The 53,078-nt window shown below is 47.4% G+C and carries 47 protein-coding genes and 2 pseudogenes; 29 read left to right on the top strand and 20 right to left on the bottom strand.

The genetic code is table 11. The features are described 5' to 3' along the window. Positions 1 to 325: 325 nt before the first annotated feature. Positions 326 to 514: pseudogene (locus tag CAG64_RS17440) on the bottom strand (HAAAP family serine/threonine permease); the annotation flags it as partial. 103 nt (positions 515 to 617) lie between these two features. Further along, the gene (locus CAG64_RS17435) at positions 618 to 1,907 is read right to left on the bottom strand and encodes an HAAAP family serine/threonine permease (protein WP_161489026.1); all 1,290 of its coding nucleotides are present in this window, start codon (positions 1,905 to 1,907) and stop codon (positions 618 to 620) included. A 338-nt stretch (positions 1,908 to 2,245) separates the two neighbouring features. Here CAG64_RS17435 and CAG64_RS17430 point away from each other — a divergent pair, with 338 nt between their 5' ends. From CAG64_RS17430 to luxQ, 5 genes are all read left to right on the top strand, one after another. Next, on the top strand, positions 2,246 to 2,443 hold the full coding sequence (locus CAG64_RS17430) for a hypothetical protein (RefSeq protein WP_021705235.1): 198 nt from the start codon (positions 2,246 to 2,248) through the stop codon (positions 2,441 to 2,443). A gap of 35 nt (positions 2,444 to 2,478) precedes the next feature. Next, positions 2,479 to 3,147, top strand: coding sequence for a YceH family protein (locus tag CAG64_RS17425; RefSeq protein ID WP_161489025.1), 669 nt, complete (start codon positions 2,479 to 2,481; stop codon positions 3,145 to 3,147). Further along, on the top strand, positions 3,148 to 3,429 hold the full coding sequence (locus CAG64_RS17420) for a GIY-YIG nuclease family protein (protein ID WP_161454615.1): 282 nt from the start codon (positions 3,148 to 3,150) through the stop codon (positions 3,427 to 3,429). A gap of 337 nt (positions 3,430 to 3,766) precedes the next feature. Continuing rightward, positions 3,767 to 4,870 (top strand): autoinducer 2-binding periplasmic protein LuxP, encoded by a 1,104-nt coding sequence (locus CAG64_RS17415; RefSeq protein WP_161448987.1) that lies wholly within the window; start codon positions 3,767 to 3,769, stop codon positions 4,868 to 4,870. A gap of 3 nt (positions 4,871 to 4,873) precedes the next feature. After that, positions 4,874 to 7,432, top strand: coding sequence for a quorum-sensing autoinducer 2 sensor kinase/phosphatase LuxQ (gene luxQ, locus CAG64_RS17410; RefSeq protein WP_161448985.1), 2,559 nt, complete (start codon positions 4,874 to 4,876; stop codon positions 7,430 to 7,432). Here luxQ and CAG64_RS17405 read toward each other — a convergent pair whose 3' ends face one another. The 5 genes from CAG64_RS17405 to yccS form a co-directional block, all read right to left on the bottom strand. Then, positions 7,433 to 8,098 (bottom strand): PilZ domain-containing protein, encoded by a 666-nt coding sequence (locus CAG64_RS17405; protein ID WP_021705240.1) that lies wholly within the window; start codon positions 8,096 to 8,098, stop codon positions 7,433 to 7,435. Between the two features lie 137 nt (positions 8,099 to 8,235). Next, on the bottom strand, positions 8,236 to 9,510 hold the full coding sequence (locus tag CAG64_RS17400; RefSeq protein ID WP_161448983.1) for a hydroxymethylglutaryl-CoA reductase: 1,275 nt from the start codon (positions 9,508 to 9,510) through the stop codon (positions 8,236 to 8,238). A gap of 94 nt (positions 9,511 to 9,604) precedes the next feature. After that, on the bottom strand, positions 9,605 to 9,880 hold the full coding sequence (locus tag CAG64_RS17395; RefSeq protein ID WP_021705242.1) for a hypothetical protein: 276 nt from the start codon (positions 9,878 to 9,880) through the stop codon (positions 9,605 to 9,607). A gap of 42 nt (positions 9,881 to 9,922) precedes the next feature. Beyond that, entirely contained in the window at positions 9,923 to 10,153 is a 231-nt protein-coding gene (locus tag CAG64_RS23695; protein ID WP_021705243.1) for a hypothetical protein, read from the bottom strand. Between the two features lie 116 nt (positions 10,154 to 10,269). Beyond that, positions 10,270 to 12,444, bottom strand: coding sequence for a YccS family putative transporter (gene yccS / locus CAG64_RS17390; protein ID WP_161448981.1), 2,175 nt, complete (start codon positions 12,442 to 12,444; stop codon positions 10,270 to 10,272). 187 nt (positions 12,445 to 12,631) lie between these two features. Here yccS and helD point away from each other — a divergent pair, with 187 nt between their 5' ends. Continuing rightward, positions 12,632 to 14,701 carry a DNA helicase IV gene (gene helD / locus CAG64_RS17385; RefSeq protein ID WP_021705245.1) on the top strand — a complete coding sequence of 690 codons (2,070 nt, stop codon included), beginning with the start codon at positions 12,632 to 12,634 and terminating at the stop codon, positions 14,699 to 14,701. A gap of 36 nt (positions 14,702 to 14,737) precedes the next feature. On the opposite strand, the gene CAG64_RS17380 is transcribed toward helD, so the two are convergent. Together CAG64_RS17380 and torT are read right to left on the bottom strand one after the other, a co-directional pair. Then, positions 14,738 to 15,193, bottom strand: a complete 456-nt coding sequence (locus tag CAG64_RS17380) for a methylglyoxal synthase (RefSeq protein ID WP_161448979.1) — start codon at positions 15,191 to 15,193, stop codon at positions 14,738 to 14,740. A gap of 17 nt (positions 15,194 to 15,210) precedes the next feature. After that, positions 15,211 to 16,233: a TMAO reductase system periplasmic protein TorT gene (torT, locus tag CAG64_RS17375; protein WP_161448977.1), complete on the bottom strand. Its 1,023-nt coding sequence runs from the start codon at positions 16,231 to 16,233 to the stop codon at positions 15,211 to 15,213. Positions 16,234 to 16,313: 80 nt separating this feature from the next. On the opposite strand from torT, the gene torS reads away from it, so the two are divergent. After that, positions 16,314 to 19,196 carry a TMAO reductase system sensor histidine kinase/response regulator TorS gene (gene torS / locus CAG64_RS17370; RefSeq protein ID WP_161448975.1) on the top strand — a complete coding sequence of 961 codons (2,883 nt, stop codon included), beginning with the start codon at positions 16,314 to 16,316 and terminating at the stop codon, positions 19,194 to 19,196. A 12-nt stretch (positions 19,197 to 19,208) separates the two neighbouring features. Then, complete coding sequence (locus CAG64_RS17365) at positions 19,209 to 19,748, top strand: GNAT family N-acetyltransferase (RefSeq protein WP_021705249.1); 540 nt, start codon at positions 19,209 to 19,211, stop codon at positions 19,746 to 19,748. On the opposite strand, the gene CAG64_RS17360 is transcribed toward CAG64_RS17365, so the two are convergent. Further along, the gene (locus CAG64_RS17360; protein ID WP_161448973.1) at positions 19,726 to 20,370 is read right to left on the bottom strand and encodes a lysoplasmalogenase; all 645 of its coding nucleotides are present in this window, start codon (positions 20,368 to 20,370) and stop codon (positions 19,726 to 19,728) included. The genes CAG64_RS17365 and CAG64_RS17360 overlap by 23 nt on opposite strands. A 101-nt stretch (positions 20,371 to 20,471) precedes the next feature. After that, complete coding sequence (locus CAG64_RS17355; protein ID WP_161448971.1) at positions 20,472 to 21,620, bottom strand: iron-containing alcohol dehydrogenase; 1,149 nt, start codon at positions 21,618 to 21,620, stop codon at positions 20,472 to 20,474. Positions 21,621 to 21,778: 158 nt separating this feature from the next. On the opposite strand from CAG64_RS17355, the gene CAG64_RS17350 reads away from it, so the two are divergent. Continuing rightward, entirely contained in the window at positions 21,779 to 22,669 is an 891-nt protein-coding gene (locus CAG64_RS17350) for an AraC family transcriptional regulator (RefSeq protein ID WP_021705252.1), read from the top strand. Positions 22,670 to 23,043: 374 nt separating this feature from the next. Beyond that, the gene (locus CAG64_RS17345; protein ID WP_161448969.1) at positions 23,044 to 26,181 is read left to right on the top strand and encodes a chitinase C-terminal domain-containing protein; all 3,138 of its coding nucleotides are present in this window, start codon (positions 23,044 to 23,046) and stop codon (positions 26,179 to 26,181) included. A 71-nt stretch (positions 26,182 to 26,252) separates the two neighbouring features. Here CAG64_RS17345 and glgC read toward each other — a convergent pair whose 3' ends face one another. The 4 genes from glgC to fruB form a co-directional block, all read right to left on the bottom strand. Further along, on the bottom strand, positions 26,253 to 27,470 hold the full coding sequence (glgC, locus tag CAG64_RS17340; RefSeq protein ID WP_161448967.1) for a glucose-1-phosphate adenylyltransferase: 1,218 nt from the start codon (positions 27,468 to 27,470) through the stop codon (positions 26,253 to 26,255). 300 nt (positions 27,471 to 27,770) lie between these two features. Continuing rightward, entirely contained in the window at positions 27,771 to 29,516 is a 1,746-nt protein-coding gene (gene fruA / locus CAG64_RS17335) for a PTS fructose transporter subunit IIBC (protein ID WP_161448965.1), read from the bottom strand. Positions 29,517 to 29,534: 18 nt separating this feature from the next. Further along, complete coding sequence (gene pfkB / locus CAG64_RS17330) at positions 29,535 to 30,485, bottom strand: 1-phosphofructokinase (protein WP_040902581.1); 951 nt, start codon at positions 30,483 to 30,485, stop codon at positions 29,535 to 29,537. Between the two features lie 10 nt (positions 30,486 to 30,495). Next, the gene (gene fruB, locus CAG64_RS17325; RefSeq protein WP_021705257.1) at positions 30,496 to 31,641 is read right to left on the bottom strand and encodes a fused PTS fructose transporter subunit IIA/HPr protein; all 1,146 of its coding nucleotides are present in this window, start codon (positions 31,639 to 31,641) and stop codon (positions 30,496 to 30,498) included. 316 nt (positions 31,642 to 31,957) lie between these two features. Between fruB and cra the strand changes: the two genes are divergently transcribed. After that, positions 31,958 to 32,947 (top strand): catabolite repressor/activator, encoded by a 990-nt coding sequence (gene cra / locus CAG64_RS17320; RefSeq protein ID WP_021705258.1) that lies wholly within the window; start codon positions 31,958 to 31,960, stop codon positions 32,945 to 32,947. 29 nt (positions 32,948 to 32,976) lie between these two features. Here the strand turns inward: cra and CAG64_RS17315 are convergent, their stop codons facing one another. Then, the gene (locus CAG64_RS17315; RefSeq protein WP_021705259.1) at positions 32,977 to 33,501 is read right to left on the bottom strand and encodes a hypothetical protein; all 525 of its coding nucleotides are present in this window, start codon (positions 33,499 to 33,501) and stop codon (positions 32,977 to 32,979) included. Between the two features lie 96 nt (positions 33,502 to 33,597). Further along, positions 33,598 to 33,960, bottom strand: a complete 363-nt coding sequence (locus CAG64_RS17310) for a YgiW/YdeI family stress tolerance OB fold protein (protein WP_021705260.1) — start codon at positions 33,958 to 33,960, stop codon at positions 33,598 to 33,600. A gap of 156 nt (positions 33,961 to 34,116) precedes the next feature. On the opposite strand from CAG64_RS17310, the gene CAG64_RS17305 reads away from it, so the two are divergent. The 4 genes from CAG64_RS17305 to modC are packed head-to-tail and all read left to right on the top strand — an operon-like array spanning position 34,117 to position 38,136. Then, positions 34,117 to 35,589 (top strand): cobyric acid synthase, encoded by a 1,473-nt coding sequence (locus CAG64_RS17305; protein ID WP_237668135.1) that lies wholly within the window; start codon positions 34,117 to 34,119, stop codon positions 35,587 to 35,589. Beyond that, the gene (gene modA / locus CAG64_RS17300; RefSeq protein ID WP_021705262.1) at positions 35,586 to 36,329 is read left to right on the top strand and encodes a molybdate ABC transporter substrate-binding protein; all 744 of its coding nucleotides are present in this window, start codon (positions 35,586 to 35,588) and stop codon (positions 36,327 to 36,329) included. Before CAG64_RS17305 ends, modA begins: the two co-directional genes overlap by 4 nt. A gap of 11 nt (positions 36,330 to 36,340) precedes the next feature. Beyond that, a complete protein-coding gene (gene modB, locus CAG64_RS17295) occupies positions 36,341 to 37,033 on the top strand; it encodes a molybdate ABC transporter permease subunit (protein ID WP_021705263.1) in 693 nt (230 codons plus the stop codon). Continuing rightward, positions 37,030 to 38,136 (top strand): molybdenum ABC transporter ATP-binding protein ModC, encoded by a 1,107-nt coding sequence (modC, locus tag CAG64_RS17290; RefSeq protein ID WP_161448989.1) that lies wholly within the window; start codon positions 37,030 to 37,032, stop codon positions 38,134 to 38,136. Before modB ends, modC begins: the two co-directional genes overlap by 4 nt. Positions 38,137 to 38,175: 39 nt before the next feature. On the opposite strand, the gene CAG64_RS17285 is transcribed toward modC, so the two are convergent. Beyond that, a complete protein-coding gene (locus CAG64_RS17285) occupies positions 38,176 to 38,613 on the bottom strand; it encodes a DUF3069 domain-containing protein (protein WP_161448963.1) in 438 nt (145 codons plus the stop codon). A 251-nt stretch (positions 38,614 to 38,864) separates the two neighbouring features. Between CAG64_RS17285 and CAG64_RS17280 the strand changes: the two genes are divergently transcribed. Further along, positions 38,865 to 39,836 carry a GGDEF domain-containing response regulator gene (locus CAG64_RS17280; protein ID WP_161448961.1) on the top strand — a complete coding sequence of 324 codons (972 nt, stop codon included), beginning with the start codon at positions 38,865 to 38,867 and terminating at the stop codon, positions 39,834 to 39,836. A 30-nt stretch (positions 39,837 to 39,866) separates the two neighbouring features. After that, the gene (locus CAG64_RS17275; protein WP_161448955.1) at positions 39,867 to 40,865 is read left to right on the top strand and encodes a Solitary outer membrane autotransporter beta-barrel domain; all 999 of its coding nucleotides are present in this window, start codon (positions 39,867 to 39,869) and stop codon (positions 40,863 to 40,865) included. On the opposite strand, the gene CAG64_RS17270 is transcribed toward CAG64_RS17275, so the two are convergent. Continuing rightward, positions 40,862 to 42,100 (bottom strand): GGDEF domain-containing protein, encoded by a 1,239-nt coding sequence (locus CAG64_RS17270; RefSeq protein ID WP_161448952.1) that lies wholly within the window; start codon positions 42,098 to 42,100, stop codon positions 40,862 to 40,864. The genes CAG64_RS17275 and CAG64_RS17270 overlap by 4 nt on opposite strands. Positions 42,101 to 42,261: 161 nt before the next feature. Here CAG64_RS17270 and CAG64_RS17265 point away from each other — a divergent pair, with 161 nt between their 5' ends. From CAG64_RS17265 to CAG64_RS17225, 9 genes are all read left to right on the top strand, one after another. Further along, on the top strand, positions 42,262 to 42,627 hold the full coding sequence (locus tag CAG64_RS17265; protein WP_161453457.1) for a late competence development ComFB family protein: 366 nt from the start codon (positions 42,262 to 42,264) through the stop codon (positions 42,625 to 42,627). A 10-nt stretch (positions 42,628 to 42,637) separates the two neighbouring features. Beyond that, a complete protein-coding gene (locus tag CAG64_RS17260; protein WP_161453458.1) occupies positions 42,638 to 42,913 on the top strand; it encodes an HlyU family transcriptional regulator in 276 nt (91 codons plus the stop codon). A 299-nt stretch (positions 42,914 to 43,212) separates the two neighbouring features. After that, the gene (locus tag CAG64_RS17255) at positions 43,213 to 44,763 is read left to right on the top strand and encodes a Re/Si-specific NAD(P)(+) transhydrogenase subunit alpha (RefSeq protein ID WP_021705271.1); all 1,551 of its coding nucleotides are present in this window, start codon (positions 43,213 to 43,215) and stop codon (positions 44,761 to 44,763) included. 14 nt (positions 44,764 to 44,777) lie between these two features. Next, a complete protein-coding gene (pntB, locus tag CAG64_RS17250) occupies positions 44,778 to 46,172 on the top strand; it encodes a Re/Si-specific NAD(P)(+) transhydrogenase subunit beta (protein WP_161451627.1) in 1,395 nt (464 codons plus the stop codon). Between the two features lie 201 nt (positions 46,173 to 46,373). After that, on the top strand, positions 46,374 to 47,777 hold the full coding sequence (vxrA, locus tag CAG64_RS17245; RefSeq protein ID WP_052035748.1) for a sensor histidine kinase VxrA: 1,404 nt from the start codon (positions 46,374 to 46,376) through the stop codon (positions 47,775 to 47,777). Further along, a complete protein-coding gene (gene vxrB, locus CAG64_RS17240) occupies positions 47,752 to 48,411 on the top strand; it encodes a response regulator transcription factor VxrB (protein ID WP_021705274.1) in 660 nt (219 codons plus the stop codon). Before vxrA ends, vxrB begins: the two co-directional genes overlap by 26 nt. Positions 48,412 to 48,414: 3 nt before the next feature. Then, positions 48,415 to 49,296, top strand: a complete 882-nt coding sequence (locus CAG64_RS17235; RefSeq protein WP_161457359.1) for a DUF2861 family protein — start codon at positions 48,415 to 48,417, stop codon at positions 49,294 to 49,296. 61 nt (positions 49,297 to 49,357) lie between these two features. Beyond that, complete coding sequence (locus CAG64_RS17230; RefSeq protein WP_161457360.1) at positions 49,358 to 50,497, top strand: conjugal transfer protein TraF; 1,140 nt, start codon at positions 49,358 to 49,360, stop codon at positions 50,495 to 50,497. 68 nt (positions 50,498 to 50,565) lie between these two features. Continuing rightward, positions 50,566 to 50,715 (top strand): YoaH family protein, encoded by a 150-nt coding sequence (locus CAG64_RS17225; RefSeq protein ID WP_021705277.1) that lies wholly within the window; start codon positions 50,566 to 50,568, stop codon positions 50,713 to 50,715. A 1,054-nt stretch (positions 50,716 to 51,769) separates the two neighbouring features. Here the strand turns inward: CAG64_RS17225 and CAG64_RS17220 are convergent. After that, positions 51,770 to 52,033 carry a helix-turn-helix transcriptional regulator gene (locus CAG64_RS17220; RefSeq protein WP_161447971.1) on the bottom strand — a complete coding sequence of 88 codons (264 nt, stop codon included), beginning with the start codon at positions 52,031 to 52,033 and terminating at the stop codon, positions 51,770 to 51,772. A gap of 144 nt (positions 52,034 to 52,177) precedes the next feature. On the opposite strand from CAG64_RS17220, the gene CAG64_RS17215 reads away from it, so the two are divergent. The 3 genes and pseudogenes from CAG64_RS17215 to CAG64_RS17205 all read left to right on the top strand — a co-directional run. Then, on the top strand, positions 52,178 to 52,459 hold the full coding sequence (locus CAG64_RS17215; protein WP_237668433.1) for a hypothetical protein: 282 nt from the start codon (positions 52,178 to 52,180) through the stop codon (positions 52,457 to 52,459). Next, positions 52,456 to 52,647, top strand: coding sequence for an antitoxin MazE family protein (locus CAG64_RS17210; protein WP_161447969.1), 192 nt, complete (start codon positions 52,456 to 52,458; stop codon positions 52,645 to 52,647). The genes CAG64_RS17215 and CAG64_RS17210 overlap by 4 nt, the downstream gene beginning before the upstream one ends. Before the next feature lie 15 nt (positions 52,648 to 52,662). Beyond that, positions 52,663 to 53,078: pseudogene (locus CAG64_RS17205) on the top strand (hypothetical protein); the annotation flags it as partial.

Below are 53,078 nucleotides of genomic sequence, written 5' to 3'. Positions count from 1 at the left end.
TATTTGTTGTCTCATGACTTTATTCTGACATTTTATTGAGTTTAATATGTAATTATAGAACTGTTCTGAAGGGGTTTTATTTGACACCATATAATGTCTCTTAAGAGCAACCGACTTGAAAACCTTCCTATTTTAGGAAATTTCTCGTATAAGTGTAATCATTTAAAATTTGTCTAATCTGGCGAAATATTATCTTTTCCAGCCTCTAACGAGGCTGGTTTTTTTTTGCCCAAAAATCGGTATTGTTAAATGGATAATAAAAAAGCCGCTGAACGCGGCTTTTTGCACCTTTAGAACAGAGTGCCCAGGTTGTATATGATGGCAGAAATGTCATTGGAAAGGCGAGGATCGCCATTATCAGTAACGGAAGTAATCCTCCTCCCCCCGCATTGATGGGAAGGAAGAGTACACCAGCGCCAATGGCGGTGCCATAGAGTCCGAGCATCCACATAGTGTCGGATTGTCGCCAGGTGGTGGTTGATAATTGCGTAGGGAGTGTTGTTGAACGAGCCATATTAATTCACCCATCCTTGTTCTGCGAACGGAATAAACAGTGGCGCAGAACAAGGTATTTATGTTTATGTGAAAGTTCTTGTGTTGAGCGTTTGGTTTATTAATTATATCAGGCTGTATAACGTTGAAGATAGAGCCGCAATGCCTATTAAAATAACGAAAGTGTTACTGTTTTTATTTCTGTGTTTTTTTAGTGAAGGTAACTTGTGAATAGCATACATAGGAAGAAGAAATAATATTAATGACAGAATCGGCCCGCTAATCATTTCTATCATCCCTAGTACAGAAGGATTCCATGTAGAAACAAACCAAACCGAGAGTAAAATAAAAAGAGCGGCAAGGTCATTTAATTGATTTTCTTTCAAAGGTTGATTTTTAATACGGGGTGTTCGATTCACCAGAGCGACAAAGCCTTCTTTAGCACCAATATATGTGCCCAGAAAGGATTTGGTGATCGCCACGAAAGCAATGATCGGCGCTGCCACACCGATCAATGGCGTACCCAGATGATTGGCGAGATACGAAAGTATCGTGATATTTTGTTGTTTGGCTTCTAGCAGGTGCTCTGGTGACAGCGTCAATAAGCAACTGAAGACAAAGAACATTACCGTGACCACCATCATAAAGTGTGCACGTTTGAGAATCGCACAGCACTTTTGATCCACCAGCGACGGGCCATATTCTTTCCGTTTGGACTTCGCGAACGCAGAAATGATGGGTACGTGGCTAAAGGAAAAGACCATAACAGGGATGGCGAGCCACAATGTCATACCTAGCTTTCCGCTGGCTGCGGATGCCACGATAGATGACGTCGAAAACAGTTCACCATTCCAATGAGGGATCAGATACACCGCCAATAACATCAAAACCGCGACAAATGGGTACACCAGCACTCCCATTACTCGAACAATGATTTCTTCACCAAAACGTACTATGCCGATGACACCAGCAAGCAAGGTGACCGAAAGCACAACTCTAGGGGGAGCAATCATTCCCATTTGGTGTGTCATGAAACTCTCAACGGTATTCGTCAGAGATACTCCATAAACCAATAGTATGGGAAAAATCGAGATAAAATAGAGTAGGGCGGCCAGTTTACCGGCTCGCGCACCGAAATGCTCTTCAACCACTTCGGTGATGTCGTTGCTCTGTTGACTGCCGGATAACACAAACCGCGCGAGTCCGCGGTGAGAAAAATACGTTAATGGGAAGGCCAGTACCGCCATCATTAACAGCGGCATCAGCCCACCGATCCCCGCGTTTATCGGCAGAAACAACACGCCTGCGCCGATGGCCGTACCGTACAAACCAAGCATCCACGCTGTGTCTGAAGATCTCCAAACGGCTGGAGAATCAACACGTGGAGCGTCACTTCCTGTTTTTGTCATTATCATAATGATTCCTGCGGCTCTTTTAGTTGAACAAGCCGTAAGTGGTGTATTCGAAAAGCAAAAAGATGAAGTTAAACAGATAACTTCGGGCTAAAACTAAAATCTGCAGGGCGGTAATTCTGTGATCTGATGCAGGTTTGCCTTTTTCTATACATACTCTTTATATCAATAGCGTTGAGAGCCGCGGTTGTTTACAACTTTTATATGCCATGCGATAGGCGAGAAACTAAGGAATTGTTTAAAACATCAGCAAGTCAGCGTGTTTCACACGCAAACACTTGTTTCTGTCGGAGGTAGCGCTATATTAGGGCTCCTAGTAATGACACTGATGTGAATGAGTGATGTTGACCTCAGAGATCATTGTTCCCAAATCTGAAAAAAATCCCACTCCGGCTAACAAATCCAGAAAGCTGAGCGATGCTTATAAAACAGAAAGGACTCGTCAGGAGGTGACGGAGATAGAGCTCAATCGAGCGACCATCGTCATTGTTGATGAGGACGGACAGTTGCGTAAAGTCCCGCTGCTTGGCGAGCATTAGACGCGAAGTGGTGAAAGAAGAATAAGGATTGAACCATGAATATCGAACTAAGCGCAGTTGAAGCCAGAATTATTGGTTGTCTGATAGAAAAAGAAGTCACGACGCCGGACTACTACCCACTCACCCTAAACAGCCTGACAACAGCCTGTAACCAGAAAAGCAACCGTGATCCAGTGATGTCGCTGTCTGACGCTGATGTTCAGGATGCCGTCGAAGCGTTGATTTCGCGCCGTCTGGTGAGTGATGAAAGTGGCTTTAACAGTCGCGCAAATAAGTTTCAACATCGCTTCTGCAACACCGAATTTGGTGATCTTAAACTTAATGAGCAAGAAAAAGGGATCGTGTGCTGCTTGCTACTTCGCGGAGCGCAAACGCCTGGTGAACTGCGTACCCGAACTAATCGTTTGTGCCACTTTAATGATGTGAAAGAAGTGGAAGCTGTGTTAGAGGCGATGGCCGGTCGTGAAGCGGGTGCCCTGGTGGTCAAATTGCCTCGTGAAGCTGGCAAACGGGAATCGCGCTATCAACATTTGTTCTGTGGTGAGGTGGATGTAGAAGCGTTGCAAGTTCAGTCGGGTGGACACCAACCAACAGCGTCAGCAAGTGTACACGAAGAGCGAATTGAATCGCTTGAGCAGCAAGTTTCTGAACTTCAGGCTGAAGTCAGTGAGTTGCGTGAACTGGTCAACGCACTGACACAATAAATGTCGAGTCTGTGGTATATCTACCTGATCAGAACGCAAGCTAATGCGCTGTATTGCGGCATTACGACCGATGTCGACAGACGTTTTGATCAGCACAGTCGTGGACAAGGGGCCAAGGCGTTAAAAGGTCGTGGCCCGTTAACACTCGAATGGAGTGTTAAGCTGACGGATTCACGGAGCGAAGCGCTCAAAATTGAATACGCTATCAAGCAACTTTCTAAAGCGCAAAAAGAACAACTGGTGACCGGGCAGGTAACCTTATCGTGCCTTGGGTTAATATAAATACCTTATCTATCTGTTCGGGAAAGGTTAATTTTATTAATTATTTCAGTTAATTATAAAATCAATTGCACCTTTCTCTCGTGGCTTTCCTCATCATTTACGTCGAGAAAAGTGGCACAGTGCCCAGAACTTGAGCATGTGATTCACTTTTGCGAATTTTCACTTTGCAGCTCTGTATTGACAGGCCATACTTAAAGTTTAAGTGAGCACATGAGTGTCGTTATTTCTATAATTTTTATAGGGTTATTGCACTCTTGTCTGGTCGTCTCAACAATAAATGAAAAGCGGTAGCTTTCTCCGGTGGGATAGGCCGGTTGCACCCGTAAAGAGGACGTCAATGCTAAAACGCAAAATAATAACTTTGGCCGCTGTAGCCTCATTTTCTTCACCGACTTTTTCTAATCCAGCCCAAATTCTCAACGATTACTGGCAATATCAGGATTATCTTGATTCCAATCCACGCCAAAAATCGTTGACCAGTCAGTTGGTGGACGTTGTACGTGAGCGTCCCGTGCCGCTAGCGGCAACGGTCGATCAACCGATCAAAATCTCCGTTGTTTATCCAGGGCAGCAGATCTCCGATTATTGGGTGCGTAATATCAAAGCATTTGAGATGCGTATGGAAAAGTTGGGCATCCCTTACCAAATCAATCAGGTATTTACCCGACCAAATATTGATGTCCGTCAGCAAAGCTTATCGTTGATGGAAGCCGTAAAAAACAAATCAGACTATCTGATCTTCACCTTAGACACGACCCGGCACCGTAAGTTTGTTGAGCACGTATTGGGCTCGACGGACACTAAGCTGATTCTGCAAAACATCACGACTCCCGTCAGGAACTGGGATGGACGTCAGCCGTTTCTCTACGTTGGTTTTGATCACTTACGCGGCACAGAAGTGTTAGAGCAGTACTTTCTCAAGCGTTTCCCCGAGGACACCTCTTATTCCGTTTTGTATTTTTCGGAAGGTTATGTGAGTGATGCGCGAGGCGATACGTTTATTGAAGCCATGAGCAAAGTCCATCACTACACGCTCAGTTCGTCGTTTTACACACAGGCGACCAGAGAAAGCGGTTACAGCACGGCCAAGCTTGCTGTGCAGAAAGATCCGAACATCAAATTCATTTATGCATGCTCTACCGATGTGGCTCTTGGCGCAGCGGATGCACTCAAAGATCTTGGTCGTCAGGACATCGTTCTGAATGGTTGGGGCGGCGGCTCTGCTGAACTGGATGCGCTGGCAAAGGGCGATTTAGACGTCACGGTGATGCGGATGAACGATGATACAGGTATCGCGATGGCAGAAGCCATCAAATGGGATCTGGAAGGCAAAGCGGTACCTCATGCCTACTCCGGTGATTTTGAATTGGTGACGTCTGAAGATAAAGCACAACGCATCAACAAACTGAAAGCGAGAGCATTTCGTTACTCAGATAACTAATACATGAAGTTCAGTCTAAAAAGGATGCCGAAGCGTAACCGGCTGGCCGCGTTAATCACACGTTCGGTGTTTATCATTAATGGTCTGTTGATTCTGGTGGTATTGTTTCAAAACTATCAGGTCAGCCGACAGATCATCTCACAAGAGGTTGCACGATCAAATCAGCAAACCTCGAGCTTAGTGCAATCCTTTTTTGACTTCCGACTGACGGCACTTCAGGTTCAGCAAGATGCATACAGCCGCAGTGATAGCCTGCTCATCGCGTTGCGAGCTCGTCATTACGACACTTTAGATGCCTTCTTCGCCAGTATTGATCAAACCGTCCCTGAGTTGGTGCCGGACTTCCGTTTTGTTATTCAGGATGGAAAACTTGCCTGGGATGACGCCAACCATGAATTTTACGGTATCGATACCAAGCAACTGCCTTTGATGGCCAAAGCGATGTCCGTCAGTAGCAACTGGCATCTGAGTCAGGTGCCTTCAACCCTTGGCACTCGTTATCTGATGTTGAGAAAAACGCCGATTATTGACGTGAATACCGGAGAGGTCATGGGGTTGCTGTACATCGGTATTGTCCTGAACAACAATTATGGGTTGGTCAGTACATTAAGAGACAGTGCGAAAGCGGACAATGTGATCATGTCGGTTGGCTCAGAAGTTATTGCCTCGACCATCACAAATCGGGCTGGCTACAGTGGTATTGATGTACTTTCTCATTACTCACAGAGTCCGGAGCACCGCAATTTTGTGGTGTCGAAAACGGATCTTTTGATCAACACCACACCGACGTATCTGTCCATTTATACAATCACGAACAACACTCAGATTTCCGCCCTCGCCAGTAGTCATTATTTCTGGGTTGCTGTTGTTTTGATTGCCATCTTTATCTTTGCGGCGCTTACGCGGCTCTGGCTCAATAAGCGGGTGTCAGATGAACTCGACCGACTGATGACGTTTACTCAGGATGCGGTCGACAACAAGATTGTGGCGCCTTCTCCGGAGTCGGACGTTGAAGAGTTCCATCAATTTGGCCAGACGCTGGAGTTGGCGTTTAAACGTTTGTACGAACAAGAGCGGCGCTTTGAAGATTTGTTCAAGTTCTCTTTATCTCCGATTATCTTGTGGGACAGCGATGGTCAGGTGGTAAAAATGAACCCGGCTGCGCACAGTTATTTTGATTCAGAAGACGACGATACGTTCGAGCAGCTGGTCTCCAAACTAATGCCACAAATCAAGATGTGTAATACCGGTGCGACATTGACGGGTATCAACCTGCCACTCGGCAACAAAGTTTTCCGGTGGAACCTGTCTCCGATCCTGATTCAGGGGAAAACCCACACCATTATTACACAAGGGCAAGACATCACCAGTCTGATTGAAGCAGAGAAACAGAGTGAAGCCGCTCGTCAGGAGGCTGAAGAATCGGCTCGTGTGCGGGCAGATTTTCTGGCCAAAATGAGCCATGAATTACGCACACCGCTCAATGGCATCTTGGGTGTCTCTCAACTGCTGAAAAGCTCCGTTCGCGACAGCGATCAGCTCGAGCAGGTCAATGTTTTGTGCAACAGTGGTGAACACTTGTTGGCAGTTCTGAATGATATTCTGGATTTCTCCAAAATAGAGCAGGGCAAGTTTCATATTCAAAAATCTGAGTTCCGTTTGGTTGAGTTACTTACATCGGTTGAGAAGATCTTCTCTCCCTTGTGTCTTGAAAAACACATTGACCTCAAAGTCAGCAATGATCTGAGTGAAGATGTACTGCTGTTTACCGATCAAGTCCGACTCAATCAAGTGCTGTTCAATCTGGTCAGCAACGCGGTCAAGTTTACTCATGAAGGGCAAGTGCATGTGAATGTCTCTGCCAGTAAAAGCACTCAGGGTGAATCGCTACTGAACATCGTGGTAGAAGACACAGGGATTGGAGTAGAAGAATCTCAGTTGCAGTCGATTTTCGACCCGTTTGTTCAGGCTGAATCGACCACCACTCGTGAATATGGTGGCAGTGGATTGGGGCTGGCTATCGTCAAGAGTCTGATGGAGTTACTGGATGGTGAGATACGAGTGTCGAGTCAGCTAGGTCTGGGTTCACGATTTGAACTTGTACTGCCAACACCAATGCGTATTGCTTCCTCTGTCGAGGAGTCCGGTGAGCAGGTCAGCGATCAGGAGCTGTTATTTGACCGACAATTAAAAGTTTTACTCGTTGAAGACAATCACACCAATGCGTTCATTGCGCAGGCATTTTGTAAGAAGTACAAGATGGAGGTGATATGGGTAAAAGACGGTTTGGCGGCGATTGAATATCTAAAGCAGAATCCTCACATTGATCTGGTGCTAATGGACAACCAGCTGCCCAATCTGGGGGGGATTGAAGCGACGAAGATGATTCGTGATGATTTGAATCTCGACATCCCAATCTACGCCTGTACCGCAGATGGTATGATGGATACCAAGCGTGCGTTTCTCACTGCCGGGGCGAACTATGTGATTGTCAAACCGATTAAAGAAAAAGCGTTGAATCAGGCGTTTGTGCATTATAAAAATATGTTCTATCACGGCTGATCAGACAGACTCCAGCTCATAGACTTTTTCAAGTAAGCACGTTCGAAGATCGTCGCTCATTTCCAGTACGGGTTCAAACTTTATCCCCAAGCGGTGCCCGTTTGCATATCGGCTGATACTGACCACTTGATAACGGATATCTTCTGGGAGCAGATCGTTCAATTCACTGTCTACCGTAATCATACTCTGCGTTTCTAACTCGTTCTCTCCCTTTACAAAAAAAGCGCAGCCAGAAACAGAAAAATCAATCAGATGCGACTCGTAAGACACTGTGTTATGGGTGAGCGTCGCGGGAATATGAAGGTTATAGCGCTCATGTTCTCGTATTGGTTTGGAGGCGAAGTGCTGTGGCATTCTCAGAAACAGCAAGCAACCAGGTTTGTTGGTTTGAGTCAGGATGGAAGTTTTAAACGCGATCACGTTACCAAGCTTGGTTTGAGTGATACCGCGAACCACAATCAATACGTTTTCCAGTTTTCGCATTAACAGCGCTTCACGCGCTTTCATTGGTAAATCGATCAACAAATAACCGTCAGGCTTACAACCGATATATTGTGACGAGAAGGCGTATTCGTCGTCTGGGCCGAATTCGATTTTAGCCGACAACCGCATGCCAGGTTTCAACAGGTTAATTAATTTATCGATAGAGTGGGTTACTGACGCCATAGGAAATCGTTTTTATAGGGACGTTACACAAAATATATGTCTAAAGCTCTGAAATTGCACTGACAAAGCGATTTGGAAATGAAGATTTGTTATCCCGGTGACATTCATCCTTGAATATCACGAAGCCCGATACTGGCTTAAGACTTGGCCTGGCCTCGGGCAAGCTTATGATGCGCTCTGGAAAAATGCTCCGCGCAGAATGCGCCTACGATGGAGAGTTCACCGGCCAGACATAGGGCGGCGGTGACTTCTGCAAACGCTCTCGCGTTGCCTGAGCCGGATAGGCCGAGAATATCAAGACACGCCTTTTGTGTCGGTAATCCTGTCCCTCCGCCAACTGTGCCGACCATGATATTGGGCAACGTAACACTGGCATAGAGTGCGCCGTCTTGTCTCATTTCCATGCGTGAGATGCCGATTGACGATTCTGAGACGCACGCGGCGTCCTGACCACAGGCAATATACAACGCCGCCAGGGCGTTTGCGTAGTGAGCATTGATACCAACACTACCGCTAAGGAGTCCGCCTACGGTGGTCTTATTGGCGAAGCTGACCATGCGTGCAACGCTGGTATGCAGGTATTTCTCTACCAATTCGGCTGCAATGATCACTTCCGCAGACACTTTTTTACCGCGCACAGAACGCAAAGTATGGGCGTTTGGCTTCTTGTCGCCGGACAGGTTTCCATCAAGAAACGCTTCCACCGGAACGATTGGACTGTGTGACAGAATAAATCGATACACGGCATTGGTAGCAATGGTTACCATGTTTTGACCAGAAGCATCCCCTGTCAGATACTCAAACACCAGATAGACATGATTGCCTTCGATATTGACGTTCATGTCTTTGAGTTGACCATGGGATGTGGTGGCTTCCGCTATCTCTTTGAACTGTTCGTATTGCGCGACCGCCCAGGCGACAAACAGACCTGCATCGGCCAGAGAGTCGAAAGCAAAGACAGGAGTGCGACTCACCCCTTCGTTAATCAGCATGGCACTTGCGCCGCCCGCAGCGGTGATTAGGTTGGCCCCACGGTGGTAAGAGGCGACCAGGGCGGCTTCGGTGGTTGCTAGCGGCACCAGGTAGTCGTCCTGTGCATACAGGCCGTTGACACGCAAAGGACCGGCAATTCCGACGGGGACGTTGACCGTGCCGATGAAATGCTCAATGTTTCCCTGATAGGCGTCGTAATGGGCTTGGGTAAAGCTATCCAGTAATACTGTCTGATCGGTTAATTCTGACAATATACGCCAACGTCTTTCCAAATGCTTATCGGAGAGTAGTGGGCTAGGGCACAGTTTACGCTCAGGCTCATGTTTCCGACTCTGTAAGGATTGGTGAATACGGTTTGGTTGAGTATGTGGAGCAAGCGGCGAGGTTTGGCTAACAATGCCAGAAGAAAATTTGGGCATAAAACTGGGTATCAATCGATTTTGTCGTGATTGTAGAGAACCGACGACGAAATACAACGGGCACAATACGTTTTGCAACAAATGTGTGAAGTTTTCAGATGTGAACGTCCAGCAAAGAGCCGATCATTTCTCGCTCACGTTGCCTAACTGTGGTTCCGGTTTTACCGTAAAGTTCTGCCTGATTAAGTTTAACCAACGATGATGCGAGGTCATCATCTGACTTTTCAACTGGTTTGGTATCGACTTTATTGAATTCAAGAGCGTTTGACGAGCTGGTTGTTACCGAGTTGATTTCAGCCGCAGCTTCATCCGCCTGTTTAAAAGCGTTGTGTAGGATAGGGTAGCTGTTTGAAACCGCAGACACTGACATGACCGTGACTCCTTCTCTCTACTGATAAACTAGTAGATTTGATTAGGAAAACAAGCTGGAAATAAGTGACATTTCTTCGTCAGTCAGCAGGCCTTCGTCAGAGCGTGACAGATTGCTGCTGATTTCACACTGCAGTTGTTTCAGTTGTTGCGGCGTCAGTTCTTTGAGTTGATTCTTCAACGTTTCAAACTGTTGCATGTTCATCTTGCTCTCTCCCAGCATCGGTCGGTGTCGCGATACACGTTCACCGCAGTAAGAGATGTCTCCTTCCATGCTCCCACCTTCAAATAAATGACTATTGAGTTAATACTAGGTATCGAACGCTGTTTTTTTGTCCGAGTAATGTCAACTAATGTCAAAGGTTCGTGAGAGAGACAAGATCCTGTCGCTTAACTGTTTGATCCCGGAGAGTCTACGCGGACCGCGAATTTGCTGGCCAAAGAATGCATTTCAGGCAGCATTCGATGGATCAGGTGCAACTGTTGTAGCACCATGCGAGCAGAGCTGTCATCTTCGTCGCGCCACTCAGAAAGACGTTTTTCCAGACCTGAATCGTCGATATCACTGGTGTCACAGGTATCACAGTGATCATTGAGCTGAGTGTAAAGAATATCCAGATGTCGGTGAATGGCCCGATGCGCATCAAGCACTAATTGATGTATGGCCTCATCATTGATTCGGGTGCGGTGGGCACCCAAAGCGGAGATGTAGCTGAGCAGGGCGTGGTTCAATGTCAGGAAACGAAAACTTTCGTCGACCGCCGCGCGGTAACGCCCCGGCTCTGCCAGCATCGTGCTGATGGCATTAGTTAGGTTGGCATCGTTGTTGTGAGCAGAACGACGCGCGATACGATAAGTTAAGTTGTCTTTTTTACCAATGCGGTACTGACCGATGATCTGAGCCAGATAATCTTTGTTCGCACCAATCGCATCTGCCATGATCTTATGCAACCGACGCGACTGCCAGTCAGGGAAAATAGATACCACGGCGGCGACGGCCAACGCACAACCGATCAACGTATCTCCAAGGCGAGGCAATACAACGGCAAAACCTTGACCAAGCTGGTTGAAGCAAAACAGGACTAACAGAGTAATAAAGCCGGTCGCAAATCCGTAATTGTTGATACGAAACGCGAAAAACATGACGCCGGAGAGAACGATCAACACCAGTTGGCTTTCCTGTGACGGGAAAAACGTCAGCAGCGGTACCCCAATCAATAGGCCAGCCAGCGTGCCGGCAATTCGGGCTACCAGTTTCTGGCGTGTCGCGGCATAGTTGGGTTGGCAGACAAACAGTGTGGTCAGCAAGATCCAATATCCTCTGTCGATATCGAATACTTGAATAATGCCATAGCCGAGCGTCAGCGCGAGAGACATGCGCAGAGCATGGCGAAACAGCAAGGATTCTTTGTTGAGATTCGACTGAACTCTCTGCCACATGGCTTTCAATGAGTGCGCTTCGGTGTCATCAAGTACATCTTCTTCCGGTTTACTCTCTGCATCCGGGTTGTTGATGTTGTTGAGCTGCTTTTCAACCGTTGCAAGGTTATTGAACAGGTAGCTTAATTGAGCCAGAAGACTTTTCCATTGCGGATTCTTTTGTTCCTGCAGATAGGTCATCGAGCTTTGCAATTCATCTAACGCAAGCACCGAAGCGTTCATATGCTGGTATTCTTTTCCGAGGCGAATCGACTGCGCAATTTCGCGACAGGCAAAAGCCTGCGTTTGCAGCAGATGTTCAAAACGAAACATCACATCCGAACGTTGAAACTCTTTGGCCAGTTCCTGATAGCGGTAATGGCTGGAGCTGACGCGTTCGTGAATATCCTGTGCCATAAAATAAATGTTAAGAAAACGGTCACTGGCACCATCAACGTGGCCACGCTTTGAACGGCTCAATAAGGTGGCTTTACACTGGTTCAAGGCGGTCACTGTGGCAGCGTTGAGCTTGGCTTCCGCGATACGATGAGGCTGAGGAATCAACTCGCTAACGGGGTGGAAAAGGTGGCTTTTGGACTCCAGATAATCGGCCAGTTTCTCAAAGACGTTTGCCAGGCTGTGCTGAACTGGCTGCATAGGCCAGAAGGCATGCCAGATCATTGAAACAAAGTAATACCAGGCTGCCCCCGTCAGCAGCATCGCGGGTTGAAACCAAATGTCGGTGCTTTCATGGGCACCTAACATGGTGTAGATGGCGATCAGCAGGGAGCCAAATGCGATGCTGGCGTATCTTGGGCCTACGGCTCCCAGCATAATAAAACCAAAGGTTGAGATAAAAAGGCCAGCGGCGAATAACCAAGGCAGCTTAAACAGTATTTCGATGGAAAGCGACGCGATACCAAAACAGACAAAGGTGAGAGTGACCGCTTTCAGACGACCGGTGAAACTGGCGTCACTCTCCGCCAGTGCCGCCGCAATGACGCCGAGAATGAGCGGGATGATTTCTCTGTCGAGCTGAAAATGCCATGCCGGAATGACAACGCCGAGCAGAGTGATCAGAATAAGCAGGCAGTAGTTGATGGTTTTATTTGCCCAATAAAGGCGCAACTGGTTGGTAAAATTCACAATGGCTCAACTTTGAAAAATTCTAACCTATACAATAACCCGTATTGAGGGCTTAACATACTGACACAGATAAAAAAATGAGACTGTTTGTAGATATAATCGTCAATGCAAATATTGACATTAAATTTTCATCCCTGATCCTGATTGTTATATCATGACGGCAACCGAATCGACAGGCAAAAAAGTAATGCAGCTAAGTGCTAATAAGACTGCAAAGTACCTTATTCAAAACGAATATCATCAAGTTGAGCTCGACAGCGAGCTGATTGTTTTATCTTCTGCGATGAGTGAAGAGCGGATTCCGTTCAATGTATGGAACGGAAAAGTGGCGCTCAAAAGGGGATTGCTGTGGGGAGAAATGAAATTTTTCGCCCATGAAGAGACCGGAGTGCAACGTGCCTGGGTCGTACAGGGATTGCCCTGGCGTCAGTGCCGAGAGTTTGCCCGCCATGCGGTAGCCAAGTACCAACACTGGCACAATGAACAGTGTCGTCAGTTGTCACAACATCTCCCTGAATGGGAAGAAGAGCTGACGCGTCTACGCCGTTTGCCGTCGTTCCTTTCTCATTCGAGTGTTGGACGCTGGATTGATACCGTGAATCAAAATTTGACCGGCATGCATATGTCTCTGGCTGAAGCATGTCAGAGAATGCCGGAGCGTATGGCTGCTCTGACGCCCTGGCTTGAAGACACGGATGAAACCTTATCAGAGCGTAACCACACTTGGCTTGAAAATGAGCGTCCCAATTGGGAAGTGCTCTTTTCGCAACTGGAGTCTTCACCACTTAACCTGTCTCAACAGTTTGCCGTGTTGCTGAACGACGATAATAACCTGATTCTGGCGGGGGCCGGTTCTGGCAAAACCAGTGTGTTGACCGCACGGGTCGCTTATCTGTTACAAAGCCACTTGGCACAGGCAGAAGATATCCTGATGGTAGCGTTTGGCCGTGATGCTGCGCAAGAAATGAGGCAGCGTTTAGACGATAAACTCGGTATGTCTACCGACGGTATCAGCGTGAATACTTTCCACCAGCTTGGCCTTAAGATACTGAATCAGGTTGAAGAAACGAGCGTGGTGGTTTCCCCTCTGGCAGTGGATGATAATCAGCGAAAAGCTTGGTGCATCGATTGGCTGAAGAAGCACTGGATGACACCAACCAATTTTAAACGTTGGCAGAAGCATCTCTCTCAATGGCCAATTGCTTATCTGGCTGGTGATGACGAGCTGGGTAGTCAGGTCGAGAACCCGAAATTGATCGCCTGGCTGGAGAAACAGATGATGCAATTGGCTGCAATGGGCGCGACCAAGAAAGATCTGCAAGAAAAACTGGTCAGCCATTCGGAATATACGCGCTTAAACAGCGAATTATCCCTAGTATGGCCATGCTATCAAGCCTGGCAACAAATGCTTAAAGAGACGGGCCAGATTGATTTCAACATCATGATTCGCCGTGCAACTCAGTATGTGAAACGTGGGCGTTATCGTCCAACGTGGAAATACATCATGATTGATGAGTATCAGGATATTTCACCAGAGCGACTTGAATTGATTGAAGCCTTGTGTGAAAAAGGCAAAGACACAGAGCCGTGTATTTTGTTTGCCGTTGGTGACGACTGGCAGTCTATTTATCAGTTTGCCGGTTCTGATGTCGACCTGACCACCGGCTTCGATTACCGCTTCCCGTATTCGACGGTGCATTATTTGGATACGACATACCGTTTTAATAACCAAATTGGTGATGTCGCGAATCAGTTTATTCAGGCTAACCCGGCTCAGTTGCCAAAAGCGCTACGCAGTCACAAGGAGCAGAAAGCCAAGGCAGTCTATACGGCACCGTCAAACAATGTTGAGAAGATTCTGGACCAACTGAATCGAAGCGCAAAAGGCAAGAAAACCGTGTTGTTACTTGGTCGTAATCATTACCACAAACCGGAGTTGTTGGCAGACTGGCAAAAACACTATGGGTTGCTATCGATAGAGTTCATGACGTGCCATGCAAGTAAGGGTAAAGAGGCTGACTACGTGATTATTCTTTCGGTGGATGAAGGGCAATTCCCGGCCAAAGAGAAATCATTGCACCTGGATGCGGCGTTGACCAAGTCGGATGATGATTTCCCGCACGCAGAAGAGCGGCGCTTGTTCTACGTTGCAATGACTCGGGCAAAAGAGAAAGTCTGGATTACGCACTCGGCCAGCGGGTCCAGTTTTGTCAAAGAGTTACTCGACGGAGATTACCCGGTGATCAAACAGAAATAGAAATAAACAAGCCCCGCATCGAGGGGCTTTTTTGTATCAGGTACGATCGCTTAAATAGGCTTGATAGTCGGGCACTTCAATATCGACTTCTTCTTCGAGCAGAGAAGAGGAAAAAACAAACTTCGCTGACGCTCGGTTGGTGGCCACAGGAATGTTCCACACACTGGCAATACGCAAGAGTGCTTTTACATCCGGATCATGAGGTACGGCATTCAGCGGATCCCAGAAGAAAATCAGCACATCTATTTTCCCTTCAGAGATCAATGCACCGATTTGCTGATCGCCGCCCATTGGACCACTGATCATGCTCTTTATCGCCAACCCGGTTTCTTTACTCAGCATGCTGCCGGTGGTGCCCGTTGCGTAAAGGAAGTGACGTTGTAGCTTTTCTTTGTTTTCTTCAACCCAGCGCAGTAGTTCAGGTTTGCAGTTATCGTGTGCGACCAACGCAATATGTTTGTGGGCTGGCATTGTACGTACGGTTTTCTTCATGTCTTGTCCTAACTTTCCTAATATGTGTCACGCGATTCGGGTTTGACCCGGAACACCGGCCGGTATTTGGATGGGGACAGCGAATCGCTGATCACACTCTCATCCAAATTCTCCGGTGTCAGGGGCGCGATGTCGGGTGCCTGAACGGGGGAGAATGGATTCCCGCTCAAATAATCATAAGCTTGCATCACTGACAAGCGGCCTTGTTCGACCATTTTATCTGTCGACGAAAATTCGACTTTGTGCCGCAACAGACCACGATAGACGCCATGACTGAGATAGGTGGACACCAACCCAATTTCGTCAACTTTTCCGGCAGCTCGTAGCTCACTGATGGCGGCCTCTATGGCGACGGCACTACCAACTATATAATCAATAGCTCCGTCTTCCACGGCTTTTTGCACAAAATTGCGTTGTAACTCTTTATCGTTGTCTGCCCATTCGGTGGCGACGATCTCGATACGGCTCTTTTTTATGGCCTGATAGAAACCTTCGATTACCGGTTTGGTTCCACCACTGGAGCGAGGCCCTGGCAGCAACAATACCCGAAGAGCGTCTGTTTTGGTTGCCGCTTGTTTTGCCAGGTATTGGCCGGACTGGAATCCCATCGAATACCAGTCTACGCCAACTTCTCCTTTCAGCGCTGATACACCAGCATCATTGAGGTTGAGCTTATTGATGGTTGCAAAGACCGGCGTCGACCCTGCGAGCTGAGTTAAGGTATCGCGGTACAAATCAGGTGCTACAGTCCCCAAAAGAATGGCGTCGGCTTTCCATTTTACGCATAAACGAATGTGCTCTTGCTGTTTTGCCTCATTCGGATAGCCACCCGCTTCCAGCACACGTAGGTCGACATTCAGTTTTCGCGCTTGCTCGACCATTCCGTAGTTTACCGACAGCCAGTAGGAATCTTTGAGATGCGGATAGAGCGCACACATTTTAAATGCGGTGTTTGAGGAGGTGGTCGCCGACGCCGGTAGAGACGGTAAGATAAAAAGACATCCTACGACGAAAGAAAAGGAGCGTTTAGTCAGAGACATTGATCAATTCGTTGGCATAGCAGTGTAAACACTGCAAAAATATAGCGTATTCCCGCTGTGTAAAGAAGTGAAGTTTCAGAATGTTATTAGCCAGAGCCAGCATCGGTCGGAAATTGTTGTTCGCCTTTTTGATTATGGCGCTGCTGGTATTATCTTCAGCCTTAGTTGGGATGTTTGGCTTTTCATCGGTCGCCAGAACAGAGCGCAACGTGGTGAATTCAGCGATCCCGGCAATGATCGAAGCGCGTCAGGTCGCGGAATTAAGCTCCCGGATTATCGCGTCGGTTCAGGTATTGTCAAATGCAAAAACCGAGGTGCAGCGTCAACAATCCGGCGACGCTTTGTTCAGCCAACTTCAAACTCTCCTTGAACATATCGGTGCGCTGGGTTCCGATTCTTTTGATGCCGGTTTGCTCGATAAACTGGCTGCCGATGTGCAAAACATCATTGATACTCTGGCGAACCTGGGAGTGTTGGTGGAAGAAAAACTTCAGCTTGCTGAAGACCTGAATGAACGAGTGAAGGAGATGCGTAAGATCGGCCTGGAGCTTGAGCAACTGACCCGCACACAGGTTTTGAATACCAGCACTATTGCCGTGGCCAATGTTACGCACATCTATGATCTGTTGGATAAGCAAAATACCACCGAAGCATATAAAGCCCTTGATGCGCTGGTGGAAGTCGATCTCGATCTTTCTGAACGTTTGCATGAATTGCACCTGCTTGCGTTTAAAATGCTCAATCAGATTGAGGAAACTCGCACTGTGACTGATGCTTCACGCATTCAGCACATTCGACAGGCGTTCTCTGAGAACCTCCTTATCATGATGCGGCGTGTTAAGGCGGTTGAGGATCCGACTCGATCACAGCAAATGGTTCAATTGTTGCGGCAACTGGAACAGAAGCAGCTGTTGTTTGATGTTTTACAGCAGCGCTATGACAATGAGCAGCAACTTCATCAATTAATGCAAGATACGCTAGCGCAGTTTTCAGCGCTTAACACCACCGTTAATCAATTGGTGGATGCGTCAAATCAGACGACAACTCAAGCCATATCGGAACTGAAAAGCACCTTACAGCTTGCTCAGATCGCTTTGTTGGCGCTGACGTTAGCGGGTCTGTTGGCGGCGGTCATCATTGTCTGGAAAGTGGTTTACATTTCAGTGGTTAAACGTTTGAACCGGTATTCGCAAGCGTTGTTATCCATCGCAAAAGGCCAGCTTAAATTGGATATTGAAGCTGAGGGGCATGACGAACTGGCGCAAATGGGACGAACGATTATCACCGCCAGAAATACCGCTCAGGCATTAAAGATCGTGGCGGAAAGTGAAGCGGAGGCAAAGCGAGAGCTGCTGCAACACAAAGAGCATCTGGAAGAGTTGATAACGGAACGAACCGGCCAGCTTCAGCAGGCCAATCAGCAGTTGAATCAGGAAGTGACGAATCACGCCAAGGCCAGAGCCGATGCGGAGCAGGCCAGCCGCGCAAAATCGGCGTTTCTCGCCACGATGAGTCACGAAATTCGTACGCCGATGAATGGGGTATTGGGTACCGCGCGTCTATTGCAGGAATCCTCGCTGGATCGGAAGCAACGTCACTATGTCGATGTGATCAATCGCAGCGGCAAGACCTTGTTGGCTATCCTCAATGACGTCCTGGACTATTCGAAAATTGAAGCCGGATATCTCGAAATTAGGCCAGACGATTTTAATCTCCGCAGCATGGTGACTGACGTTGCCGAGTTGTACAAAGGACGAGCGGAAGAAAAAGGATTAGAGTTGACCGTGACATTGGAATCCGAACTTGCTTATGATTGGTTCGGGGATAGGACACGCATCAGCCAGGTCCTGACGAATTTGATTGGCAACGCAATTAAATTTACTGAAAACGGTTATGTGGACGTTTACATCAGTGAAGACCCAGATAACCAAGGGCAGTTATTGTTTGATGTTAGCGACTCAGGGGTAGGGATTTCAGCCGAAGAACAACGAACCTTATTTGACGCATTTACCCAGGCGTCAAGTGGTATCTCCAGTAGAGGCGGAACTGGATTAGGTCTTGCCATTAGTAAGCGTATCGTTGAGGCCATGGGCGGCGCGATTTTTGTTGAATCGGAACTGGGTCAGGGAAGTCGGTTCGGCTTTACCATTCCACTGACCCAGGGGCATTCTCAGCAACAGCAGGAAACGCCATATAGCGCGGACAAGAAAGCTTCGGTATTGCTGATAGAAGATAATGATGTTAACAGTCTGGTTGCTGAAGGCTTTTTGACAAGTCTTGGCCATGACGTGACTCTGGCTGAAGATGGACATCAGGCTAAAGAAGCCTTCGTGGCTCACCGTTTTGATATTGTCTTGCTAGACATCAACCTGCCGGACATCAATGGTGTTGAGTTGCTGAAAGAACTGCGTGAGATGGATTTGTCCATTTCGAGTGACGTTGTCACTAAGTATGTGGCTGTTTCTGCACATGTGTTTCGTGAAGAGGTGGAATCCTACTTAGAAGCAGGCTTTGATGGGTACTTACCCAAACCCTTGGATAAAGATGAACTTTCTAATTCTATCCAGCAAGCATTAGCAGGAAATTACGTAACAGCAGGGGCTGAGAACACGCCCAATGAAAGCCATGATGATGTAATATTGGATACCTCGGTGATTGACTCTGATATTCGTATTTTAGGACTTGATAAAGTTCAGGAAATCATCACTATGTTTGAGACGACAGCTAAACAAACCGTTGCTTATCTGGACGCGTCCGCTTGCAGGCATGATCAGGATGGCGTGACAGCGCTGGCACATAAACTCAAAGGGTCGGCGGCGAGTCTGGGTCTAAACACTCTGATGGCATTGTGTCGTGATATCGAAGCCAGCAAAACCGCATGCCAGGACTATTCAGTCAATCGTTTCCGCCTGGAAACATTGCTTGTTCAGTCAACTCAGGCACTCAAGGACTATACCCAATAACCGGAGAATTTTATGCTCAATATTGAATCAGCCAGACTATCTATGACTCAGTTAACAAAGGACGACTGGGCATTGTTTCAGCGTCTTCATCAAGATGAGAAAGTGATTCGATATGCATTTGATAAGCCGGAAGTTGAAGACATTCGCCGTCGGTTTGAGTCACGCTTGCCTGTCTGGCAGTGGGGATCAAAACATTGGTTGTGTCTGGTTATTCGTGAACAATGGTCTGGGAAAGCAATCGGCGTAACCGGATTATGCGTTTCAGAAGAAGGCGAAGCGGATGTCGAGATTGGCTATATGCTATTGCCGGAGTCCCACGGGTTGGGCTATGGAACCGAGTCGTTGGTGGCTTTAGTCAGGCATGTTGAGCAAAATTTCCCGGTAGAAAAAATTTCGGCGATCGTCACAGACGGCAACATCGCTTCACGTAAGGTGTTGGAAAAATGTGGCTTTAAGTTATTTGAGAGAGAGAAAAACGCCTACCAAATTGGCGGCGTTTTATACGATGATTTAATTTATCGCTACCTGGTTAAAACGTCAGAACCCGCGTAGAAAGCGCGACCGCAGAGAGCGTAATTAAAGCTTGTGCTGTGTAATATGTAACCATGATGACGTGGCGGGAAAATTTTGAGGTTGAGCGGAAACGGTCAATCGCCAGCACTAGATCAGACAACATGAAAATGAACGCCCCCATCATGGCAAGGCTCGCTGACTGACTGCCAATGTCGTGCCAGTATTCCATCGCGCACCATGTCATAACCATGATGACCAAGATATAGAAGGCCACCGGAATGGCCATATTGCCAAGGTTTGGCAGCAGGAAAAGAAACACGATCACGCCGCTGCACAGCAACAAGATAGGAATCCAGTGAGTGATTTGCGGGTTGGCAAACTCAGAAAACCCAATGGCATAGGCAATATGCGCCAGTAAAAAGCTCAGCAAACCGGGGACGAACTTGTCTTTAGGGTGCATCAGAAACACATCCCCGATAGCGGACAAAGCTAAGCCTGCAAGAATCCACTGCGCGTATCCCAGTGAGGCAATATCGGAATGGAAGATAACCGCCATCATCAACACTATGGGTGTTGGTTTGGACAGGTAAAAGATCCATTTAGGGCCACGATCAATAGATAGAATATGAATAAGTGCTGTGAGTCCGATTGCCAGCCACATAGGTGCTCCGTTAATAAAAAAGCAGTGTACGTTTTGTACACTGCTTTTTATTTTATCGCTTACGTGGCTAAAAGCGACTGATAATTCATACTTATTTGAATTTACGCGATGGCTTCTTCAAGGATCTTACGCGAAACGGGCAACGTGATTGCCTGATGTTCACCAAGTTGGGTCATACCGTGCGCTTCGAGTTGGGAAATCACCGCTTCGATGGCTGCGTTTTTATCGTCACCATGTTCCGTCAGTTTGGTTGGTACGTTCAACGAAAGATAGAAGGCTTCTATGGCATCGATAGTTTGCTCGGCTAGGTGAGCGGATTGAGCCAGTCCAAATACATTGCGACCCATCTGTTCGAGTTTGGCGCGTTTCACGTCAAGCTGATTTCTCAACAACGATGGTTGAATAATTGCTAGCGAGCGTGCGTGATCGACGCCCCACAGAGCGGTTAACTCATGGCCAATCATATGCGTTGCCCAGTCATGAGGCACACCACTACCGATCAAACCATTGAGCGCTTGGTTGGCGGAGTACATCAGATTGGCGCGCCAGGTGTCATTGTCGCGTTGGTCGAACTGTTCACCCAGAGTTTTAAGGTTACGCAATAATACCTCTGCGTAGCCATCCTGAACCATCGCATCACCCGTCATTGTCAGGTATTGTTCGCAAACATGAACCCAGGCATCAACGATACCATTTAACAACTGACGCTCAGGCAGGGTTTTCATCACATCTGGATCCATGACGGCGAACTTAGGCTGAACCGCCGGAGACATAAACGGCAGTTTATCGTGGGTCTCTGCTTTGGTGATCACCGCCCCCATGTTGGATTCTGAACCGGTTGCTGGCAGTGTGAGGATAGCGCCAATCGGCAGGGCTTCCGTCACCTGGTGTTTCCGGGTCATGATGTCCCAGCCATCACCGTCATACTTTGCCGCCGCCGCAACGTACTTGGAACCATCAATGACGGATCCACCGCCGACGGCAAGGATAAAGTCGATCGCTTGTTCTTTTGCGATAGCTACCGCTTTGTCCAGAGTTTCTTTGGTTGGGTTCGGCTCAACCCCGGAAAATTCAGTCCATTGATGATGTTGTAGGGCGTCGACAACCTGATCATAAACGCCGTTTTTCTTAATCGAGCCACCGCCATAAATAACCAGGACTTTTTGCTGCTGAGGAATTGTCGTCGCGGCTGACGAAATTTGCCCCTGACCGAATATGATTTGTGTTGGGTTGACGTATGTAAAGTTCATTACTTTCCCCTTTTTGATGGTGTGCAATGGATTTTCATAAATGGAATGTGTGCATATTAGTCCTTGAGGATGGAGCTTTAAATACCAATTTCTCCATTTATATTGCCTATTTCTACAAATTCGATAATCTATTGTACAGTTCGATAGGGAGGGGGCTTATGAAAAGTCTTGGTCAACTGCTGCAAGTGTACATAGACAAACATCATCTTGATGAGCTGGAAGGAATTGCACCGACGGCGATTCGCGGCGTAACGGTTTATCGCAGTAGCACGGGCAATAAGCGCACACCATTTGTTTATCAGTCTGGCATCATTATTTTGGGCCAGGGATGTAAGAATATACATATCGGCAATGTGCCCGTGTGTTACGGGCCAGAGGACTATCTGGTGGTGGGGGTTCCGATGCCGCTCGAGTGTGAAGCGCATGCTGTGGATGGTAAACCGCTGTTGGGACTCAATATCGATATTGATCCTAAACTGCTACATCGTATGGTGAACAAACTTGAGGCTATTGGTTATCGCCACTCTCCGCGCACGGGACATAAACAGGGGCCTGGTTTACGATCCGTTCATATGAATGACAGGATGCTGAGTTCCTGCAAGCGTCTGGTGGAAGCACTGTGTGATGATCTGGAGGCCGAAATGTTGGGAGAAATACTGTTGGAGGAAATGGTGTTTCGCGCATTGACCAGCGAAGAGGGGTACGTGCTGTTTGATCTGGCGCAGCATGAGGGGGCCTATGCACGGGTTGCCAAAGCGCTCAATAAAGTTCACAAAGATTATTCGTCCACACTGACGGTTCAGGCGTTAGCGGAAGAAGCAAGCATGAGTATTTCCGCGTTTCACACTGCTTTTCGCTCTGTGACGCTTGAATCACCATTGCAATACATCAAAAAGGTGCGACTCAATAAGGCCAGAGAACTGATTCATTTTGAAGGACGTCGTGTGAATGATGCGGCACGTTTGGTGGGTTATACCAGCTCGTCGCAGTTCAGTCGTGAGTACAAACGTCATTTCAACGAGACACCAAGTGGAGTGAGAGCGAACTGACTCGCAACTTTTATAAAAGAGGAAACTAACCTGTTGGTTGTTTACTGTTTTTTAACAATTTGGTTTGATGCATAATTCTCTTAACCCCTATAGAGATCTAGTCAATCTCGCTCCAATAGCCCGCATTTTCATCATGAAATGCGGGCTTTTTTTAGATGCTCAAAATAAAAGAAAATAAGTTATCGATGCAAATTAAGTAGGGTGGCGTTACATTGCCACAACAATATATTGCGAGTGATTATATAAATATCACATATTTTGCGTGTAATTTTCGTTAACTCTCCTAGAGTTGTTTTACTTGAGATTTTAAGTGTTCTTACAGAACTGAGAATATTTATTTTTATGTGAAACAACTACTTAAGGGAAAGGCAATTATGCATCGTAACGGAAAAGTAGGCAAAAGCGTGTTTACGCTCAGCACTTTGACAGCATCCTGCTTGATGGCATTCGGCAGCTACGCAGCCGTTGATTGTACTGGCGTTCCAGAATGGGATGCAGGAACAATCTACAACGGCGGCGAACAAGTACAACAAAACGGTACCGTCTACCAGGCAAACTACTGGACTCAGGCAAATGATCCAGAAACCTCAAACGGTGATTACGCACACTGGAAAGTCATTGATACCTGCGATACCGGGCCAATCGACCCGAATGAGTCGCCAAGCGCCTCGCTACTCAGTCCGTTAGCCTCAGATCAAATTACCGAGGGTGACGTTGTCACTCTTTCTGCAAGTGCTCAAGACACTGATGGTACAGTTGCGCGCGTCGACTTTATGGTTGATGGCGTGGTGGTGCAGCAAGTCAGCAGTGCGCCATATTCAGCGTCCTGGACAGCAACCGCAGGCCGTCATACTTTCGCTGTGATGGCATATGATGATAAAGACGCCGTTAGCCCAGAAAGTTCGGTGACGCTGACAGTATCGTCTTCGCAGCCTGGTAATGAATCGCCAACGGTGAGCGTTGCAGTATCTGCGACACAAGTTGAATTGGGAGAGGTGGTCACCTTGACGGCTGATGCTGCTGATACCGATGGCAGTGTTGACAAGGTTGATTTCTATGTAGCCGGAACATTGGTCGGTACAGTTGCCAGTGCACCGTACTCACTGGACTATACGACGACGCAAAGCGGTGCTTTGGCTGTTTACGCGAAAGCGACGGATAACCTTGGCGCCAGTACAGATTCGTCTCTGGTGACGCTTACCGTGAATGGCGCACCGAGTGTTGCAAATTGTCGCCCGGATGGTCTGTATCAGACCGAAGGTGTGAACGTTCCTTACTGTACGATTTATGATGAGGAAGGCCGTGAGAAAATGGGCGCCGATCATCCTCGACGTGTCATTGGTTACTTTACCAGTTGGCGTAGCGGTGATGATCCTCAAGCTGCCTATTTAGTGAAAGACATTCCATGGGAACAACTGACGCACATTAACTATGCCTTCGTCAGCATCGGTTCAGACGGAAAAGTGAATATCGGTGATGTTAATGACCCGAACAATGCCGCTGTAGGCAAAGAGTGGAATGGCGTTGATATTGACCCAGCCCTTGGTTTCAAAGGTCACTTTGGCGCTCTGGCAACTTACAAAGAGCGCTATGATGTGAAAACCCTGATTTCGATCGGCGGCTGGGCAGAAACTGGCGGTCACTTTGACACCAATGGTGAGCGTATCGCAGATGGTGGTTTCTACACCATGACAACCAATGCAGATGGTTCTATCAACCATGCCGGTATAGAGAAATTTGCGACGTCTGCTGTCGAAATGATGCGTAAATATAAGTTTGACGGCTTGGATATCGACTACGAATACCCAACGTCCATGGCGGGGGCGGGCAACCCTTATGACAAAGACTTCATGGAACCACGTCGCCAATATTTGTGGGCGTCTTATCAAGAGTTAATGAAAGTTCTTCGCGCCAAGCTGGATGCAGCGTCGGCTCAAGATGGTCACCATTATATGCTGACTATCGCGGCGCCGTCTTCGGGTTACCTGCTGCGTGGTATGGAAACGTTTGATGTGACCAAATACCTCGACTACGTCAACATCATGTCTTATGACCTGCATGGTGCATGGAACGATCACGTGGGACATAATGCGGCGTTGTATGATACTGGTGAAGATTCAGAGCTGGCTCAGTGGAGTGTTTACACCACAGCGCAGTACGGTGGTATTGGTTACCTGAATACCGATTGGGCTTACCACTATTTCCGTGGCTCTATGCCTGCGGGCCGTATCAATATCGGCGTTCCTTATTATACTCGCGGATGGCAAGGTGTAACGGGCGGCACTGATGGCCTGTGGGGCCGTGCAGCGCTACCAAATCAGTCTGAATGTCCGGCAGGTACTGGGGAGGGCGAGAAAAACAACTGTGGTTACGGTGCTGTCGGCATCGACAATATGTGGCACGACACCGATCCTAAAGGCAACGAAATGGGGGCTGGCTCTAACCCTATGTGGCATGCCAAAAACCTTGAGAAAGGCATTTGGGGTTCTTACGCAGAAGCGTATAAGCTTGATCCGGTTAATGATCCAACCGATCAATTGGTTGGTCAGTACACCCGTCATTACGACAGCGTAGCGGTGGCACCATGGCTGTGGAACAACGATAAGAAGGTTTTCCTTTCGACCGAAGATGAAGCGTCGGTCAACGTTAAAGCTGACTACGTTATTGACCAGGAAATTGGCGGTATCATGTTCTGGGAGCTGGCGGGTGACTACAACTGCTATGTTCTGGATGCCAATGGAAATCGCACCAGTGTTGATGAAACAGAGCAGGCTTGTGCAACCGGCAATGGTGAGTATCACATGGGTAACACCATGACCAAGGCTATCTACGATAAGTTCAAATCGGCGACACCTTATGGAAATAAAGTTGCCACGGGTGCTATTGCTACAGAAGCAGTGGATATTGCAGTGTCTGTTGGCGGGTTCAAAGTGGGCGATCAAAATTACCCAATTAATCCGAAGATCACTTTCACGAACAACACCGGACAATCCATCCCGGGTGGCACAGAGTTCCAGTTTGATATTCCTGTATCGACACCGGACAACGCAAAAGATCAGTCGGGAGGCGGCTTACAGGTGATTGCGTCAGGCCATAGCCGTGGTAACAATATTGGTGGCTTAGATGGTACGATGCACCGTGTTGCGTTCTCACTGCCATCATGGAAGGAACTACCGGCTGGAGGAACGTATGAACTGGATATGGTGTACTACCTGCCAATCTCTGGCCCTGCGAACTACAGCGTGAAGATCAACGGTGTGGATTACGCCTTCAAGTTTGAACAACCTGACTTACCACTGGCCGATCTTTCCAGTGGCAACAATGGCGGAGATAACGGTGGCGGTGACACCGGAAGTGGTACGGTAATTCAGTGGGAGCCGGGTGTCACTCAAGTTAGCAACGGCGATACCGTGACGTACAACAGCAAATGTTTTGTCGCGAAAAACAATCCTGGAACATGGGATACACCAACCCAGTCAAACTGGTTCTGGGACGAAGTGACTTGTCCTTAATCCGAAGTAAAAAAGAGCCACCAAACGGTGGCTCTTTTATTGATACGCAAGATTCGCTCTACCACTCTTTTTCAAGAGAATTGATAGCTCTCCGGAACCACAACAATTCCTTTTTCTGAGATATGGAACCGCTGCGCATCTTCCAGCCGGTTTAAACCTATCTGAGTCTCGGGCGGGATCTTCACGTGCTTGTCTATAATGCAGTTGACCAACTGGCAACCTGCGCCGACTTCGACATCGTCAAATAAAATACTATCCACGACTGTAGCGCCATCATTGATCTTAACACTCGATGAAATGATCGAGTGCTGAACAGAACCTCCAGAATTAACGACCCCGTTAGAAATCATGGAGTTAATGAATATTCCTTCATTCCCCGAACCTGAGGAGACCGTTCGGGCAGGTGGTAGCTGAGGTTCATAAGTTCGTATTGCCCAGTTGGGTTGGTAGAGATTCATCGGAGGAACGGGCTCGAGCAAGTCCATATTAGCTTCATAGAAGGAGTCAATGGTTCCCACGTCGCGCCAGTATTTATCTGCCGCGACTCGTCCCTTATCCCGGCCGAACTGGTAAGCGTAGACGCCTTGCTGACCGATCAGTTTTGGAATGATATCCTTGCCAAAGTCGTGACTCGAATCCTCTAGATGGGCGTCTTCTTTCAGTGCTGCCTGCAATGTACTCATATTAAAAATATAGATACCCATTGATACCAGACTACGGGTGGGGTTATTTGGCATTGAAGGGGGATTGTCTGGCTTTTCGACGAATGAGGTGACACGATGCGAGTCATCAACCGCCATAACGCCAAACGCACTGGCTTCATCTACCGAAACGTCCATGCACGCAACGGTCAACTCGGCACCCGTTTCTTTGTGTTCTTGTAGCATGGCGGCATAGTCCATGCGATAGATATGGTCTCCAGATAACACAACTACGTACTCAGCGTCGCTGCGACTGAGCAACCACAGGTTATGGTAGATCGCGTCAGCCGTTCCTTCGTACCATTTGCCACCTTTACGCATCTGTGGGGGCACTACAGTAATAAATTCGCCCAGCTCTGGGTTAAAAATAGACCAGCCGTCACGCAAGTGCTTTTGTAGTGAGTGCGACTTATATTGAGTTAGGACAAGAATACGTCGTAGGCCGGAATGAAGGCAGTTGGTTAACGTAAAATCAATGATGCGGTATTTCCCTCCGAAGGGGACGGCAGGTTTGGCGCGGTCATCCGTGAGAGGGCTGAGTCGTGATCCCATTCCTCCGGCGAGTACAACGGTAAGAGTATCTTGCATCTTGGTTCTCCCTGAAACAGTGCAATGTATTTTCCTTTTTGGTACCCGCTACAAGATTTAAGCCAATCCAAGTACGCTTTAAATATCATGAATATACTTGACGTGCTTTACCTCATTGCACCAAATGCGTGAACGGTCATGTGGCAATTGCACTCTATTGGCGCGGCACGACCTGGCGGAAAATATCTGCTGTGTGATAACGGTTTACTCCCACAGTGTAGTTGCCTACAAAAGAGTTAGATAAAAAAGCACCTCCAGAAAGGAGGTGCTGAATGCCTGAATAGTCGGGGGTAGGCAAATTTACGCTTCGGCAGGTTTGTTGGCTTTGCTGCCACTACGATTTTTCATAAATGCATAGCCAAAGCCAGTAACCAGTGTACCGGCAGCGATCGCAACCAAATACATCAGTACCGGTGTTATCGCATTTGGGATTAACAGCACAAACAGACCACCGTGAGGCGCCATTAGTTTCGCGCCAAACAACATAGATAGAGCACCAGTCAGTGCGCCACCTGCCATACAGGCTGGAATGACTCGCATAGGGTCTTTTGCTGCAAATGGAATCGCACCTTCGGAGATAAAGCACAGCCCCAGAACAAAGGACGCTTTACCTGCCTCACGTTCGCCCGCTTCAAATTTATCTTTGGCCAGGAAGGTCGCCAGTCCCATGCCCAGTGCCGGAACCATACCTGCCGCCATAATCGCCGCCATTGGTGCATAAGTCTGAGAGGCCAGCAAGCCGACCCCAAATGTGTATGCAGCTTTGTTAACTGGACCGCCCAGATCAAAGCACATCATTGCGCCCAGAATAACACCCAACAGCACGGCATTCGCTGAGCCCATGTTGTTTAGGAACTCTGTCATTGCAGCCATGATGCCAGACACTGGACCACCCACCACGTAAATCATGACAAGGCCGGTGAACAAGCTCGCAATGAACGGAATGATCAGAATAGGCTTAAGGGCTTCCATCGATTGAGGTAGCTTGACATTATCTGCGATAAATTTAGCTGAATAACCCGCGATGAAGCCTGCGGCAATACCGCCCAAAAAGCCTGCGCCGGTCGAGCTAGCTAACATTCCGCCAATAAGGCCAGGTGCCAGACCCGGACGGTCGGCGATAGAAAACGCAATATACCCTGCAAGTACCGGGATCATCAGAGCAAACGCTGAACCACCGCCAATGCTCATTAGCGCCGCCGCCAGTGTCCCTTCTTCTTTGAAGGCTTCAATACCAAACACAAACGAAAGGGCAATGATCAGACCACCCGCAACCACGACAGGCAGCATATGTGAAACCCCTGTCATCAGGTGTTTATACACGCCTTTTTTCTCTTCAGTAACACCACTGCCTGTGCTCGTGCCAGCACTGTGGTGATAAACTGTGGCTTCATTGAAGGCCTTGTCGAGTTCTTGTTCGGTTTTCTTCAGTGCCAAACCGGTACTGGTTTTATACATAGATTTACCAGAGAAACGATCAAGTGGCACTTCAATGTCAGCGGCAATGATGACCAGATCAGCCTGAGCGATGTCTTCTTCGGTTAACTGATTTTTCGCGCCAACAGAACCTCGGGTTTCTACTTTGATTTGATACCCTCGACGAGTGGCTTCTTCCTCCAGTGCTTCCGCCGCCATAAATGTGTGAGCCACGCCTGTTGGGCAAGCAGTGATCGCCACGATTTTTTTGCTGGCTGATGAATCAACCTGAGCTGGCGAAATAGTGGTGGTTGCAGTCGTGAGTAATTCCGCTTTGGCCGCTGCTGTTTGTAGAAACGTTTTTGGGTCATGAGTGCATGCACTGATGTCAGCACGGTAGACTTTCTTGCCGACAAAACGCGTGTCATCGACTGGCGTATTCGCTGCAATCACAATCACGTCTGCATCGTTGATTTTTTCTGAGTTTATTGGCTGAGAATCGAGTACCGACGACTGGCATTCGATCGAAGCATTCCACTCCAGCGCTTTCGCTGCTTTGTCCAGCAGACCGGCAGCAATAATGCTGTTGGCCACGCCGCTAGGGCAGGCTGTGATAATCGCTATATTCATAATATCGACCTTTGTCCTTTAGCTTTCTACTGGAGAAAGCGGTTGTACTTTTACTTGTTTTTGTAGGGATTGAACTTCTTGGATGTCGTCCACACCAACACCTATCTGGCTAACGGCGAGGGCAGATAAAGCCGTTGCGAACGACAGTAATTCGGTTTTCGGCAGGTTCTGCATATGGCCCCAGCAAAGCCCGGCAACTAAGGTATCTCCGGCACCCACAGTGCTAACGACTTGCATGCGAGGAGGCTGTGCGCGTAACCACTCATTTTGATTGAGCCACATGACGCCATCAGCTCCCATGGAGACCACGATATTGTCGATGCCTTTCTCGGAGAGTGTCATTGCCGCCGACTGACACTCCTCTGCAGAAGTCAGTGTTCGGCCAACAAAGTCTGACAGCTCTTCATCATTTGGTTTAATCAGCCATGGGTGAGCGTCCAAGCCCGCACTTAAGGCAGCACGGCTTGAGTCGAATAAAACTTTTTTGCCTTTGCTGTGTAAGAGTTTTATCCAACGGGCGCACTGCTCGGGGCTCACTCCTTTAGGCAAACTGCCGGCGAGCACAAAGAACTCATGATCTTCGCAAAGCGCAAGCAGGGTGCGTTCAAATTCAGCCATCGCGGATTCGGTGACCGTCACGCCGGGAAAGTTGATGTCGCTGACCGAACCGTTGTGTTCAACTAATTTGACGTTGATACGAGTCGAGCCTTCAACCCGCACAAAGCGATCATTTGCGCCCATTTGAGCAAACAATTGGCAGAACATTTCTTGGTTATCCCGGCCGAGAAAACCGGTGACGGTAACTTGTGCGCCCAGGTCAGATAAGACTTTAGCGACATTCACACCTTTGCCTGCCGCATGCAGATCGCTATGACTGACCAGGCTTACCGAGCCGGGATTCAGCGTGTCGAGGCTTCCGGTTAAATCTAAGGCCGGATTTAACGTTATCGTGACGACTTTATTGACCATACTCAGCACCTCAACCTTCACCCAAACCTGATTCTATCGCTGTGCCAATGGCGGTCAGCGCCTGCTGAGCGTCTGGTCCCTCGGCGGTGAACTGTAACTGATGTCCGTGTTTCACGCCCATGGCGATCACTTTCATCAGGCTCTTGGCATTCACCGGTTTGGCATCACCATCCAAATTGGCCACCTTGATGGTTGATTCGAATTTTTTCGCTTCGGCGACGAGCATCGCTCCCGGACGGGCGTGTAGACCATGCGAGTTGCGAATTTTGAAGATCGCCGTGTTACCGAAAGAGGCTTCTTGCGTGTCATTTGATGCTGCTTCCTCTTCTCCGCTAAATAGAGTAAGCAGTTGATCGGCGGATGCGCTCAGAATCGAATCTTGTCGACCTTCAAAGACCAGTTGGCCGAGAATGTCGAGTTGTTTCTGGTGTGCAGCGTTGCATGCAGCAAAAGCGATTAAGCCTTTCACAGGTGCACCTTCATATTCACAATGATTTGCTGTGGTAACCAGTGACATACCGGTACGTTTGACCGCTTTGTTTGAACTGGTTAACCACAGTCCTTGTCCAAGATGAGTGGGGGACTTGGTCACGAGTTCAGCGACAAATTCATTGTCTGCACATCCAGTATTTTTTAACAGGCCTCCCGCTACCGCCGTCATTTGCACCATATCACTGGCAGGGAAGGAGAGTTGGATCAAGGATGCGTCAAAATCAGCTTCAAGCTGAACTTCACCGTTCAGCAGTGCAATAATGTCATTGGCACTGCCGGCATTTTTTAAGCGTTCTTCAACACCGTCTGCGGAAAGCACTTTCGTCAGTTGTTTCAGGATGCCCAGATGTTCATCAGATTTTGCAGCGATACCAATCGCGATGTATGCCGTATTACCGTCGCCCCAGTCAACGCCGTGAGGAAAGTGTTGGATGGCAACGCCAGTATGATTAACCATATCGCGAGTGTCTGTTGTGCCATGTGGGATCGCGATTCCATTTCCAAGAAAGGTTGAATTTTGCGCTTCGCGGTTGAGCATACCTTCAACGTACCCGTCGGCCACCAACCCCTTATCTGAGAGTTGCTGTGCAATCGCGCGGATCGCATCCTGCTTTGAGGAATGCGATTGATTAAGCGTGATATCCTGAATAGTTAACTGGAGCATAATTGCCTCTTATATTCTGCTTATCAGCAACAGAGCGCTGATGTGTTCTATCCCTCGAGTGCGCAGCTGAACCTTACTGAACGGCCAGCTGAATCGTTTCAGCACTCTTTCAAAAAAATTCAGCAAAACACACGCATCAAAATATGAGTGTAGGTGCATTTGCTGATTATTGATTGATTTCCTCAATCTATTTCACAAATTTGATTTTGCTGAATCCTTTCAGCTTTTATGCTGAAACGTTTCAGCTTATAATGCAAATAATCCTAAGATCGAATGTGGTGATATTTGATCAACACCACAAATTAAAGGCACTGATATGACACTTGATGAAATAGCCAGATTAGCCGGTGTGTCGAAAACGACGGCCAGTTATGTCATCAATGGTAAGGCCCAGAAATATCGGATTAGTGAAAAGACTCAGCAAAAAGTTATGGCGGTGGTTGAGGCTCACAATTATCGTCCGGATCACGCCGCAACCTCATTGCGGGCAGGGAACAGTCGATCCTTTGGTCTGATCATTCCGGATCTGGAGAACACCAGTTATGCACGTCTGGCAAAACTGCTTGAGCAAAATTCGCGTAGCGCAGATTACCAGATTCTGATTGGTTGCTCTGATGACAATCCAGAAACGGAAAAGAAAGTCGCAGATGCGTTAGTGAGTCGTCGTATTGATGCGTTGTTTGTTGCCAGTGCGATGCCAGACGCGAGCGAGTTTTACCTCGCGTTACAAAAATCGGGTACACCGGTGATTGCGATTGACCGTCCTTTAGACGACGAATATTTTTCGTGTGTTATCAGTGAAGATTTCGGCGCAGCATTTGAATTAACACAATCTTTAGTATGTGACGGCGTCACTAATTTTGGATTAATTGGCGCATTGCCAGAACTTAATATCTCCCGTGAGCGTCAATTGGGATTTGAAGCCGCGGTCAAAAAAGCAGGACAACGCTTTCAGGTCGGCTATGGTCAACACTTCAACCGTGAAGATGGTAAAAAAGTGTTTGAAGAGTGGGTAAGCGATAATACTATCCCTCAGGCTCTTATTACAACGTCATACACGCTGCTCGAAGGCGTTTTGGATGTGTTGTTTGAGCACCCCGAGTTAATGCACCGGATACAGTTGGCCACTTTCGGTGACAACCGTTTACTGGATTTCCTGCCGATAAAAATTAACTCTCTACCACAACAGTTTGAGTTAATCGCCGACAGTGCCCTTGAGCTGGCATTAAATGCGACGGCCAAGCGCTACAACCCCGGAATAGAATTGATACCGAGAAAAATTGTGGTAAGGCAACAAAAAAGGTAGCGTCGGCTACCTTTTCCTTTGTCACAGACTTAGTATTGGAAGCGAACCGACATGACAGCCTGCGGGCCATACACACCATTGTTGCGAGCTTCGGCTGATAAAGACAATTGATTGGTGGAGTGGAAACGCACCCCGGCATGAAACACAGAGCGTTCATCATTTTTACCGATGCGGCCGGTTGCCTCTAGTTGATCGCTTAGCCACAGACGTACACCAATGTTAATTTCTGCTTGTGTATTGTTGTCATCACCGTCTTCTTCTGACTCCTGGATATTGTGTACCAACAGTTGTCCGTATACATCGGCAAATTGGTTGATCGGACCGTTAAACCCTATACCCGCCGCAGCGTCCCAGTCGTGATCCAACTTTGAATCAATCCGGCCAACCAGGTGAAGGTTTTCAGTGATCAAAGTACTGGCTTCTACACCAGCGGTTTCCGGACTCATTCCCATGCGCACTTCGAAAAAGTTGTAGTCAAAATTGTTGGCTTGTGCGGAAAGAGGCAGAGAGCTTGCCAGCGCTGCCAGGCAGACAGCGAAACGTTGTTTGTTCATTACAACTCCAGATGGATGTGATTGATTTTTGGCGTTAATAAAAAGGTCTGCAAAAAGCAGACCAGTTTACCAATCTGGAGCTGTATTCGAACGACTTTACAGCAGTTGAACCTGCTCGACTTCAATTTCCGGTGTTTGACCACCTTCAAACTCGCCGTATAAACGCACTTTAGTCTCTGCATTGAGCGGTGTGTTGAAATGAATGTCATCATCGAATTCGATTTGGACTTCGCCATCACCATCAGAAAAAATGAAGGTGTCTTTACGAACCTGACGCAGCAAATGGCCTTCTACCACGACATCTTTTTCTGTGAACATATTGGCATCGGCCAGCAGTTGTTTCACAGAACTGACTTCTACCGGACCGTTGTATTGGATGCCTGTCTGAGTAGAGTTGGCCAGGGCAAGAGCTGGTGACAGGGTTAGAGCGGCAGTAAGTGCAATTATCGTCTTTTTCATCTTTTGTGTCCTTATATATGGTTGTTTGATGGTGGAATTACAACACGCAGCACTTGAACCCTTGGTGAGTAGGCCATTCATACTCTATTCATTTATTGAGACACCAGCAGGGATGTGAGTATTATAGAGGCGTAGATTTAAGTTTTTGGAATAGTTATGGATTTATCACCTCGCACTCTGATGGTTCAGGGGACAACGTCTGATGCAGGGAAAAGTGCGTTAGTGGCAGGCTTATGCCGTGTGCTGAACAGAAAAGGGGTAAACGTTGCCCCTTTCAAGCCGCAAAATATGGCACTTAACAGTGCCGTCACTCCTGATGGCGGCGAAATAGGACGCGCGCAGGCTGTTCAAGCCCAGGCATGTCGTATTGATCCATCCGTGCATATGAATCCGGTCTTGCTCAAGCCAAACTCAGATACAGGGGCGCAGGTCATCTTGCAGGGGAAGGCGATACAGGACATGGAAGCGGTGGGCTACCAAAATTATAAGCAGATTGCGTTGCCCACGGTTCTGGAGTCTTTTGATATTTTATGTCGTGAGTATGACTGTGTGGTTGTTGAAGGTGCCGGTAGCCCGGCAGAGATCAACTTGCGAGAAAACGATATCGCGAACATGGGGTTTGCAGAAGAGGCTGACGTTCCGGTGATCATCATTGCCGATATCGATCGGGGCGGAGTGTTCGCGCATTTATTCGGTACGCTGGCGCTTTTGTCTGAATCAGAGCAGCAGCGCGTCAAAGGCTTTGTCATCAACCGTTTTCGCGGGGATATTTCGCTTTTGCAACCGGGCTTGGATTGGTTGGAGAAAACAACCGGCAAACCTGTGATCGGGGTTCTGCCTTATCTTCATGGTTTTAACTTAGAAGCGGAAGACGCCATCACTACCCAACAAAATCTGAATTCAGGCGCTAAGTTAAATGTTGTCGTCCCTGTTTTTACTCGGATCAGCAATCATACCGATTTCGATTCATTGCGTTTAAACCCTGATATCAATTTACGTTATGTGGGTAAAGGTGAACGCCTCAGCCATGCTGATTTGATCATTTTGCCTGGGACAAAATCGGTCCGCTCAGATCTGGCGTACCTCCGAGAGCAGGGATGGGATAAAGACATTCAGCGCCATCTGCGCCTAGGGGGAAAAGTCATGGGGATTTGCGGTGGCTACCAGATGTTGGGACGTACTATTGATGACCCATACGGCGTAGAAGGCCCTGCTGGAGTCAGCCGTGGACTTGAACTATTGAGCGCTGAAACGGTATTAACTAAGCAAAAAGCGCTCACTAATGTGACCGGGTCACTTACTTTGAACACCCGGTCCGTTCCCGTCAAAGGCTATGAAATACATGTTGGTCGCACTCAAACCTCTGGATCGAGCCCTGTGATCTTGGATGCTGCCACAACAGACGGTGAAATCAGTGATTGCAATCAAATCTTTGGGACCTATCTGCACGGTATATTAGACAGCCCTGAAGCACTGCAACTGATTTGTGAGTGGGCAGGGTGTGAAGCCGTAAAGCTGCAATCACATGAAACAATGAAAGAACAAGCGATAGACCAAATTGCCGACGCTGTTGAGCAGTGTCTCGATTTGAGTTTGTTATGGCCCCAGCTACAAAAGAGTGCACAATGAAAGTACCTTATATAGCAACGTTTGTTGCGCTAACCATCAGTTTTTCCGCATCCGCTGAGGACGTGCGCATTTATGCTGCTTCTTCCATGACAAATGTGTTGAATGATTTGATCACCAGTTATGAAAGTAGTCATGATGGCATCAAGGTTGTTCCCGTTTACGCCGGATCGTCAGCGCTAGCACGTCAGATAGAGAATGGCGCGCCGGCGGATGTGTTTGTCTCAGCCAATGAAAAGTGGGTTAACTATCTGATCAATAAAGAGATGATAAATAGTGACGCTGTCACTGAGTGGGCATCCAACAAACTGGTTGTGATAGAGCCGAAAGGTGGCGATACGAATTTGGTGTTGGAGAGTGCCGACTCCTGGATTCATGCGTTAGGTCCAACCCGACTGGCGATAGGCAACACACAGGCCGTTCCGGCCGGCATTTATGGTCGAGAGAGTTTAGAAGCTCTGAAGGTTTGGCCAGAGCTTGAAAAACATCTGGCTCCGACCAGCAATGTACGCTTGGCGCTGGCATTGGTAGAGCGTAAAGAGTCCAATCTCGGCATTGTTTATAAAACAGATGCGTTGCTGTCGGACAAGGTCAGCATTGTTCGGGAATTTGACGATAGCTTGCATACGCCCATACGTTATCCCATGGCGGTCTTCAATCAGGATGCGCAAACCCAGGCTTTTGTCGATTACCTCAACGGCGAACAAGGTAAAGCGATCCTCGATAAGTACGGATTTAACTAAGAGCATAAGCATTGTTATCTGAATATGAATACCAAGCTCTGCTGCTGAGCTTAAAAGTCGCGTTTTACGCCATCGTATGGTTAATACCGATCGGTATTGCGTTGGCCTGGATGTTGGCGCGTAAGCAATTTATAGGTAAAGGCTTACTCGATAGCCTGATTCACCTACCTTTGGTGCTTCCTCCTGTTGTGATCGGCTACTTGTTGCTTGTCCTGATGGGCAGGCAAGGTATATTGGGAGCGTGGCTGGCAGAACATTTTGGTTTGGTCTTCAGTTTCAGTTGGAAAGGCGCCACGCTCGCATGTATTGTGGTGGCGCTTCCTCTAATGGTGCGCTCGATTCGTCTTAGTTTAGAAAGTGTCGACACGAAACTAGAGCAAGCTGCAGCGACACTGGGAGCTTCTTCATGGCGGGTATTCATGACAATAACCTTACCACTCACGATTCCCGGCATCATAACTGGTACGATGTTGTCTTTCGCACGTAGCCTAGGTGAGTTTGGTGCTACCATCAGCTTTGTTTCCAACATTCCTGGCGAAACACAAACCATTCCTCTGGCAATGTATAATTTTATTGAAACCCCCGGTTCTGAGCTCGAAGCGGCACGCTTGTGCGCCATCTCTATCGTGATCGCATTAGCGTCACTACTCATCTCGGAATGGATGGCACGTCGGACAGCGAAACGTCTGGGGGCCGTGCGATGACATTGCTTCGGGTAAAATATTGCCTGGTATTGGGCGACACGCACTTTGACATTGATTTGGATTTACCAGCAAGCGGCATTACCGCCATATTTGGCCGCTCAGGAGCCGGAAAAACCTCTTTAATCAACGTGGTTGCAGGCTTATTGCGACCAGGTGAAGGTGAGATCGTGGTTCAAGACCGAACGTTGTTTTCGTCATTGAAGAACCTTGATGTACCAGTCCACAAACGTAACGTTGGCTATGTGTTTCAGGATGCGCGTTTGTTCCCTCACTACCGGGTGAAAGGCAATCTGCTTTATGGCGTTAAGAAGATGGATCCTGACCACGTGGAAACCATCATCAAGTTGTTAGCCCTTGAACCGTTGTTAGACCGCTTTCCAAGCGAACTGTCTGGCGGGGAAAAACAGAGAGTGGCCATTGGCCGAGCGCTACTGGCAAAGCCGGATATTTTGTTAATGGACGAACCTCTCGCCTCTCTGGATATGCCACGTAAACGTGAAGTGATGCCATTTCTCGAAGAACTAGCCGATCGGGTTCAAATCCCAATTCTGTATGTCACTCACAGCTTGAATGAGATCCTAAGACTGGCGAACTATTTAGTGGTCATCGATGACGGTCAGGCGGTGACTTCTGGACCGGTAGAACAGGTTTGGTCAACCAAAGCAATGCGCCCTTGGCAGTCTTTTTCCGATCAAAGCTCTTTGTTTGAAGCTTCAATCGAGACGCACAATGACGACTACGCGTTGAGTCAGCTTAAGTTGGCGACGGGTGTTCATCTTTGGGTTCAGCGAATAGATGCTTTGGTGGGTTCATCGGTCCGTCTTCAGGTCAGGGCCAATGACGTCTCACTCGCTTTGGAGAAACCGCGCTCGACTTCTATCCGGAATATATTACCGGCTGAGATTGTGGAGCTAGAAACTCGTCGCCATGGAGGCGATAAGCAGAGCGTGGCGATAAAACTGGCGTTGGGTGAAGGGTGCTGTCTATGGGCCACGGTAACTGCCTGGGCCAGAGATGAACTTGGCTTACATGTCGGGATGCAGGTGTTTGCCCAGGTTAAAGGGGTGAGCGTGACGCAACGGGATGTTGCCTTAACGCACTGAAATAAAAAAGCCGCGGTGAACGCGGCTTGATTTTTGATTTTATTTGACGAATACGTCTTTGAAGTCTTTCTTCAGAATGGGATCACGGCGAGCTTTCTTGATTTGTTTCACCATATCCTTCACACAGTTGTGCAGCACTTCATCCAGCAGTTCTGCGCGGTACTGTTCTTTCTGCTCTTCCGTCATCTCTTTCGGCAGGTTAAGCGTTGGGAACTCTTCCATCACGTTAACGCCAGCAAAAGCCTGACTCACAGAAATCAGAGCGTGAAATTGCTCGAAGTTGTCGAGCACATTCTGTGCGCTGGCAGGCAGTGAGTCCCAAGCTTCGCGTACGGCTTCTTCTGACACTTCGTGAATAGAGGAAACCATGAAGTGCATCGCTTCAGGCACCTGATCAAATTCGATTACCTGACGCAGTTCAGGAGAAATCGTTTCCAGATCGACAGTTTGTTGTTCGGTTTGGTTAGTGTCAGACATTGACATATTCTCGTATCGAAAAAGGGCGATCCTAAAAACTCACAGCGAAAAGTCAATACTCAAACTCATCTTAGCGCGTGATATCAACAGATAAATGCTGAAAATCAAACAACTTTAAGTGACTTTGCCGGGGTTTGCTCCTTTACTGCTTGGTGCTTAGATAATTTAAAAGCAAGTTATTGATAATACACGGTGCAACAAAGAGGCTGCTGTGCTATATCTAAATATATCCAATTATTTCTGGTACTTACATGAGTGAAACGGGTTCATCAATGCGTATTCTACTGGTTGACGATGTTCAGCTGGACAGAATGCAGCTTGCGATTCGCTTGAAACAGCTTGGTCATACTGTCGAAGCTGTCTCCAGTGGTCGTGCTGCCTTGGCGCTATACAGTGACTTTGACCCTGAGCTTGTGCTACTTGATATTTCGATGCCGGAAATGGACGGTTTCGAGCTCTCTCACGAGATCAGACGATTGTACCCGGAGTGGGTGCCGATCATTTTCCTCAGTGGTCATGATGAACCGAGTATGATCGCGAAAGCCATTGATGCCGGGGGAGACGATTACCTCATTAAGCCGGTCGATAAAATCGTACTGAACTCTAAGCTACGTGCCATGCAGCGGATAGCCTTCATGCGTCGTGAGTTGAAAAAGACTTCGGCAAAACTTGAAGAGTTAAATCACGTCTTACAACAGCAGGTTAACGAAGACGGGCTGACTAAAGTGTTCAACCGCCGGTTTATTGATGACAAATTGCAGGAGTTGATCGCCTGGCATGGACGGCAGGAGTTGCCACTTGGCATGCTTTTGTTTGATGTCGATAATTTCAAAGCATTTAATGACAATTACGGCCACCTTGAAGGAGACCGATGCTTAATTCGACTTGCTCAGGAAACGTCTAAACTATTTAGCCGCAGCGGTGAGTTTGTAGGTCGATATGGCGGTGAGGAGTTTGTTGTTTTACTGGCGAATACGTCATTGGAGCAGGCGAGCCAGGCAGCGCAACGCATCATGGACCGGTTTAAAGACGTCGCGTATCCGCATGACTACAATCATGGCACACCTTACGTGACGGTGTCACTTGGCGTGTTGAGTATTTTGCCCAAAGGGCGTGAATCTAATGAAGATATTTACGGCGCCGCCGATGATGCACTGTATCAAGCGAAAAGTAACGGGCGAAACTGCTTTGTAGCCGTGTCTGATTTGGAAAGAACTGGATAGTCTTCTCTAAGACTTGCTGTACAGGAAACGATGAAACGGACCTTCTTAACTTATCGAGTAGCGCTGTTTTTTAGCGTGCTTACCGCTTCACAACAGATCTCAGCGAATCAGTTGGATGACGCGATAATCAAATCGTTTGAACATCGATTTGCCTCAGTTGTCGTGCTGACTGATACAGATGTCATTAAATTCGGGGTGAACGACTTTAATCCTAATCGGGCATTAAATCTCGACAACGAAAATCTGGGCTCGGATGATGCTGTCGAGCGACGGAAACAAAATTCGGTTGTGGCCATCCCGCTCACGTTTGAGTTTGATGAGCCCGACTCAGACAACCAACATCGTATTTATCTCCGCCTGTCGGGCATTTTCACTGATTCGGATACCCAGTTACTTCAGGGCGACGTGCCAGAAGACAACTTAAAAGAGACGATCATTTCTGGTTTTTCGGCCTATCGCTATCGTATGAACCTGACTGAAAACTGGCGACTCATCCCGGGTATAGGCACTCATCTGATTCATTATAAAAATGACTTTACTGCCAATAGCTTAGAATCACAGGAATTGATAGATGTTTTTCTGAAAGACCGCTTAGTCGATGTGTCTGCCTGGTCCAACATTTATGAACCCACGCTAAAATTCGAGTATCACGACGAGCCGGAGTGGGGTAAATGGAAAGCTGTCTCATCATGGCACTATTTTTATGGTTATGGCTGGGGTGATGCCAATAGTGGCAATGTGGGGAACCCGGAAGGCTGGTATGTTTCTAACGGAGCAGAACTGTTTTACAACATCACGCAGTGGGGAAACTCGTTACAGTCTTTATATGCCAGTATCAGTCGAATTGACTTGGGTGGAGACACGCCAAGTGAGTTTGGCACAGACCACTACTACGAGACGTCCATCGGCTGGCTCATGACGCCGCCATTCGAAGCAGACTGGATCGATAATATCGGCATCGGTATCAATGTTAACTACGGGTCCGATTACAAGGGCGGTAGTATCGTGTTGTTTTTTAATCAAGATTAAGCCTTAGCTTTCTCAATCCGATTGCGACCTTTCTCTTTTGCTTTGTACAACGCGTTATCGGCGCGTTTCATGATTTCTTCGGCTTTGCGGCTTGTTTTGCTATCGGCATAACCAATACTGATGGTCACGTTCACCGATTCACGTTTTTTCGCTTTGCCACGCTGCCGCAAGCCTTGTTTATCGTTCTTCGGCCGACTGTCGTCGCGAAGGTACATCTCGTAGCCCTCGATAGATTGCCTCAATGTTTCGAGATGCGAGGTGGCTTCATCGGCATTTTTACCTTTGAATAATACGGTGAACTCTTCGCCCCCGTAACGGTAGACACGCGCCCGGCCGCCCACTTTGGTGAGCTTAGAAGCAACCAGCTTTAAAACGTCGTCGCCAGTATCATGACCATAGGTATCATTGAATGATTTAAAGTGGTCAATATCCACCATGGCGACAGTAAAGTGTCGGCCAAGGTGGCGTAAATCAGCGTCTAATGCCAATCGTCCTGGTATACCAGTCAGCCGGTCATTGAAGGCCAGCTCGTAGCTTGCTGAGAGCAGATAAATGAGCAACAAGATACCGGCGACTGAAAACATCGTACTGGAGACGTAGTGAACGTGAAAAAAGATGAACGTGATGCTGGTCAACGACACAACTGAGTAGACGGAAACATCAACAATCCGATTATTACGCAATACAAGAATGGCACTGATCCCAACCAGAGCAGCCAGGTAGAGCACTAAAATCAAAGGAAGGCGCGATATCTGTGGCACATAGTAAAGAAATGCATTGCTGAACGTGCTGAAGCCTCCGTCGTTGTAGTGAGCCACAATGAGGTATGCCCAAAAGACGAACATCAGCAGAACCAGTATATAAACACCAAATGTACGACTATTGATCCCCGTATCACTCATTGGATAAACCAGAAAACTGGCGACGGGCAGTAAAAAGGCTAATAAAGAGAGTTCTAACAGCGTTGAGCCCGTGGTGAGAGGGCTTTGAAGTCTGACCTGGATCACCCAATAAGATAAAATAAGCGCAGCAGAAATCATAGAGATTCGACTTTGCTTAAAAAAATGGCCTAAGGTAAAAACTGATCCCAGAATAATGTAGGGAAGATGTGACGCGAATCCTATATTAGCTTGTGTCACCGTGATGACATTGCTCATACCTGTCCATAGCAGCGTAACCAGCAATAGCGGAAACGCTAAACGAAACCAGTTCGTAGTGACTATGGAGTACGACATAAAACGAAAAACTCGGCCCGATGAATATAACAATTTCGAAAATTGAGTATAAGAATACTTCTATTTATTGAATTGCCAAGCTTTTTACTAAACTATCAGAGTAAAAGTTGGTCTATGTTTATAAATTAACCTGTTTAATCCTGTTGCGAAGGAATGACGTTATGCAAATTAGTGTGGATGTTCATAACTATATGGAGACGCTGGTCGGCCAGGTTCTGACCCGGGAAGCTTACGCCAACCACTTTACTCATGATCAGCTCGCTGACCTTGCATGCCTGGCGCTTAGTCAGCTTCGTCCGGTCTATATTCGATATGATATTGATTTTTTGTCAGCCTTGCCTGAGCATAAAATGTTGTCACTTCAAAAGGCGGCGGAAGATGCAGTATTCGCTGCCGAGTCAATGATCATTGACGATCGACGTCAGAATCGCGACGAACACATTCCGTTTATTCGTTCGTCAAATAAGAGTGAAAGCGATACGCTGGAGTGGTACGAGAAACCAATCATTAATATTAAACGTTCTTAAGGAGTTGTGAGTGGGTCTATTTTCACGCCTGTTTGGTGGCGGTCAACCAAAAGAACCCAAACAGGTAGAGCCAGTCGAATACAAAGGTTTTCTGATTTATCAGGAAGCGATAGCAGAAGGCGGTCAATATCGGATTGCCGGTCGGATAACCAAAGAAATCGATGGTGAAGTAAAAACACATCGCTTTATTCGTTCTGATGTCCTAGCCTCAGAAAGCGATGCTAATGAATTCATGCTGAAAAAGGCGCAAATGTTTATCGATCAAATGGGCGATAACATTTTCTAATTTATCAAATTTCTCTTTGATTCCAATCAGTATTTTATGAGCCATAAGTCGATATTCTTATGGCTCGTTTTGTATGTAATGCGATTGTAATCTACTGTTTAATTTGAACTTTTTTGCTACTGGTTTGACCTCTGCTGAGTCAAGAATACGTTGTTTTCTTACAATCTTGTCAGCAAGATGATTCATTACATACGGTTATAACTCATGATATTTTGTATTTTTGTTACAAAGTACTTGCAGTTCATTTTTTGGTCCGATAAAAACGGATAAGTCATTCTGCCAATAGTCAAGGAATCGCTATGCAAATTGGTGTGCCAAAAGAAATACTCGCGGGTGAAACGCGAGTAGCTGCCTCGCCGAAATCGGTAGAGCAGCTAATAAAACTGGGATTTGATGTCTCTGTCGAAACGCAAGCGGGGGTGCTGGCTAGTTTCGATGATGCTGCATTTGAGGCGGCGGGGGCAAACGTTGTTTCCAAACAAGACGTTTGGTCTTCAGATGTCATTCTAAAAGTGAATGCGCCACTCTATGAGGGCGAAGTTGATGAAATTGCGTTGTTAAAAGAGGGCGCAACGTTAGTCAGTTTTATTTGGCCTGCACAAAATCCTGAATTAATGGAAAAACTGTCAGGCAAAAACATCAATGTAATGGCCATGGATGCCGTCCCTCGTATTTCACGTGCTCAGGCGCTTGATGCCTTGTCTTCAATGGCGAATATCGCAGGTTATCGTGCCGTCGTCGAAGCTGCACATGAATTCGGGCGATTCTTTACTGGGCAAATAACTGCAGCGGGTAAAGTGCCTCCTGCTAAAGTCCTAGTCGCTGGGGCTGGTGTTGCCGGCTTGGCGGCGATTGGCGCGGCAGGCAGTCTGGGTGCTATCGTGCGCGCATTTGACGTTCGCCCGGAAGTGAAAGAACAAGTCGAATCGATGGGGGCTGAGTTCCTGACTGTCGATTTTCAGGAAACGGCTGGCTCTGGCGACGGCTATGCGAAAGAGATGTCCGATGATTTCAATAAGAAAGCGGCTGAGCTTTACGCTGCGCAAGCAAAAGACGTCGACATCATTATCACCACGGCTTTGATCCCTGGCAAGCCTGCGCCGAAGCTGATCAGCAAAGAAATGGTCGACAGCATGAAAGCGGGCAGTGTGATTGTCGATCTTGCAGCCGCTAATGGCGGTAACTGTGAATACACCCAGGCCGATAAAGTTATCACGACGGACAACGGCGTTAAAGTTGTTGGTTATACCGATATGGTTGGCCGATTGCCAACGCAATCATCGCAACTTTACGCGACCAACCTGGTAAACCTACTGAAACTGCTTTGCAAAGAAAAAGATGGCACTGTCAATATCGATTTTGATGATGTGGTGATTCGCGGTGTTACAGTAGTGAAAGAAGGGGAAGTTACTTGGCCAGCGCCACCGATTCAGGTTTCTGTACAGCCTCAGACAAAAGCTGTGGAATCTGCCAAGAAAGATGAGAAACCACAAGAACCTGCGTCACCAGTGAAAAAACTGGCGGGTGTCGCCATCGGTGTGGCCGCCTTTGCCTGGGTGGCATCGGTCGCACCCGCAGCATTTTTGTCTCACTTTACGGTATTCGTTCTGGCTTGTGTGGTCGGTTATTACGTTGTCTGGAATGTCACGCATTCCCTGCACACCCCGTTGATGTCGGTGACCAATGCGATTTCAGGCATTATCGTCGTTGGTGCTTTACTGCAAATTGGGCAGGGGAACGGTTTAGTGACCTTCATTTCATTTATCGCTGTTCTCATTGCGAGCATTAATATCTTTGGTGGCTTTACCGTGACCAAACGTATGCTCGAAATGTTCCGTAAAGACCGTTAAATAGGGAGTAACATATGTCTGCAGGATTAGTACAGGCGGCTTATATCGTTGCTGCTCTGTTTTTCATATTGAGTTTGGCTGGTTTGTCGAAGCAAGAGTCAGCAAAACGCGGTAATTATTACGGCATCGCAGGGATGACGATCGCTTTGATCGCGACGATCTTCAGCCCTGGAGCACAAGGCCTGGCCTGGATCATCTTAGCAATGGTGATCGGTGGCGGGATCGGTATTCATTTCGCTAAGAAAGTCGAAATGACAGAGATGCCAGAGCTGGTGGCAATTCTTCACAGCTTTGTTGGTATGGCCGCCGTATTAGTGGGCTACAACAGCTATCTTGAGCCACCAGCGCCAGTATCGACAGACCTGGCCGGTATACACGCAGAACACGTCATTCACATGGTAGAGGTGTTTCTGGGCGTCTTTATCGGTGCCGTCACATTTACCGGTTCGGTGGTCGCATTTGGTAAATTACGCGGGATCATTTCATCTTCACCGCTAAACTTGCCGCACAAACATAAAATGAATTTGGCGGCCGTTGTAATTTCTACGCTCCTGTTGATCTATTTTGTCAAAGCGGACGGCAGTATGTTTGCTTTAATCGTTATGACGTTGATTGCGTTTGCTTTTGGTTACCACCTGGTGGCGTCCATCGGTGGGGCGGATATGCCAGTCGTCGTTTCGATGCTGAACTCCTACTCTGGCTGGGCAGCCGCCGCAGCCGGTTTCATGTTGGCGAACGATCTACTGATTGTAACGGGAGCATTAGTGGGTTCTTCAGGTGCCATTCTGTCATACATTATGTGCCGGGCGATGAACCGTTCATTTATTAGCGTAATTGCCGGCGGTTTTGGTCAGGAAGTGGTGGTTTCCAGCGATGTGGATCATGGCGAGCACCGCGAAATTACTGCGGAAGATGTCGCTGATATGCTGAAAGGCTCTAAGTCAGTGATCATCACTCCGGGGTATGGCATGGCGGTTGCTCAGGCTCAATACCCAGTACATGAGATCACGGAGAAGCTTCGTGCACAAGGCGTAAACGTTCGTTTCGGGATTCACCCTGTAGCAGGGCGCTTACCTGGTCACATGAACGTGCTGCTAGCCGAAGCGAAAGTCCCGTATGATATTGTTCTGGAAATGGACGAAATCAACGACGACTTTGGTGATACCGATACAGTTCTGGTCATTGGTGCAAATGATACGGTCAACCCAGCCGCTCAGGAAGATCCAACCAGCCCGATTGCCGGTATGCCTGTCCTCGAAGTTTGGAACGCGCAGAACGTCATTGTGTTCAAACGCTCAATGAATACTGGTTATGCCGGGGTACAGAACCCGTTGTTCTTTAAGGACAATACCCATATGTTGTTTGGCGATGCCAAAGACAGTGTAGACGCCATATCGAAAGCGCTATAAACTGAAGTTAACGCTTAAAGAAGCCAGCAATTTTGCTGGCTTCTTGTTTTTTAAAGAACACATTATTGACATCAATATTACATTTCACATGTATTCTTGGTACATAATGCCTTATAGTTATCGTAACGTACTGAATTTGAACAAATACCCTTGATTAAAGCAGCATCTAAATTCATATTCACGCTATTTGCGTTTGCCTCTATGCAGGTGAGTGCCGATTCGCTGCCTGAGCGTATTGACAAGTTCGTCGATCTCTTTGATACCTCTTCAGCCACCGTTTCTTATGATATCCGGGTGATTCAGACAGAATATCCAACCCGATTGATCACTCCCGAGTCTATGCTGCCTCAGACATCCCAATATCCGTTGAAAGATATTCAGCAACTTTATCAGTTGGCTAAGACCTGTACTGGCAAGTTACCGCTAAGTCCGCTAATTACCGAACCTTTAGTGTTCACCCGCGCGATTTGTAAAGGCACAAAGTTAAGTACACGTTGGTTCGCACGCAGCGGGCTAGTCCATCCGGGGGGAGGCTCTTATGCAGCTCGCTATGTGGAGAAATACCCGGACAAGCAGGATGAACTCCAGCAATACATGCAAATCTCAGAACGCCCACTTGCCGACAATGATACGTTGCTTGGGCGTTTACAGCGCATGGATGAAGATGCGATCACGGCTCTGATTTCCGGTGCGAGCATGTTTATGGAACGTGGCGAGTTTTGGTTGAGGCAAGGGGATCGTTATTATATTTTTCCTGAAGATGTCTGGAAGGCGAATATAAGCCAGGCCGGATTAAGCTTTTCTTTATCGAACCAATCGACCAGTTGTTTTGTCCAACGAGGTAACCTGTGTTGGAATGTCGAAGATCACGCCAACATTTTGCGCATCAGTATGGTCATACTGGTGATCGCCAACATTTTGTTGGTGTTGGGTTGGTCGGTTTATCGATGGAATACAAAACGCAAGGAAATGAAGAGTCGCATGTTGATTCTTCAAATCCTGACACACGAACTGAGAACACCTATTGCCAGCTTGTCACTGACTGTGGAAGGGTTCCGGCGTGAATTTGAGCGACTGCCTGAAACGGTATACGATGAGTTTCGGCGACTTTGCGAAGACTCGCGTCGTTTGCGGCAACTCGCTGAGGCGAGTAAGGACTATTTGCAATCAGACAGTAAACCTTTAGCGACCGAATGGGTGCCATCGATAGAAGAGTGGTTATCATTTAAAATTGAAGAAGAGTTTGAAGGTGACATTAAGCTGACCATAAATAAAGATGTCGCTGCTAAGCTTAATGTTTACTGGCTGGGTACATGTATTGATAACCTGATTCGTAATGCGGTTAAGTATGGTGTTCCACCTATTACTTTGGATGTGGCGACAACAGACAACGGCATTACCGTAAAAGTTATTGACCAAGGCGAACTCACTCACAAGGACTGGCGTCAGTTGAAAAAGCCATTTGTGAGCAAGGCCGGGCTTGGTTTAGGATTAACTATCGTAGAGTCGATGGTCGGCAGAATGGGCGGAAAGATGACCCTAGCCGGACCACCAACCACTTTTATATTGGAGATACCTTGTGAAACAGACGTTGCTTCTCGTTGAAGACGATAAAAACCTAGCTGATGGCCTTTTGGTTAGTTTAGAGCAAGCGGGATATGAATGTTTCCACTCTGAAACTATCGCGGGCGTTGCGCAGCATTGGGATAAAGCCGATCTGGTTATCCTGGACCGCCAGCTTCCTGATGGCGATTCAGTTCAGCATCTTCCTGAATGGAAAAAGATTAAAGACGTTCCTGTCATCCTGCTGACGGCGCTGGTCACTGTAAAAGACAAAGTGACAGGTTTGGATGCCGGAGCCAATGATTATCTGACGAAGCCGTTTGCCGAAGCCGAGCTTTTTGCTCGTATTCGTGCTCAGTTACGTCTACCGGAATCAGATGCACAAGACGACTCAAAAGTGAAGACCGAACACTTGGTGATCGACAAAGCCACTCGCGAAGTGTTTTACAAAGAGGAGTCTGTCACACTGACTCGTACTGAGTTTGATTTGCTGCTTTTCCTTGCCAGTAACCTTGGTCGCGTGTTCACTCGTGATGAATTGTTGGATCACGTATGGGGCTACAACCATTTCCCGACAACTCGCACCGTAGATACGCACGTACTTCAGTTACGCCAAAAATTACCAGGGTTAGAAATTGAAACCCTGCGTGGTGTTGGTTACAAGATGAAAGCGTAATCAATGCGAGGTTCTTACTGGCTGATTGGCGCGCTGATATGCGCGCCTTTTCAAACCCAAGCAGTCGATTGGTTTCAAAAAAACACACCATTGACTCAGGCCCATCAGCACCTGCTCGACAATGACTTACCTTCGATGTTCTCATCGTTGGTTGAAGTGTGGCAACAAGAAACGAACCCATCAATTGAGCCTCACCTAAATGACTTAATTGTCCAGTCATTTGATGTCGATTGTGGCAAAAGCCTGGAAAACAAGCCGTTACCAGACTGGATAAAATCGGTTTTAGTCAGAAGAACCGATATCCAAAGCCCCGGCCGAGATGCCTATCGAGCCAGTGTAGAAATCCGCACCAACAAAGAGTTGGCAGACATAACACTGAAAAAGTGGGTCGATAAATCGATGTCTGCCGACGATGAAATGACCATCAGTGACGCTGGGCCCTCGGCGAACAGTGACGAAAAAGTTTATATGAAACGCTACAACCTAAACAGTCGTGTTTCGATGGGGCTTTATCGAATTGATGTGACCGCCAAAGACCAAACGTCGTGGAGCTCTTGGCTGATTCTCGGCGACCCAAAAGCCAAATACACCGTACGTTGGGCCTCGAAAGATCAGTGGCGAGTTGAGAAAAACGCTTTGCTGAATAAGTACTGTCCGCTGCCGAAACTCAATGTTGCGTTTTACGACTACGTTGATGGTTCATACAACCAGGTATGGTCTAAGACGTACGAATCCGATTATCCGACATCACTGGAATTGGTCAACGTTCCTCCGGCGCGTTATGTGTTAGCGATTTCTATGACACATCAACGCTGGCAAGGTCCAATAATTGTGGAACAAACCCAAATTATTAGTAAGACCTATGATGTTTCAGTAGAGGAATAACTAAAGTTAATAGAGAATAGGTCGTTATAACCCATACGGAAGTGGACACTATATAACGGCTATGAAAACCTCTATAAAACTTTTAACTTGCTCGATTCTCCTTGCTACCGGTTCTGCATCTGCAGCCAACTACGCTATCGAAGCCCGTGGTGAAGCCATGGGTGGTGTCGGTGTTGTGTCAGCAAACTTTTTAACTGCGCCTTTCTACAACCCTGCGTTAACTGCCATCTATCGACGTAACGACGATGTTGGTATGTTGATCCCAAGCGTAGGCTTAACCTATAACGATGAAGATGGCATGGTCGATGAGCTCGATCGCGTGTCCGATCTTATCGACAGTCAGGATCCGAACCGAATCCCTGAACTGGAACAGTCACTTGATAACCTTACAGGTACTGAAGTCAAAGCTGACTTAGGTGGCGCTGTCGCGTTTGCGATTCCGAACAAATTTGTGGCCGCAAACGTGTTTGGCAAACTCTACACGGAATCGTACGCGACTCCGCAAATCTCTGATGATGCCGATATCGAAACACGCGCTCGAAACTCGACGGTTAACGCCGTTTCGATTGGCGTAGCGGAGGCCGGTATCTCATTGGCAAAATATCAGACATTCTTAGGGCAGCACATTGCTTTTGGTGTAACACCGAAACTTCAGCGTATCTACACCTACGTTTATGAGGCTAGCTTAGATGATTACGATATCAAAGACATCCGAGACAACGACAAAGCGGAAACCATGTTCAACATGGATGCGGGTGCACTTTGGTTTTATGGCCCATTTCGAATTGGCTTTGCTGCCACTAACCTGGTCAGCCGAGACATCGAAACGAAAACCATTGCTTCACGTAATGGCGGAACGTTGAAATACGAATACCAGATGAAACCGCAGTACACAGTTGGTGCTGGTATCGTCGCAGACTACTTTACACTGAGTGTCGATTACGATCTGAATGAAGAAGAACGCTATAAAGATTTTGATGACAATACCCAGTGGATTAGGGTAGGTGGAGAAATCGATGTCCTGCGTCAATTGCAACTGCGTGCGGGTTATAAGAAAAACTTAGCGTACAGTGACCAAGATGGAACGGTAACAGCCGGTATTGGTCTTTCACCACTCAACTTATTCCAAATGGATATCGGTGCCAGTTACACTAACGAGGATGCGATGGGGGTATACCTCAACTTCCTGGGCAGCTACTAGCTACTAATAGTGGAAGAACAACGTATTTACGTTTATAGTCAGGCTCCTTTTCCAAAGGAGCCTTTTTTATGTTTAACGATATTCCGACACTGTCCCACCAAGAGCAACAAGAAGCTGTAGAGCGAATCCAACAGCTAATGGCAACGGGTATAAGCACTGGTGAAGCCATCAAAATTGTAGCTGAACAAATCAGACAAGAACAGAAAGACAAAGAATAGGGCGGTTAACCGTCCTTTTTTGTATCTAATACAATATAACTAAAATTAGTGTCTCTGAATTCCTTATTTAGTTGAGTTATCGCCTAAGTAAATCTTTGCTTCAAAAATAGTTGAATGCTTTGTAAGTCGCCATTTAAGACTTACAAAACCATGGAAATCCAAAGATACTCTTTATAAACAACAAGATAACACAATATAATCACCTGAATAGATCTGGCTTGGAGGTGTGGATGTAATTTAATTACATGATTCTCAAGGTGAGATAATTAACCTAGTGATTTATCCTGCCAGCTTACGTTGTCACTCATCATCAATAAAACCAGTCATTTTAAAAGTGGTGAGTACTCGCATATATCATGTCGTCACTAAACGTTGTGACGATGTCACACCGTTGGTTTGGTTAACCACATTCAAGAAAGGGAAAACGATGGAAACGTCAGTTACAGGATTGCGACGTTATAGTCTCAAAAATGAAATGTGCATATAGTTGCAATTAGAGGTTTAGGTTACAGTAAGCGTGTTCTTTGTTTCATGGACATTATCTTCTTACTGTGTCGTATCGGCGTCACTTTTAGCCACTGGAAGGAGTGGCTTTTTTTTAGCTGTAGGAATTTAGTAACAGTTTACTCTATATCTCTTAGACGCAATGATAAGAGCCCATCAAATGATGGATGTCTAACGCGCGTGCGTCATCAAATGACAAGGTGTTTGTTCCGGAATTCTCTTTGTCAGAATGCGTAACAACGTAATCCACAAAATGCGCCTTGATGTTACTTCGGTTCGCAGCTTTCTAAGCAATACGACCGTTGGTTTTAAAGTACTGGATTCTAAAGTCACTAATATTTTAAGGTAACTTAAGTTAGGGAATCCGAATCCCATTTAAATGTCCTGAACTTAAAAACGATTAATGTCTCGGCCACTCATGGGAATTAGCACCATTGAGGCTCTCAAAGATCATAAGCATAAGAGGACATTTTAAAATTCCTCAAACCGGACATTACTAAATTGCACACACACCTTAAGTGCGCATTATCTATCAACTGGTAAAAGGGCGCTAGGAGGCGCGTCCCTCATGTAAGGCATTGATTAGGCGGGGGTTTGAGTATTTATCGTCAATCAAACCGTATACGACATTTTGATCGTCTTCATCTAACAAATCGCAAATTTTAAAGGCGACATCCCAATCCATTGAACATGTACCTTTACGCCAGTGCGTAATTCTTCCCTGACCAATCTCTAGTTTTTTAGACAATTGATAGTCCGAAGTTAGACCAAACTTAGCTTTGACGCGGTCAAGTAAAGCGTTTGTGTAGTTCATTGTCATGGGGGACTCCTTCCATCGTTTGTTAAATCATAGAGGAACATTTTGTCGCTTTCACTACTTAAACTGATTTGCATAGTTAAATTGTTCTAAGTAGTCTCATCTCCGTTAGGTTATGACACAGCTTGCGGAGGCTAAATCATGGATGTTACATATCAAAACGCTGAATCCATTCTAAATTTACCAGTCACGAATCCAGCACACTTGCCGGGGCAACCAATGGCAGGGTGCGAGAATCCAGACCCGTCACTGACTCAAAAGTCGCTGGCCATGGTCGCCAAGCTGCGCGCCCAACTGGCGGAGCAGATGCCGAAAAAGGCACAAACCCGAATCCCTGCACGTTTCCGTGCACCACAGTTCCGCAAGCAAGATGAAGCGCCCGAAATGGGCGCGGATTCTTCCTATGGCGAGGGTGTAGCATGAGCCGAAACGCACGCTATGAACAGCGCAAGCGCGCTGAGGGACTGATTAAAGTCACTCTATGGGTTCCAGAGCAGCGCGAGTCAGAGTTTAAACTTCTGGCTGATGCTTGTTGCCGCTTTAGACATTTGTCATTCAACACTCTGCGCGATACCAGCTCCGGCAAGTATGTATCGCTTGAGCGGATTTAAGGGGGGGCGTCACTGATGACACACCAATTGACGCCCGAAGACGTTATCTTCATCGCCGGGGCTGCGCAAAGCTCTAACATTACCCGCAAAAACTTAGCCGCTCATGAGAGCGGCCTTTTTAGTTCCCCAAATTCAGACTGGCTTGAGAGTGAGCAGCAAAAGCTGCGCGCGTTCGAGCAGGTTCACCATGTGCGCACAAAAACAAGTGCGAAACTCGGGCGCGAAGCGCAGGGCGAAGCCCTGAAAGGACTAGGCTCGTCAAAGGGCGCAAAAGTCCGACACGACAAAAAGCGCAAACACATAGACCGTTTTATTACCCGCGACCGCCGCTTAAAGCCCCGTCACAAGACGGAAAGCGTTCACGTTGAGAACCACGACGTGATGTATAACTACGCGACTCCGGGTAAGTCACGCGCTTACCTGATGAAGCG

This window comes from Vibrio sp. V38_P2S17PM301 (genome assembly GCF_009904845.1).
Classification (GTDB): domain Bacteria; phylum Pseudomonadota; class Gammaproteobacteria; order Enterobacterales; family Vibrionaceae; genus Vibrio; species Vibrio proteolyticus.
This window is presented reverse-complemented; position numbering and strand designations above follow the sequence as displayed.

Bases quoted from the DNA above. Each gene is read 5' to 3' on its own strand.
- CAG64_RS17380 (WP_161448979.1), bottom strand. From the start codon at position 15,193: ATGAAGAAAACCGTACGTACAATGCCAGCCCACAAACATATTGCGTTG.
- CAG64_RS17215 (WP_237668433.1), top strand. From the start codon at position 52,178: ATGGATGTTACATATCAAAACGCTGAATCCATTCTAAATTTACCAGTC.
- glgC (WP_161448967.1), bottom strand. From the start codon at position 27,470: ATGCAAGATACTCTTACCGTTGTACTCGCCGGAGGAATGGGATCACGA.
- CAG64_RS17225 (WP_021705277.1), top strand. From the start codon at position 50,566: ATGTTTAACGATATTCCGACACTGTCCCACCAAGAGCAACAAGAAGCT.
- modA (WP_021705262.1), top strand. From the start codon at position 35,586: ATGAAAGTACCTTATATAGCAACGTTTGTTGCGCTAACCATCAGTTTT.
- CAG64_RS17210 (WP_161447969.1), top strand. From the start codon at position 52,456: ATGAGCCGAAACGCACGCTATGAACAGCGCAAGCGCGCTGAGGGACTG.
- CAG64_RS17285 (WP_161448963.1), bottom strand. From the start codon at position 38,613: ATGTCTGACACTAACCAAACCGAACAACAAACTGTCGATCTGGAAACG.
- pfkB (WP_040902581.1), bottom strand. From the start codon at position 30,485: ATGGTCAATAAAGTCGTCACGATAACGTTAAATCCGGCCTTAGATTTA.
- CAG64_RS17275 (WP_161448955.1), top strand. From the start codon at position 39,867: ATGAAACGGACCTTCTTAACTTATCGAGTAGCGCTGTTTTTTAGCGTG.
- CAG64_RS17425 (WP_161489025.1), top strand. From the start codon at position 2,479: ATGAATATCGAACTAAGCGCAGTTGAAGCCAGAATTATTGGTTGTCTG.
- CAG64_RS17315 (WP_021705259.1), bottom strand. From the start codon at position 33,501: ATGAACAAACAACGTTTCGCTGTCTGCCTGGCAGCGCTGGCAAGCTCT.
- CAG64_RS17365 (WP_021705249.1), top strand. From the start codon at position 19,209: ATGCTCAATATTGAATCAGCCAGACTATCTATGACTCAGTTAACAAAG.
- CAG64_RS17355 (WP_161448971.1), bottom strand. From the start codon at position 21,620: ATGAACTTTACATACGTCAACCCAACACAAATCATATTCGGTCAGGGG.
- pntB (WP_161451627.1), top strand. From the start codon at position 44,778: ATGTCTGCAGGATTAGTACAGGCGGCTTATATCGTTGCTGCTCTGTTT.
- CAG64_RS17235 (WP_161457359.1), top strand. From the start codon at position 48,415: ATGCGAGGTTCTTACTGGCTGATTGGCGCGCTGATATGCGCGCCTTTT.
- CAG64_RS17270 (WP_161448952.1), bottom strand. From the start codon at position 42,100: ATGTCGTACTCCATAGTCACTACGAACTGGTTTCGTTTAGCGTTTCCG.
- CAG64_RS17350 (WP_021705252.1), top strand. From the start codon at position 21,779: ATGAAAAGTCTTGGTCAACTGCTGCAAGTGTACATAGACAAACATCAT.
- CAG64_RS23695 (WP_021705243.1), bottom strand. From the start codon at position 10,153: ATGGAAGGAGACATCTCTTACTGCGGTGAACGTGTATCGCGACACCGA.
- torT (WP_161448977.1), bottom strand. From the start codon at position 16,233: ATGTCTCTGACTAAACGCTCCTTTTCTTTCGTCGTAGGATGTCTTTTT.
- CAG64_RS17265 (WP_161453457.1), top strand. From the start codon at position 42,262: ATGCAAATTAGTGTGGATGTTCATAACTATATGGAGACGCTGGTCGGC.
- CAG64_RS17435 (WP_161489026.1), bottom strand. From the start codon at position 1,907: ATGATAATGACAAAAACAGGAAGTGACGCTCCACGTGTTGATTCTCCA.
- CAG64_RS17220 (WP_161447971.1), bottom strand. From the start codon at position 52,033: ATGAACTACACAAACGCTTTACTTGACCGCGTCAAAGCTAAGTTTGGT.
- torS (WP_161448975.1), top strand. From the start codon at position 16,314: ATGTTATTAGCCAGAGCCAGCATCGGTCGGAAATTGTTGTTCGCCTTT.
- CAG64_RS17420 (WP_161454615.1), top strand. From the start codon at position 3,148: ATGTCGAGTCTGTGGTATATCTACCTGATCAGAACGCAAGCTAATGCG.
- CAG64_RS17345 (WP_161448969.1), top strand. From the start codon at position 23,044: ATGCATCGTAACGGAAAAGTAGGCAAAAGCGTGTTTACGCTCAGCACT.
- cra (WP_021705258.1), top strand. From the start codon at position 31,958: ATGACACTTGATGAAATAGCCAGATTAGCCGGTGTGTCGAAAACGACG.
- CAG64_RS17280 (WP_161448961.1), top strand. From the start codon at position 38,865: ATGAGTGAAACGGGTTCATCAATGCGTATTCTACTGGTTGACGATGTT.
- CAG64_RS17305 (WP_237668135.1), top strand. From the start codon at position 34,117: ATGGATTTATCACCTCGCACTCTGATGGTTCAGGGGACAACGTCTGAT.
- CAG64_RS17395 (WP_021705242.1), bottom strand. From the start codon at position 9,880: ATGTCAGTGTCTGCGGTTTCAAACAGCTACCCTATCCTACACAACGCT.
- CAG64_RS17255 (WP_021705271.1), top strand. From the start codon at position 43,213: ATGCAAATTGGTGTGCCAAAAGAAATACTCGCGGGTGAAACGCGAGTA.
- modC (WP_161448989.1), top strand. From the start codon at position 37,030: ATGACATTGCTTCGGGTAAAATATTGCCTGGTATTGGGCGACACGCAC.
- CAG64_RS17310 (WP_021705260.1), bottom strand. From the start codon at position 33,960: ATGAAAAAGACGATAATTGCACTTACTGCCGCTCTAACCCTGTCACCA.
- vxrA (WP_052035748.1), top strand. From the start codon at position 46,374: ATGCAGGTGAGTGCCGATTCGCTGCCTGAGCGTATTGACAAGTTCGTC.
- fruA (WP_161448965.1), bottom strand. From the start codon at position 29,516: ATGAATATAGCGATTATCACAGCCTGCCCTAGCGGCGTGGCCAACAGC.
- helD (WP_021705245.1), top strand. From the start codon at position 12,632: ATGCAGCTAAGTGCTAATAAGACTGCAAAGTACCTTATTCAAAACGAA.
- CAG64_RS17430 (WP_021705235.1), top strand. From the start codon at position 2,246: ATGTTGACCTCAGAGATCATTGTTCCCAAATCTGAAAAAAATCCCACT.
- CAG64_RS17360 (WP_161448973.1), bottom strand. From the start codon at position 20,370: ATGTGGCTGGCAATCGGACTCACAGCACTTATTCATATTCTATCTATT.
- fruB (WP_021705257.1), bottom strand. From the start codon at position 31,641: ATGCTCCAGTTAACTATTCAGGATATCACGCTTAATCAATCGCATTCC.
- CAG64_RS17405 (WP_021705240.1), bottom strand. From the start codon at position 8,098: ATGGCGTCAGTAACCCACTCTATCGATAAATTAATTAACCTGTTGAAA.
- CAG64_RS17400 (WP_161448983.1), bottom strand. From the start codon at position 9,510: ATGCCCAAATTTTCTTCTGGCATTGTTAGCCAAACCTCGCCGCTTGCT.
- CAG64_RS17415 (WP_161448987.1), top strand. From the start codon at position 3,767: ATGCTAAAACGCAAAATAATAACTTTGGCCGCTGTAGCCTCATTTTCT.
- CAG64_RS17230 (WP_161457360.1), top strand. From the start codon at position 49,358: ATGAAAACCTCTATAAAACTTTTAACTTGCTCGATTCTCCTTGCTACC.
- luxQ (WP_161448985.1), top strand. From the start codon at position 4,874: ATGAAGTTCAGTCTAAAAAGGATGCCGAAGCGTAACCGGCTGGCCGCG.